Source organism: Burkholderia cepacia GG4 (assembly GCF_000292915.1).
GTDB lineage: Bacteria > Pseudomonadota > Gammaproteobacteria > Burkholderiales > Burkholderiaceae > Burkholderia > Burkholderia cepacia_D.
This window is the reverse complement of sequence record NC_018513.1, coordinates 1,824,836-1,878,754: the sequence shown is the minus strand read 5'-3', so window position 1 is coordinate 1,878,754 and position 53,919 is coordinate 1,824,836. Positions and strand designations below refer to the sequence as shown.

At 68.4% G+C, this 53,919-nt stretch carries 59 protein-coding genes (1 of these 59 running past the window's edge); 31 read left to right on the top strand and 28 right to left on the bottom strand.

Going from position 1 to position 53,919, the window contains the following annotated elements; genetic code table 11:
* Positions 1-62: 62 nt before the first annotated feature.
* Positions 63-431, top strand: a complete 369-nt coding sequence (locus GEM_RS08630) for a MarR family transcriptional regulator (protein WP_014897029.1) — start codon at positions 63-65, stop codon at positions 429-431.
* Between the two features lie 15 nt (positions 432-446).
* On the opposite strand, the gene GEM_RS08625 is transcribed toward GEM_RS08630, so the two are convergent.
* Positions 447-1,631 (bottom strand): MFS transporter, encoded by a 1,185-nt coding sequence (locus GEM_RS08625; RefSeq protein WP_014897028.1) that lies wholly within the window; start codon positions 1,629-1,631, stop codon positions 447-449.
* A 129-nt stretch (positions 1,632-1,760) separates the two neighbouring features.
* Between GEM_RS08625 and GEM_RS08620 the strand changes: the two genes are divergently transcribed.
* Positions 1,761-2,273, top strand: coding sequence for a MarR family winged helix-turn-helix transcriptional regulator (locus GEM_RS08620; protein WP_014897027.1), 513 nt, complete (start codon positions 1,761-1,763; stop codon positions 2,271-2,273).
* Positions 2,274-2,402: 129 nt separating this feature from the next.
* Here GEM_RS08620 and GEM_RS08615 read toward each other — a convergent pair whose 3' ends face one another.
* The 3 genes from GEM_RS08615 to GEM_RS08605 form a co-directional block, all read right to left on the bottom strand.
* Entirely contained in the window at positions 2,403-3,107 is a 705-nt protein-coding gene (locus tag GEM_RS08615) for a glutathione S-transferase N-terminal domain-containing protein (protein ID WP_014897026.1), read from the bottom strand.
* A gap of 227 nt (positions 3,108-3,334) precedes the next feature.
* Complete coding sequence (locus tag GEM_RS08610) at positions 3,335-4,459, bottom strand: porin (protein WP_014897025.1); 1,125 nt, start codon at positions 4,457-4,459, stop codon at positions 3,335-3,337.
* Between the two features lie 220 nt (positions 4,460-4,679).
* The gene (locus GEM_RS08605; protein WP_014897024.1) at positions 4,680-7,367 is read right to left on the bottom strand and encodes a LuxR C-terminal-related transcriptional regulator; all 2,688 of its coding nucleotides are present in this window, start codon (positions 7,365-7,367) and stop codon (positions 4,680-4,682) included.
* 256 nt (positions 7,368-7,623) lie between these two features.
* On the opposite strand from GEM_RS08605, the gene GEM_RS08600 reads away from it, so the two are divergent.
* The 11 genes from GEM_RS08600 (at position 7,624) to GEM_RS08550 (ending at position 18,673) form a co-directional block, all read left to right on the top strand.
* Positions 7,624-8,523, top strand: a complete 900-nt coding sequence (locus GEM_RS08600; RefSeq protein WP_014897023.1) for a universal stress protein — start codon at positions 7,624-7,626, stop codon at positions 8,521-8,523.
* 18 nt (positions 8,524-8,541) lie between these two features.
* Positions 8,542-9,522 carry a quinone oxidoreductase family protein gene (locus GEM_RS08595; protein WP_014897022.1) on the top strand — a complete coding sequence of 327 codons (981 nt, stop codon included), beginning with the start codon at positions 8,542-8,544 and terminating at the stop codon, positions 9,520-9,522.
* Positions 9,523-9,532: 10 nt separating this feature from the next.
* On the top strand, positions 9,533-10,381 hold the full coding sequence (locus GEM_RS08590) for a TauD/TfdA dioxygenase family protein (RefSeq protein ID WP_014897021.1): 849 nt from the start codon (positions 9,533-9,535) through the stop codon (positions 10,379-10,381).
* A 119-nt stretch (positions 10,382-10,500) separates the two neighbouring features.
* Positions 10,501-11,556: a 3-keto-5-aminohexanoate cleavage protein gene (locus GEM_RS08585; protein WP_014897020.1), complete on the top strand. Its 1,056-nt coding sequence runs from the start codon at positions 10,501-10,503 to the stop codon at positions 11,554-11,556.
* A gap of 148 nt (positions 11,557-11,704) precedes the next feature.
* Positions 11,705-13,036 carry an MFS transporter gene (locus tag GEM_RS08580; protein WP_014897019.1) on the top strand — a complete coding sequence of 444 codons (1,332 nt, stop codon included), beginning with the start codon at positions 11,705-11,707 and terminating at the stop codon, positions 13,034-13,036.
* Positions 13,037-13,053: 17 nt separating this feature from the next.
* Positions 13,054-13,629, top strand: coding sequence for an RBBP9/YdeN family alpha/beta hydrolase (locus tag GEM_RS08575; protein ID WP_014897018.1), 576 nt, complete (start codon positions 13,054-13,056; stop codon positions 13,627-13,629).
* A gap of 278 nt (positions 13,630-13,907) precedes the next feature.
* On the top strand, positions 13,908-15,074 hold the full coding sequence (locus tag GEM_RS08570) for an ABC transporter substrate-binding protein (RefSeq protein WP_014897017.1): 1,167 nt from the start codon (positions 13,908-13,910) through the stop codon (positions 15,072-15,074).
* A 49-nt stretch (positions 15,075-15,123) separates the two neighbouring features.
* On the top strand, positions 15,124-16,203 hold the full coding sequence (locus GEM_RS08565; RefSeq protein WP_014897016.1) for an ABC transporter ATP-binding protein: 1,080 nt from the start codon (positions 15,124-15,126) through the stop codon (positions 16,201-16,203).
* A gap of 46 nt (positions 16,204-16,249) precedes the next feature.
* On the top strand, positions 16,250-17,122 hold the full coding sequence (locus GEM_RS08560) for an ABC transporter permease (protein ID WP_014897015.1): 873 nt from the start codon (positions 16,250-16,252) through the stop codon (positions 17,120-17,122).
* Positions 17,122-18,045, top strand: coding sequence for an ABC transporter permease (locus tag GEM_RS08555; RefSeq protein ID WP_014897014.1), 924 nt, complete (start codon positions 17,122-17,124; stop codon positions 18,043-18,045). The genes GEM_RS08560 and GEM_RS08555 overlap by 1 nt, the downstream gene beginning before the upstream one ends.
* Positions 18,046-18,235: 190 nt before the next feature.
* Positions 18,236-18,673 (top strand): hypothetical protein, encoded by a 438-nt coding sequence (locus tag GEM_RS08550; protein ID WP_014897013.1) that lies wholly within the window; start codon positions 18,236-18,238, stop codon positions 18,671-18,673.
* 140 nt (positions 18,674-18,813) lie between these two features.
* Here GEM_RS08550 and GEM_RS08545 read toward each other — a convergent pair whose 3' ends face one another.
* Positions 18,814-19,107 (bottom strand): DUF4148 domain-containing protein, encoded by a 294-nt coding sequence (locus tag GEM_RS08545; protein ID WP_014897012.1) that lies wholly within the window; start codon positions 19,105-19,107, stop codon positions 18,814-18,816.
* Between the two features lie 216 nt (positions 19,108-19,323).
* Here GEM_RS08545 and GEM_RS08540 point away from each other — a divergent pair, with 216 nt between their 5' ends.
* Entirely contained in the window at positions 19,324-19,536 is a 213-nt protein-coding gene (locus tag GEM_RS08540) for a hypothetical protein (protein ID WP_014897011.1), read from the top strand.
* A gap of 257 nt (positions 19,537-19,793) precedes the next feature.
* Here the strand turns inward: GEM_RS08540 and GEM_RS08535 are convergent, their stop codons facing one another.
* On the bottom strand, positions 19,794-20,768 hold the full coding sequence (locus GEM_RS08535) for a D-2-hydroxyacid dehydrogenase (protein ID WP_014897010.1): 975 nt from the start codon (positions 20,766-20,768) through the stop codon (positions 19,794-19,796).
* A gap of 273 nt (positions 20,769-21,041) precedes the next feature.
* On the opposite strand from GEM_RS08535, the gene GEM_RS08530 reads away from it, so the two are divergent.
* Genes GEM_RS08530 through GEM_RS08520 form a run of 3 tightly spaced genes read left to right on the top strand, consistent with a single transcriptional unit; the run spans position 21,042 to position 23,615 of the window.
* Entirely contained in the window at positions 21,042-22,232 is a 1,191-nt protein-coding gene (locus GEM_RS08530; RefSeq protein WP_014897009.1) for a CaiB/BaiF CoA transferase family protein, read from the top strand.
* A 21-nt stretch (positions 22,233-22,253) separates the two neighbouring features.
* The gene (locus GEM_RS08525; protein ID WP_014897008.1) at positions 22,254-23,216 is read left to right on the top strand and encodes a hydroxymethylglutaryl-CoA lyase; all 963 of its coding nucleotides are present in this window, start codon (positions 22,254-22,256) and stop codon (positions 23,214-23,216) included.
* Between the two features lie 15 nt (positions 23,217-23,231).
* On the top strand, positions 23,232-23,615 hold the full coding sequence (locus tag GEM_RS08520) for a VOC family protein (RefSeq protein ID WP_014897007.1): 384 nt from the start codon (positions 23,232-23,234) through the stop codon (positions 23,613-23,615).
* 58 nt (positions 23,616-23,673) lie between these two features.
* Here the strand turns inward: GEM_RS08520 and GEM_RS08515 are convergent, their stop codons facing one another.
* Positions 23,674-23,883 carry a hypothetical protein gene (locus GEM_RS08515; protein ID WP_014897006.1) on the bottom strand — a complete coding sequence of 70 codons (210 nt, stop codon included), beginning with the start codon at positions 23,881-23,883 and terminating at the stop codon, positions 23,674-23,676.
* 27 nt (positions 23,884-23,910) lie between these two features.
* On the opposite strand from GEM_RS08515, the gene GEM_RS08510 reads away from it, so the two are divergent.
* Positions 23,911-24,738 (top strand): alpha/beta hydrolase, encoded by an 828-nt coding sequence (locus GEM_RS08510; protein WP_014897005.1) that lies wholly within the window; start codon positions 23,911-23,913, stop codon positions 24,736-24,738.
* A gap of 108 nt (positions 24,739-24,846) precedes the next feature.
* Positions 24,847-25,740 (top strand): LysR family transcriptional regulator, encoded by an 894-nt coding sequence (locus tag GEM_RS08505; RefSeq protein WP_014897004.1) that lies wholly within the window; start codon positions 24,847-24,849, stop codon positions 25,738-25,740.
* 66 nt (positions 25,741-25,806) lie between these two features.
* Here the strand turns inward: GEM_RS08505 and GEM_RS08500 are convergent, their stop codons facing one another.
* A complete protein-coding gene (locus GEM_RS08500) occupies positions 25,807-27,264 on the bottom strand; it encodes an MFS transporter (RefSeq protein ID WP_014897003.1) in 1,458 nt (485 codons plus the stop codon).
* A gap of 1,093 nt (positions 27,265-28,357) precedes the next feature.
* Here GEM_RS08500 and GEM_RS08495 point away from each other — a divergent pair.
* The 4 genes from GEM_RS08495 to GEM_RS08485 all read left to right on the top strand — a co-directional run bounded on the left by GEM_RS08495 (position 28,358) and on the right by GEM_RS08485 (position 30,736).
* The gene (locus tag GEM_RS08495; RefSeq protein WP_014897001.1) at positions 28,358-29,458 is read left to right on the top strand and encodes an NAD(P)H-dependent flavin oxidoreductase; all 1,101 of its coding nucleotides are present in this window, start codon (positions 28,358-28,360) and stop codon (positions 29,456-29,458) included.
* 184 nt (positions 29,459-29,642) lie between these two features.
* On the top strand, positions 29,643-30,014 hold the full coding sequence (locus GEM_RS08490; protein WP_014897000.1) for a GFA family protein: 372 nt from the start codon (positions 29,643-29,645) through the stop codon (positions 30,012-30,014).
* Positions 30,011-30,154, top strand: coding sequence for a hypothetical protein (locus GEM_RS31780; protein WP_014896999.1), 144 nt, complete (start codon positions 30,011-30,013; stop codon positions 30,152-30,154). The genes GEM_RS08490 and GEM_RS31780 overlap by 4 nt, the downstream gene beginning before the upstream one ends.
* 126 nt (positions 30,155-30,280) lie before the next feature.
* On the top strand, positions 30,281-30,736 hold the full coding sequence (locus tag GEM_RS08485; protein WP_014896998.1) for a MarR family winged helix-turn-helix transcriptional regulator: 456 nt from the start codon (positions 30,281-30,283) through the stop codon (positions 30,734-30,736).
* Positions 30,737-30,840: 104 nt separating this feature from the next.
* Here the strand turns inward: GEM_RS08485 and GEM_RS08480 are convergent, their stop codons facing one another.
* The 6 genes from GEM_RS08480 to GEM_RS08455 form a co-directional block, all read right to left on the bottom strand.
* Positions 30,841-31,590 carry a GNAT family N-acetyltransferase gene (locus GEM_RS08480; protein WP_014896997.1) on the bottom strand — a complete coding sequence of 250 codons (750 nt, stop codon included), beginning with the start codon at positions 31,588-31,590 and terminating at the stop codon, positions 30,841-30,843.
* 141 nt (positions 31,591-31,731) lie between these two features.
* The gene (locus GEM_RS08475; RefSeq protein WP_041490487.1) at positions 31,732-32,061 is read right to left on the bottom strand and encodes a DUF4148 domain-containing protein; all 330 of its coding nucleotides are present in this window, start codon (positions 32,059-32,061) and stop codon (positions 31,732-31,734) included.
* A gap of 74 nt (positions 32,062-32,135) precedes the next feature.
* Entirely contained in the window at positions 32,136-32,462 is a 327-nt protein-coding gene (locus GEM_RS08470) for a DUF4148 domain-containing protein (RefSeq protein WP_014896995.1), read from the bottom strand.
* Between the two features lie 59 nt (positions 32,463-32,521).
* Complete coding sequence (locus tag GEM_RS08465) at positions 32,522-32,848, bottom strand: DUF4148 domain-containing protein (protein WP_014896994.1); 327 nt, start codon at positions 32,846-32,848, stop codon at positions 32,522-32,524.
* Positions 32,849-32,914: 66 nt separating this feature from the next.
* Positions 32,915-33,334, bottom strand: a complete 420-nt coding sequence (locus tag GEM_RS08460; protein ID WP_014896993.1) for an organic hydroperoxide resistance protein — start codon at positions 33,332-33,334, stop codon at positions 32,915-32,917.
* A gap of 273 nt (positions 33,335-33,607) precedes the next feature.
* Entirely contained in the window at positions 33,608-34,072 is a 465-nt protein-coding gene (locus GEM_RS08455) for a RidA family protein (protein ID WP_014896992.1), read from the bottom strand.
* 376 nt (positions 34,073-34,448) lie between these two features.
* On the opposite strand from GEM_RS08455, the gene GEM_RS08450 reads away from it, so the two are divergent.
* Entirely contained in the window at positions 34,449-35,381 is a 933-nt protein-coding gene (locus GEM_RS08450; RefSeq protein ID WP_014896991.1) for a LysR family transcriptional regulator, read from the top strand.
* A 107-nt stretch (positions 35,382-35,488) separates the two neighbouring features.
* Here the strand turns inward: GEM_RS08450 and GEM_RS08445 are convergent, their stop codons facing one another.
* Positions 35,489-36,196, bottom strand: coding sequence for an SDR family NAD(P)-dependent oxidoreductase (locus GEM_RS08445; protein ID WP_014896990.1), 708 nt, complete (start codon positions 36,194-36,196; stop codon positions 35,489-35,491).
* Between the two features lie 701 nt (positions 36,197-36,897).
* Here GEM_RS08445 and GEM_RS08440 point away from each other — a divergent pair.
* Positions 36,898-37,479, top strand: a complete 582-nt coding sequence (locus tag GEM_RS08440; RefSeq protein ID WP_014896989.1) for a GNAT family N-acetyltransferase — start codon at positions 36,898-36,900, stop codon at positions 37,477-37,479.
* A gap of 315 nt (positions 37,480-37,794) precedes the next feature.
* On the opposite strand, the gene GEM_RS08435 is transcribed toward GEM_RS08440, so the two are convergent.
* Together GEM_RS08435 and GEM_RS08430 are read right to left on the bottom strand one after the other, a co-directional pair.
* Positions 37,795-38,283 carry an aminoacyl-tRNA deacylase gene (locus GEM_RS08435; protein ID WP_014896988.1) on the bottom strand — a complete coding sequence of 163 codons (489 nt, stop codon included), beginning with the start codon at positions 38,281-38,283 and terminating at the stop codon, positions 37,795-37,797.
* A 101-nt stretch (positions 38,284-38,384) separates the two neighbouring features.
* Positions 38,385-39,371, bottom strand: coding sequence for a cysteine synthase A (locus tag GEM_RS08430; protein WP_014896987.1), 987 nt, complete (start codon positions 39,369-39,371; stop codon positions 38,385-38,387).
* Between the two features lie 142 nt (positions 39,372-39,513).
* Here GEM_RS08430 and GEM_RS08425 point away from each other — a divergent pair, with 142 nt between their 5' ends.
* Both GEM_RS08425 and GEM_RS08420 read left to right on the top strand, forming a co-directional pair.
* Positions 39,514-40,002 carry an adenosine-specific kinase gene (locus tag GEM_RS08425; protein WP_014896986.1) on the top strand — a complete coding sequence of 163 codons (489 nt, stop codon included), beginning with the start codon at positions 39,514-39,516 and terminating at the stop codon, positions 40,000-40,002.
* Between the two features lie 524 nt (positions 40,003-40,526).
* The gene (locus tag GEM_RS08420; RefSeq protein WP_014896985.1) at positions 40,527-40,814 is read left to right on the top strand and encodes a YciI-like protein; all 288 of its coding nucleotides are present in this window, start codon (positions 40,527-40,529) and stop codon (positions 40,812-40,814) included.
* 10 nt (positions 40,815-40,824) lie between these two features.
* Here GEM_RS08420 and corA read toward each other — a convergent pair whose 3' ends face one another.
* On the bottom strand, positions 40,825-41,802 hold the full coding sequence (gene corA / locus GEM_RS08415) for a magnesium/cobalt transporter CorA (RefSeq protein ID WP_014896984.1): 978 nt from the start codon (positions 41,800-41,802) through the stop codon (positions 40,825-40,827).
* A gap of 179 nt (positions 41,803-41,981) precedes the next feature.
* On the opposite strand from corA, the gene cydX reads away from it, so the two are divergent.
* Both cydX and GEM_RS08405 read left to right on the top strand, forming a co-directional pair.
* On the top strand, positions 41,982-42,128 hold the full coding sequence (gene cydX / locus GEM_RS29700; RefSeq protein ID WP_014896983.1) for a cytochrome bd-I oxidase subunit CydX: 147 nt from the start codon (positions 41,982-41,984) through the stop codon (positions 42,126-42,128).
* Positions 42,125-42,742 carry an AAA family ATPase gene (locus tag GEM_RS08405; RefSeq protein WP_014896982.1) on the top strand — a complete coding sequence of 206 codons (618 nt, stop codon included), beginning with the start codon at positions 42,125-42,127 and terminating at the stop codon, positions 42,740-42,742. The genes cydX and GEM_RS08405 overlap by 4 nt, the downstream gene beginning before the upstream one ends.
* Positions 42,743-42,845: 103 nt before the next feature.
* On the opposite strand, the gene GEM_RS08400 is transcribed toward GEM_RS08405, so the two are convergent.
* Both GEM_RS08400 and GEM_RS08395 read right to left on the bottom strand, forming a co-directional pair.
* On the bottom strand, positions 42,846-43,946 hold the full coding sequence (locus tag GEM_RS08400; RefSeq protein WP_014896981.1) for a saccharopine dehydrogenase family protein: 1,101 nt from the start codon (positions 43,944-43,946) through the stop codon (positions 42,846-42,848).
* Positions 43,947-44,403: 457 nt separating this feature from the next.
* Entirely contained in the window at positions 44,404-44,868 is a 465-nt protein-coding gene (locus tag GEM_RS08395) for an Lrp/AsnC family transcriptional regulator (protein WP_006481526.1), read from the bottom strand.
* A 337-nt stretch (positions 44,869-45,205) separates the two neighbouring features.
* Between GEM_RS08395 and GEM_RS08390 the strand changes: the two genes are divergently transcribed.
* Together GEM_RS08390 and GEM_RS08385 are read left to right on the top strand one after the other, a co-directional pair.
* Positions 45,206-45,727 carry a Spy/CpxP family protein refolding chaperone gene (locus GEM_RS08390; protein ID WP_014896980.1) on the top strand — a complete coding sequence of 174 codons (522 nt, stop codon included), beginning with the start codon at positions 45,206-45,208 and terminating at the stop codon, positions 45,725-45,727.
* Between the two features lie 128 nt (positions 45,728-45,855).
* On the top strand, positions 45,856-46,287 hold the full coding sequence (locus tag GEM_RS08385; RefSeq protein ID WP_014896979.1) for a PGDYG domain-containing protein: 432 nt from the start codon (positions 45,856-45,858) through the stop codon (positions 46,285-46,287).
* Between the two features lie 33 nt (positions 46,288-46,320).
* Here the strand turns inward: GEM_RS08385 and GEM_RS08380 are convergent, their stop codons facing one another.
* From GEM_RS08380 to GEM_RS08345, 8 genes are all read right to left on the bottom strand, one after another.
* A complete protein-coding gene (locus GEM_RS08380) occupies positions 46,321-46,683 on the bottom strand; it encodes a DUF3022 domain-containing protein (RefSeq protein ID WP_014896978.1) in 363 nt (120 codons plus the stop codon).
* A 13-nt stretch (positions 46,684-46,696) separates the two neighbouring features.
* The gene (locus GEM_RS08375; protein ID WP_014896977.1) at positions 46,697-47,485 is read right to left on the bottom strand and encodes a YhfC family intramembrane metalloprotease; all 789 of its coding nucleotides are present in this window, start codon (positions 47,483-47,485) and stop codon (positions 46,697-46,699) included.
* Between the two features lie 54 nt (positions 47,486-47,539).
* The gene (locus GEM_RS08370; RefSeq protein ID WP_014896976.1) at positions 47,540-48,583 is read right to left on the bottom strand and encodes a LacI family DNA-binding transcriptional regulator; all 1,044 of its coding nucleotides are present in this window, start codon (positions 48,581-48,583) and stop codon (positions 47,540-47,542) included.
* A 355-nt stretch (positions 48,584-48,938) separates the two neighbouring features.
* Positions 48,939-49,904, bottom strand: coding sequence for a 2-hydroxyacid dehydrogenase (locus tag GEM_RS08365; RefSeq protein ID WP_014896975.1), 966 nt, complete (start codon positions 49,902-49,904; stop codon positions 48,939-48,941).
* A 5-nt stretch (positions 49,905-49,909) separates the two neighbouring features.
* Positions 49,910-51,190 carry an MFS transporter gene (locus GEM_RS08360; protein WP_014896974.1) on the bottom strand — a complete coding sequence of 427 codons (1,281 nt, stop codon included), beginning with the start codon at positions 51,188-51,190 and terminating at the stop codon, positions 49,910-49,912.
* 249 nt (positions 51,191-51,439) lie between these two features.
* On the bottom strand, positions 51,440-52,432 hold the full coding sequence (locus tag GEM_RS08355) for a sugar kinase (protein WP_014896973.1): 993 nt from the start codon (positions 52,430-52,432) through the stop codon (positions 51,440-51,442).
* Positions 52,433-52,460: 28 nt separating this feature from the next.
* A complete protein-coding gene (locus GEM_RS08350) occupies positions 52,461-53,225 on the bottom strand; it encodes a sugar phosphate isomerase/epimerase family protein (RefSeq protein ID WP_014896972.1) in 765 nt (254 codons plus the stop codon).
* A 160-nt stretch (positions 53,226-53,385) separates the two neighbouring features.
* Positions 53,386-53,919, bottom strand: the 3' portion of a protein-coding gene (locus GEM_RS08345; RefSeq protein WP_014896971.1) for a LysR family transcriptional regulator. Its footprint extends 360 nt past the window's final position; the window shows 534 of its 894 coding nt (coding positions 361-894); its start codon lies beyond the right edge, outside the window — the gene reads right to left on this strand; the stop codon is at positions 53,386-53,388.

Below are 53,919 nucleotides of genomic sequence, written 5' to 3'. Positions count from 1 at the left end.
CACGCGCCCGCCGGCGTTCGGCACGGCGTTCGCGCCGGTGCGTGTAGCGCGCCGCGCCGATCGTGATCGCACCGCCGACGAAGCAGACCTGCGGCGCCGATTCGCCGAGGAGCGGATGGCGCAGGCGGGGTTCGTCGCACGACGACAAGCAGACGGTCGTACTGACGCTGACCGAGGCCGGGCACGACGCGATGCAGCAGGTGCTGGCCGCGCGCGGCGCGGCGATCGCGGATCTCACGCGCAGGTTGACGCCCGAGCAATGCGCGCAGTTGATGCCGATCTGCGAGCAGCTGATCGGCGCACTGGCCGACGACATGCAGAATGCGATCCGCGTGTGCCGGCGGTGCGACGAAGCGGCGTGCGACTTGCGGCGGTGCCCGTCGGAGCGCGCCTATCGACGCTACGTGGCGGAGCGGGAAGCGGGCGGCTGACGCGCGGCCGGCTGCCTACGCACGCACGACACGCCGTGCGAAGCGCGGGGCAAACCCGGCCGCCAGCGCGAACAGCACGACGCACAGGCACGCCATCGCCACCCACGCGGGTGTCAGGTCCGCGAGATGCTGGCGCACGACGCCGGCCGCGTACGGGAACAACCCGGCGATCAGGTAGCCGACACCTTGCACGAACCCCGTCAGCGATGCAGCTTCGGCCGGCGTCGCTGCGTGGTCGACCGTGACGATCAGCGACAGCGGAAACAGCGCGCCGATCCCCGCACCGAGCAGCAGCGCGGCCGGCAACGCGAGCGCTTCGGGCGCAGCCAGCATCGTCAGCAACCCCGCAAGCAGCGACGCGATCGCCGCGTGCAGCGCGGGCCGGCGATCGGGCAGGCGGTCGATCGTCGCCGAGATCGCCAGCCCCGCGACGACTTCCGCGAGCGTCACGCCGCCGAGCAGGCTGCCGGCTGCGGTCGGCGCCCAGCCGAGTCGCATGTAGTACGGCGGCAGCCACGCCAGCACGAGCGTGTAGGCGCCCGTCGCGATCCCGAAGAACGCCGCGAGCCGCCAGGCGCGCGGCGAACGCGACGGCCGTGCCTGCATCACCGACGCCGACATCGACCCGGACGCCGGCGCGTCTCCACCACGGCTGGCCAGCGGCCACGCGAGCGCCGCGAGCGCAGCCGGCAGCGCCCAGCCCGCCAGCGCAACGAGCCAGCCCCAGCGGGCCGCGGCAAACGGCGCGACGACGCTCGCGAGCACCGCGCCGCCCATGATCGACGTCGAATAGACGCCCATCGCGCCGCCGATCCGCGTCGCGAAATGCGCCTTCACGAAACCCGGCAGCAACGCCTGCACCATCGCGATCCCGATGCCCGCGCAGCCTGCGCTCACCAGCAGCAGCCACGCGTGCTGCGCGCCGATGCGCGACGCGCACGCGAATCCAATCAGCGCGACGCCGAGCCACACGCCGCCCGCGATACCCGTCGCGCGCTGCAACCGCCGCGCGCTCAGCGCGCCCAGGCCCATCAGCAGGATCGGGATCGTGGTCAGCAGGCTCGCCGCGCCGTCGCCGATGCCGGTCGCGCGCTGGATCATGTCGAGCAGCGGACCGATCGCGGCCAGCGCTGGCCGCAGGTTCAGCCCGACCAGGACGATGGCGGCGAGCCGCCATCCGGAGGAAGTGAAGCGATTCATCGAAAGACCCTCGGTATCGGTGCACGGCTTCCGACGGGGTGCCATGCGTTTTCATGTAAAGTATCTCGACATCAAGATAAATGCTGATTTATCTCGACGTCAAGATAACTGGTGAACCGAGGAGGGTTAATGGATCGAGCCGCGCATGCGCTCGCGCAATGGCGCGCCGAGCGTCCGGATCTGGATGCGTCGTCGATGCTCGTGATGGGACGGCTGCAGGAGGCCGCGCTCGTCATTGCGCGTGACGGTCTGAATCCGCTGTTCGCGCGCTACGGGATGCAGCCGGGCGAATTCGACGTGCTGGCGACGCTGCGGCGCAGCGGTGCACCGTTCGCGCTGACGCCGACCGCGCTGTACGACGCGCTGATGATGTCGTCGGGCGGGATGACCGCGCGCATCGACCGGCTGCAGAAGGCCGGCTGGGTCGAGCGCCGGCCAAACCCGGCCGACGGCCGCGGCACGCTCGTTGCGCTGACACTCGCCGGCCGCGCGCTGATCGACGAAGCGGTGGTCGCGCACGTCGACAATCAGCGCGCGATGCTGGCCGCACTGTCGGAAGCGGAGCAGGCACAACTTTCAGCGTTGCTGGAAAAGCTGCTGTCGGGATTGGGGGATGGGGCGTCGGCGTCGGCCGACAAATAGGCGCCGCCGAATCGTCACGCTGAATGAACGAAACGAGCCGAAAGCGGCAACGCCGAAAGGAAGCAGGAAAACCGCCCGCCGCGCGCTGCGACGGGCCGGACCGACTGCGGGCCGCGCCCGCTGCGCGGATCAGCCGCGTGCCGGGATGTTGAGCCCGCGCGCGACGGCCGGACGCGCGACGAACGCGTCGAGCGCCCGCGCGACGTGGCGGAACTCGCTGAAGCCGACGAGATCGCCCGCTTCGTAGAACCCGACCAGGTTGCGCACCCACGGGAAAATCGCGATGTCGGCGATCGTGTAGGTATCGCCCATCACCCACTTGCGGTTCGCGAGCTGCGCATCGAGCACGCCGAGCAGGCGCTTCGATTCGGCGATGTAGCGATCGCGCGGACGCTTGTCCTCGTAGTCGCGGCCGGCGAACTTGTGGAAGAAGCCGACCTGGCCGAACATCGGGCCGATGCCGCCCATCTGGAACATCACCCACTGGATCGTCTCGTAGCGGCCGGCGAGATCCTTCGGGATCAGCTGGCCCGTCTTGTCCGCGAGATAGATCAGGATCGCGCCCGATTCGAACAGCGGCAGCGGCCGGCCGTCGGGGCCGTTCGGATCGATGATCGCCGGGATCTTGTTGTTCGGGTTCAGCGACAGGAACGCGGGCGACAGCTGGTCGTCCGTGTCGAAGCGCACGAGGTGCGGCTCGTACGGCAGGCCGGTTTCCTCGAGCATGATCGACACCTTGACGCCGTTCGGCGTCGGCAGCGAATACAGCTGGAGACGGTCGGGATGCTGGGCCGGCCACTTTTTCGTGATCGGGAAGGCGGACAGATCGGGCATGGAGGTTCGCTCGTCAACGTGGAGGATCCGCGATCCGCCGTCCTGCCGCGCGTCGCTGACCGCCCCTGACACGGCGGCAGGGACCGGACGATCGCATCGACAGGCGGGCGGGGCGCGCCGAAGACGCCCACTGTAGCCGATCCCCGCGATCGCTGCAGACGGCGGCCGCGAGTCACGCCCGGGCGCCGCCGCGCGCGCATCGCACCGTGTCACACCGCACCGCGTCGTCAGAAGTTGTGCCGCAGCCCGACCATCGCGGCCGTCGTGCCGACGCCGGGCGCGACCGGCTGCCCGTACACGAGCATCTGGTCCATCGTGCCGCGGTTGTTCACGTGGCCGACCTGCGCATAGACCATCGTCCGCTTCGACAGGCTGTAGTCGGCCGTGAGCACGACCGCCGTCGAGCGGTTTTCCGATCGGTTGCGGTCCTTCAGGTAGTACACCGCCGAAGTCACCTGCAACGCTGGCGTGAAGCGATAACCGACACCGGCCGACAGCATGTCGAGGTTCACCCGGTCCGCATGCGACGGATTCCTGCCGTTGCCGTACGACGCCGACACCGAGAAGTCGCGGATCGTGTATTTCGCGCCGACGTAGACGAAACGGTTGTTGTCGACGCCGGTCGGCGCGACACCCGGTGCCGGATTCGTGTCGTGGCCGTTGTAGTAGACGGCCGACGCATTCAACCCGTAGTTCGAGTACCTGAGCACGACCGATTCGCGCGTGCCGCCCTGGAACTGCCCGGCGACGCCGCCGGGCGCGTATTCGAGCGCGATCGACGCGCCCGCGAACGTCGGCGACTGATAGACGAGCGCATTGCTGTCGTACAACGCGCCGATCGCGCCGTTGGTGCTCGTCCCGGGCCAGCCGGCCGCGGTGTTCAGGCCGAGCCACGCGGTCAGCACGCTGCCGAAGAACTGCGCATTGCGCACGTCGGTATCGGCCATCGCGTAGATCATCGGCACGATCTGGCGGCCGGCCGTGAAGGTGCCGAACGGCCCCGACACGCCGAGCGACGCGACCTGGTTGAAGATCGCGGCGGCGCCCGGCGTGTCGCTCAGCTGCATCCTGCCGGTGCCGCTGTCGAACGAACTCTGCAGCTTGAAGTTGACCTTGTAGCCGCCGCCAAGATCCTCGGTCCCCCTGATGCCCCAGAAGCTCGAATAGATGCCGCCGTCCTTCATGCGGAACACCTTGCCGGTATTCGGCGCGCTCGGGCTGAACGACGCGGCCGACGTGCTCTGGTACAGCAGGCCCGTGTCGACCACGCCGTAGAGCGTGACGGAGGATTGCGCATGCGCGAGCGCCGAACAGCCGGCAAGCGCCGCAAGCGCGGCCAGTTTCGTCTTCATCGAAGTCTCCAGGATCGTAATGGACCGCACGGGATCGAGCCCGTGCGGGTGAAGCGGGGAAGCATCGAGGCAGGCGGGAAGGCGTGGCATGCAACGCCGGTGCGAGCCGTGCGGAAAGACTACGCAACGACGCGCGGCCGCTCCCCCCCATGCGCGGGGGGCAGGGTTGCGGAGAATCGAAGGGAAGGCGGCCGCTGCGGGCCGGGCCGCCGTGACGGCGCTACGACGCGCTTTCGAGCAGCCCAAGCACCAGCGCGCGGCGCACCGCGTGCTTGCGCGAGCTGGCGTCGAGCTTGCCGAACAGGTTCTTCAGGTGCCACTTCACGGTTTCCTCGCCGACGGCGAGCGCCACCGCGATCTCCTTGTTCGACAGGTTGCGCGCGAGCAGCTCCAGGATCGCGCGCTCCTTGGGCGTCAGCACGACGCTCGGCACCGCGCGCGGGCTGGCTGTGCTGCGCGGCGCGGGTGGCACGATGCGCGGCTGCGCGGGCCGGGCGGGACCGTCTCCCGCCGCGGCCTCGTCGCCGGCGCGGCGCGCCCAGTCGGCGACGGCCGGATGCGCGTCGGCGAGCGTGCGCGTCAGGCCGAACACGTCCGCGAGGTTCATCGCCTCGTCGAGCAGTGCGCGCCCGCCGCGCCCCGACTGTTCGAGCGCGAACGCGCTGAGCGCCATGATCTCGATGCGAGCGCGCCCCATGCTCATTTCGCGAGCCAGCACGGCCGCTTCGTCGAGCGCCGCGCACGCATCGTCCCAGCGGCGCGCGGCGAGCGCCGCACCCGCGTGCGCGATCGCCTGCAGCAGCACGACGGGACGCCGCCACAGCGGCCCGTGCGACGGAAACTCGGCCGCGGCGATCGCATCGATCCGCTCGACGAGCACATGGCAGGTCGCCTCGCGATAGCGCGCCGCGTGAATGCGCACCTGCTCGGCGAGACTCGCGACCGACAGGCGCGGCAGCCGGCGCGCGACGCCCATCGCGTCGAGTGCCTCGAGCAGGTCGAGCGCGCGATGCTCGACGCCGCGCAGCAGCGCGATGCGCGCGGCCGTGCGATAGCCGAGCAGGACGGTGTCGGGCGTGCCCGCGTGCTCGAGCACGTCGAGCCGGTTCGCGAGCAGCGCGGCGGCCTGATCGACGCGATCGGCCTCGTACGCGATCGCCGCGCACATCGCCGCGAGCATGCAGGTCAGCGGATGGCGGCGCCCGAGGTCGGCCTCCGCGCGCGCCAGCGCCGGCGACAACGCGTCGTCCGCGAGCCGGATCTGGCCTTCGCACAGGTAGCTCAGGCCGGTAATCAGTTCGCCCCAGCGCGCGACGTAGCCGAACCCGGCCGCCGTCTCGCCGCGCGGCGCGGCCTGCTGGAAGCGGCGCGCCTGCGCCGGTTCGCCGACGATGATCGCGCGCGCCGACAGCCGGTTCGCATGCATCTGGGCCAGCCACGTCGCCGCGGGCGGCGTGAAGTCGGCCCACGGCTCGAACAGCTCGACAAAGCGGTCGATCTCGTCCGCGTAATATGCGGCCGCGCTGAGGATCAGCGCGCATTCGTAGCGCATCGCGGCGGGCGTGCCGGGGTCGGCGAGGATGCCGGCGATCTGGCGCTGCGCCTCGACATGGCGTTCGCCGAGCGCCAGCGCCCATGCGACCGCGATCCGCAGGGTCGGGCGCTTGTCGAGTTCCGCATCGGGCAGCAGCGCGAGCCAGTCGAGCACGTCGTTGATGCGGCCCTGCTTGATCGCATCCTCGAGACAGCGCTGCGCGAGCGCGTATGCGGTCTCGAACTGGCCGGCCGCATACGCGTGGCGCGCGGCTTCCTCGGTCATCCCGTGCGCGTCGAGCCACGCGGCGGCGCGTGCATGCAGCGCGCAGCGCTCCGCGTCCGGGCCTGCCGCCAGGCGGTCGCGCAGCGTATCGCGTACGAGCGGATGCAGCCGGCACCAGTCGGAATCGTCGGACGCGATGAACAACGGCGTGTCGCGCGCGAGCCGCGCGAGCCGGTCGGATGCGCCCGCATCGTCGAGCAGCGCGGCGCACAGCGACGGATGCAGGCGGTCGGCGACGCTGGTGCGCGTCAGAAATGCGGTGTCGTCGGCGGACAAATTCGCGAGCAGCAGCTCGACGAGCCGGTCGCGCGTACCGTCCATCCGCGCGGCGAGCGCGTCGACGGCCTGGCGCGGATCGGCCGAGCGCGCCATCGCGGCCATCGCGAGCTGCAACCCCAGCGGCCAGCCGTCGACGCGCTCGAACAGCCGCGCGCACGCGTCGGCGTCGACCCGCTGCGCAAAGCGCGCGCCCACCAGCGCGATCGTCTCGTCGAGCGTGAAGCGCAGCCAGTCGGGGCCCGCGAGCGTGCATTGCCCGCCGGCGAGCAGGTCGCCGGCCGCGTGATCGAGCCCGCGCCGGGCCGCGACGATCACCCGCAGGTTCTGCGGCGCGTTGTGCAGCACATAGATCAGCGCGTCGAGGCCGGCGGCCGGCAGCCGTTCCGCGTCGTCGACGATCAGCAGCGCGTCGATCGACAGTTGTGCGACTTCGGCCAGCCACGCGGTCAGCCCCTCCAGCGCGCGGGCCGCGCCGCCCGGGACCAGTCGCCCGAAGCCGGGCCGCGCGCAACCGGTGCGCACCGCCTGCACGAGCCCCTGCAGCAAGCGCGGCGCGTCGTCGCGCTCGTCGGCGGACAGCCACACGACCGCGCGGCCGAGCGCGAGGGATTCGCGCCGCCATTGCGCGAGCAGCGAGGTCTTGCCGTAGCCGGCCGGCGCCTGCACGAGCGTGACGGGCCGGGCGTCGAACGCCGGCGCGGCGAGGCTCAGCCGCGCGCGTGCGAGCAGCTGCGCCGGCACGCGCGGCGCCGTCGTTTTCAGCACGAGTTCGGTGGGTGGCGCGTCGGCGCGATCGAGTGGGTGGGCCATCGGGGCTGCAGTCGGAATCCGGCGGTGCCGTGCGGGCCAGCCTCCGGGGTGGGTGTGGGGGGAAGGATCGGCCGAACCGCGTTCGCGCGTCAATCCCCCCCGCGACGAGTGGGGCCGCTCGGCCGCCCGGTCGATAGCATGGGTTCCGAGGCCTGACGAACGCAACTGACGAACGCAACGAGGAGGGATGCCATGAACATCGTATCGACCGGCGCACGCCACCACGCGCCAACCGCCGGATAAGCGGAGCGGCACGATGTATCGCCATCTGCTCGTGACGGTCGACGGCGTGCCCGGCGGCATCGACGCGATCGGCCATGCGCTCGAACTGGCGCGCGCGGTCGGCGCGCGGGTCACGTTCGTGCTGCGCGGCGCCGCGCCGGACTCGCGTTTATCCGGAGCGCGGATGCCGGATCACGGTGCGAAAGTGGAAGCCGCCGCACGGGCACAGGGCCTGTCCCATGCGATCGCTGCCGGCGCCGCGCCATCGCCCGCTGCGCTCGCCGGCACGCTCGGCTGCGACCTGATCGGCGTCGCGGCGCTGCCACACGACGCCGATGCTGCCGTATCCGCGCAACGGCGGTTGCTGCTTGCGACGAGCGGCGTGCCGGTGCTCGTCTGCCCGGCGCGGCACTCACCGGCCGAGGCGCGCGTGATGGCCCGCTGTCTCGATGCGCATCGTGCGGTCGGCGAGCTGCTGCAGGCGCTGACGATGCCCGGCGAAGGGACACAGCCGGTGGCCGATGCGGGCCGCATGCTGGCGGCGCTGGCAGCACTCGCTGCGTTGCAGAACGCACGCTTCGGCGCGTCCGTCGAAGCACGCCTCTTCGCGGCATTGCGGGTCCGCGCGGAATGCACCGCGGCCGAACTCGACGAACTCGACCGCCAGCGGCAACGCGACGTGCAAGCGCTCGACGCGCTGGCGCGGCTCGCCGCAGACGGGTTGCCGTCGGCCGCGTTCGACACCGCGCTTGCCTGCTATGCGCGCAGCGCATTCGAGCAGATGGGGCGGATGGAAGGCGTGGTTTTCCCTGCCGCGCGACGCTACCTCGGCGAGCGCGACTGGGCCGAACTGGACGCGCACCCGGCGAGCTGCGCAGCCGCGACCCCGCCGGGCGCGAACGAACCCGACGATGCGCGACGCGCATCCGACTGATACCCTACGGAGAACAAGATGGCACATGCAGTGCGATTCCACGAAACCGGCGGCCCCGACGTGCTGCGCTGGGAAACCGTCGAGGTCGGCGACCCGGGCCCCGGCCAGGTCCGCCTGCGACACGAGGCGGTCGGCCTGAACTTCGCCGACACGTATTTCCGCAGCGGCCTGTATCCGGTGCCGCTGCCGGCCGGCATCGGCGTCGAGGCGGCCGGCGTGGTCGAGGCTGTCGGCCCCGGCGTGACCAACGTCGCCGCCGGCGACCGCGTCACCTACACGGGCTTTCTGAACACGCTCGGCGCATACAGCACCGAACGGCTGATCGCGGCCGCGCCGCTCGTCCGGCTGCCGGCCGGCATCCCCTGCGAAACGGCCGCGGCGATGACGATGCGCGGCCTGACGTCGGCCTACCTGCTGCGCCGCATCCACGCGTTCGCAGCGGGCGACACGATCCTGCTGCATGCGGCCGCCGGCGGCGTCGGGCTGATCGTGTCGCAGTGGGCGAAGCTGCTCGGGCTCACGGTGATCGGCACCGTATCCAGCGAACACAAGGCCGCGATCGCCCGCGCGCACGGCTGCGACCATACGATCGACTACAGCCGCGAGAACGTCGCGCAACGCGTGCGCGAACTGACGGATGGCGCCGGCGTCGACGTCGTGTTCGACAGCGTCGGCAAGGACACCTTCGAAGGCTCGCTCGATTCGCTGAAGCGGCGCGGGCTGATGGTCTGCGTCGGCACCGCGTCGGGCCCGATCCCGCCGTTCGACCCGCAGCGCCTCGCGATGAAGGGCTCGCTGTACCTGACGCGCCCGGCGCTGGCCGACTACATCGCCGATCCAGCCGAAAAGAACGACCTGGCCGGCGAGCTGTTCGCGCACGTCGCGGCCGGCCGCATCCGGATCGGGATCAACCAGCGTTATGCGCTGCAGGACGCGGCGCAGGCGCACCGCGATCTTGAATCGCGCAAGACGACCGGCTCGTCGGTATTCATCGTCTGAGGAGACGCGCATGCGAGTCGAACCCCTGACCTGTGCGATCGGCGCGGAACTGCTGGACGTGAACCTCGCCGACGCCGTGCACGACGACGGCCTGTTCGCCGAGATCCGCACGCAGCTGCTGCGCAATCGCGTGCTGTTCCTGCGTGACCAGGACATCACGCGTGCCGAGCACGTCGCGTTCGCCCGACGCTTCGGCGAACTCGAGGATCATCCGGTCGCCGGCAGCGACCCGGAGCATCCGGGGCTCGTGCGCATCTACAAGTCGCCCGACCAGCCGAACGACCGCTACGAGAATGCGTGGCACAGCGATGCGAGCTGGCGCGTGGCGCCGCCGTTCGGCTGTGTGCTGCGCTGCATCGAGGGTCCGCCGGTTGGCGGCGACACGATGTGGGCGAACATGGTGCTCGCGTACGAGCATCTGCCGGCGCACGTGAAGCAGCAGATCGAGGACTTGCGCGCGCGTCACAGCATCGAGGCGAGCTTCGGCGCGGCGATGCCGCCCGACAAGCGTCTCGCGCTGAAGGCGCAGTATCCGGACGCCGAGCATCCGGTCGTGCGCACCCATCCCGAAACGGGCGAGAAGGTGCTGTACGTGAACGCATTCACGACGCACTTCACGAATTTCCATACGCCCGGGCGCGTGCGCTTCGGGCAGGACGCGAACCCCGGCGCCGGCCAGCTGCTGCAATACCTGATCAGCCAGGCCTATATCCCCGAATACCAGGTGCGCTGGCGCTGGAAGAAGAACAGCGTCGCGATCTGGGACAACCGCAGCACGCAGCATTACGCGGTGATGGACTACCCGCCGTGCGTGCGCAGGATGGAGCGCGCGGGCATCGTCGGCGACGTGCCGTTCTGAGCCCGCCCGCACCGTAACCGATCCGCAACCACGCAAGCACGCGCCGGGCCCGCCGCCCGGCGCGACGGGATACGCACGCCCGTACACCCCTAACACAACGATTCCATCTGGAGGACGACATGCAATTTCTCGACGATTCGCTGCACCCGGAAAACCAGGACAAGGTGGTCATCACGGTCGCGCCGTACGGCCCCGAATGGATGCCTGCCGATTTCCCGGAAGACATTCCGGTCACGATGGACGAGCACGTGCAGAAGGCCGTCGACTGCTACAACGCGGGCGCGACGGTGCTGCACCTGCACGTGCGCGAGCTGGACGGCAAGGGCAGCAAGCGGCTGTCGAAGTTCAACGAGTTGCTCGGCCGGCTGCGCGAGGCCGTGCCCGACATGATCCTGCAGGTCGGCGGCTCGATCTCGTTCGCACCGGAAGGCGACGGCGCGGAAGCGAAATGGCTGTCCGACGACACGCGCCACATGCTCGCCGAGCTGACGCCGAAGCCCGACCAGGTGACGGTCGCGATCAACACCGTGCAGATGAACATCACCGAGCTGATGAACCGCAAGGACATCGCCGGCACGTCGCTGAACGAGGCCGCGCTGTGGGACGCGTACCGCGAGATGACCGTGCCGGCCGGCCCCGGCTGGGTCGACGAGCACCTGCGCCGGCTGCAGGCGGCCGGCATCCAGCCGCATTTCCAGCTCACCGGCATGCACGCGCTCGAGACGCTCGAGCGGATCATCCGCCGCGGCGTCTATCGCGGCCCGCTGAACGTCACCTGGGTCGGCATCGGCGGCGGCTTCGACGGCCCGAATCCGTACAACTTCATGGAATTCGTGCGGCGCTGCCCGGACGGCGCGTGCATCACGCTCGAATCGCTGATGAAGAACGTGCTGCCGATCAACACGGTCGCGATGGCGCTGGGCCTGCATCCGCGCTGCGGGATCGAGGACACGATCATCGACCAGAAGGGCAACCGGATGACGTCCGTGCAGCAGGTCGAGCAGTGCGTGCGGATCGCGCGCGAACTCGGCCGCGAGATCGCGACCGGCAAGGAGGCGAAGGCGATCTACCGGATCGGCGTGCAGTACGACGGCGTCGACGAGACGCTCGCGCAGCTCGGGATGGCGCCGAACCGCCGGCCGGGCCAGATGAACGTGCCGCTGCGCGCGGCCTGACGCGCCGGGCGGCCCGCCAGCGCCGCCCGCCGATCGATGTAGCGCGGCACCCACCCTCGCGCAGCGCGCGAGGCAAGCTCCGCCGAACGGAGCGGGGCCGCGCAAGCCGCGCCGGCGCGTTGCCGCACCGGTGCCGGAGGAGACACGCATGCTGATTCATCATGTCGAGCCGTCGCTGCAGGACGTGGCCGCCACCGGCCGGCGCGCGCCTGCCTACGCCTGGCTCGTGTTCGGGCTGACCGTCGGCCTGCTGCTGTCGGACTACATGTCGCGGCAGGTGCTCAACGCCGTGTTTCCGCTGCTCAAGCACGCGTGGGGGCTGTCGGACACGCAGTTGGGTTCCTTGTCCGGCGTCGTCGCGCTGCTGGTCGGGCTGCTGACGTTTCCGCTGTCGGTGCTCGCCGACCGCTTCGGCCGCGTGCGCAGCATCGTGCTGATGGCCGCGCTGTGGAGCGTCGCGACGCTCGGCTGCGCGCTGTCGACCAATTACGCCGAAATGCTCGTGTCGCGCGGGCTCGTCGGGCTCGGCGAAGCCGCGTACGGCAGCGTCGGCGTCGCGCTGATCCTCAGCATCTTTCCCGCACGCCTGCGCGCGACGCTGACCGGCGCGTTCATGGCCGGCGGCGCGTTCGGCTCCGTGTTCGGGATGGCGCTCGGCGGCCTCGTCGGCGCGCATCTCGGCTGGCGCTGGTCGTTCGGCGTGATGGCCGCGCTCGGCATCGTGCTGCTCGTCGCGTATCGCGGCGTGGTCACCGAGCGGCGGCTCGCGGCCTGCCGCGTCGAACCGTGCCGGCCCAATGCCGACGCGCCGCGCGACCTGCGCGGCAGCGTGCGCGCGCTGATGTCGGGACTGTTCGCATCGCGTTCGGTGATCTGCGCGTATGTCGGCAGCGGGCTGCACCTGTTCGTGCCCGGTGCGCTGTTCGCCTGGCTGCCGAGCTACCTGAACCGCTATTACGCGATGGCGCCCGACCGCGCCGCGGTGCTCGCGGCCGGCTTCGTGCTGCTGTCGGGCGTCGGGATGGTCGGCTGCGGGATCGTGACCGACCGGGTCGGCCGCGCCGACGGCTCGCGCAAATGGCTGACCGCGATCGCGTATTGCGTGCTGACGGGCGTGTGCCTCGCGATCGCGTTCCGGCTGCCGCCCGGGCCGCTGCAGCTCGCGCTGATCTGCGCAGGCATGCTGGTCGGTGCGGGCGCGTCCGGCGCGTCGGGGGCGATGGTCGCGAACCTGACGCCGGCCGCGATCCACGCGTCGGCATTCGCGACGCTCACGCTCGCCAACAACCTGCTCGGCATGGCGCCGGGCCCGCTGCTGACCGGATGGGCCGCCGATCGCGCCGGTCTCGTCGGCGCACTGCAATGGATTCCCGTCGTGCCGCTCGCGGCCGCCGTGCTGTTCGCGATCGGACGCGCGAGCTACACCGCAGATCTCGCCCGTGTCGAACGCGAACGGCGCGCATCCCACCACCTTTCCTGAACCCTCCCGGAGGCTGCATGACCCTGGCGACTACGCCGACCATCCTGATCGTGCCCGGCTTGCGCGATCACGTCGAAGACCACTGGCAGACGCATCTCGAACGGCGCCTGCCGAACGCGCGTTCCGTCGCGCCGCTCGAAGCCGACAAGCTGAGCCGCGCAGCGCGCGTCGCGGCACTCGATGCGGCACTGGCCGCGATCGACGGCCCCGTGATCCTCGTCGCGCACAGCGCGGGCGTGATGATCGCCGCGCACTGGGCACGGCAGGCTACGCGAGCGATCCACGGCGCGCTGCTCGCGGCGCCGGCCGATCTCGACACGCCGATGCCCGAAGGCTATCCGACACCCGCTGCGCTCGACGCGCACGGCTGGACGCCGGTGCCGACCCGGCGGCTGCCGTTTCCGAGCATCGTGGCCGCGAGCCGCAACGATCCGCTCGCACGCTTCGAACGCACCGAAGCGCTGGCGGCCGGGTGGGGCAGCCGGCTCGTCGATCTCGGCGAGGTCGGGCACCTGAACCCGGCGTCCGGGTACGGCGAGTGGCGGGACGCGGAGCGGCTGATCGCAGAGGTGATCGCGCTCGGTGCGGCCTGAACCCCGTGCGCGGCGCGCCGGACACGACTGTGTGCCGGCGCGTCGACATGAACCGATTCCATTTCAGCGCCCGTTGATATACGACGTCCTAACACACCACACAACCGTTGCCGCGTCGCGCCCCGAAATCGGTCAATCAGCAAATCGTCGACAAACGGAAGGTTTTTGTTAGGGAAATTCCCGCCCCGTGCCGCTCGGTTTTTTGTTGACCGACATCGTATAACGCCGTCATGATTTCCTGAAAGAAAGGTCCCATCCACCGACCGAAGCGAGGAGACATGAACACCACCACGATCGCGCGCCGTGTCCGACGGATCGCCCTGGCGCTGGGCTTGACGCTGTCGGCCGCGGCCGCCGTCGCGGCGCCCGTGTCGCTCAATGTCGTCGACGTCGCGGGCAACCTGCAGCTCACGCAGAAGGCCATCGAGGCGTTCAAGGAAAAGAACCCGAACCTGGTCTCGAACGTCACGTTCACAAACGCGCCCGCGCCGCAGCTGCCGGGCAAGATCAAGGCGATGCAGGCAGCGGGGCGCGCCGACATCGACCTCGTGCTGACCGGCACCGACGCGCTGGCCGCTGGCATCGAGCAGAACCTGTGGCTGAAGCTGCTGCCCGACAACGCGGGCGCATTGCCCGGCGTGCTCGACAAGTACGCACCCGGCCCGCGCAAGATGCAGGATCTCGCGCAGGGCTTCGGCCTCGAAGTCACCTACATGCCGGCCGGCCCGCTGCTCGAATACAACCCGGCGAAGGTCAGCGATCCGCCGAAGACGCCCGAACAGCTGCTCGCGTGGTGCAAGGCGCACCCGAACAAGCTGATCTACGCGCGCCCGGCGAACTCGGGCCCCGGCCGCACGTTCCTGATGGGGCTGCCGTACGTGCTCGGCGACAAGAACCCGCAGGACCCGATCAACGGCTGGGACAAGACCTGGGCATACCTGAAGCAGCTCAACGACTGCGTCCCGTACTACCCGGGCGGCACGTCGGCCGTGATGAAGGAGCTCGGCGAAGGCACGCGCGACATGACCGTCACCGTCACCGGCTGGGACCTCAACCCGCGCGCGCTCGGCATCGTGCCGGCCGAGTTCCGGATCCAGGCGTTCGACAACATGACGTGGGTCAACGACGCGCACTACATGGTGATCCCGAAGGGCGTGCCGAAGGACAAGCTCGACGTGCTGTTCAAGCTGATGAACTTCCTGCTCGAACCGGCCCAGCAGGCGATGACCTACGACGACGGCTACTTCTATCCGGGCCCGGCGGTGAAGGGCGTGACGCTCGAGATGGCGCCCGCGCACAGCCAGGAAGTGATCAGGAAGTTCGGCCGCCCCGAGTACGCGAAGCTGCTCGCGGATCGTCCGCACGTGCAGCCGCTCAACGCGCAGGCGATGGTCGCCGCGTTCCAGAAGTGGGACCGCGAGATCGGTGCGCAGAAGTCGAAATGACGCATGAACCCGCGGGCGCTGCGGCGCCCGCGCCGACGGAGTTCGCGCAATGAAGCACAGTTTCGAACGGTTGCGGCTCGACGGCGTGTGCCGCAGCTTCACCAATGCGGAAGGCGCACAGGTCGCCGCACTGGACGGGCTCGACCTCGACATCAGGCGCGGCGAGTTCATCGCGCTGCTCGGCCCGTCGGGTTGCGGCAAGTCGACCGCGCTGAACTGCATCGCCGGTCTGCAGCCGCTCACGCGCGGCGGCATCTGGCTCGACGACATGCGCATCGACGTGCTGCCGCCCGAGCGCCGCGGCTTCGGGATGGTGTTCCAGAACTACGCGCTGTTTCCGCACATGTCGGTGCTCGACAACGTCGGCTTCGGGCTGAAGATGCGCGGCGTGCCGAAGCAGGAAACCCGGCGGCGCGCGCAGCAGGCGCTCGAGCTCGTGCAGCTCGTCGGCCACGAGGGCAAGCTGCCCGGGCAATTGTCGGGCGGACAGCAGCAGCGCGTCGCGGTCGCGCGCGCGATCGTCATCGAGCCGCCGCTGGTGCTGATGGACGAGCCGCTGTCGAACCTCGACACGAAGCTGCGCATCGAGATGCGCGCCGAGATCCGCCGCATCCACACGCAGCTCGAACGCGCGACGATCTACGTGACGCACGACCAGGACGAGGCGCTGTCGATGGCCGACCGGATCGTCGTGATGAAGGAAGGGGTCGTGCAGCAGATCGCGTCGCCCAAGGACGTGTACACGCGCCCGCACAACCTGCACGTCGCGCGCTTCATGGGCTATCGCAACGTGCTGCCGTTCACGCTCGAAGGGATGGCCGGCGACTACGTGAACGTCGCCGCGGCCGGCGTGCGCATCGCGGGCGTGCCGATGGCCGGTTTCGACGGCAACGAGGTCGTGGTCGCGCTGCGCCCCGACGACATCGAGCGCGCGGAAGCAGGCGCCGACAACGCCTTCGACGCGACCGTCGAAACGGTTGAATACGGCGGCCGCGACTCGCTGATCCGCGCGATCACGCCGTTCGGCGCGATCTGGGCGCGGGTCGCCGGCGAATTCGCGGAAGGCGAGCGACTGCGGCTGCGCGTGGCGCCGGCGCGCACGCTCGTCTATCCAGGAGACGCGCAATGAACGGCCTCCGCGCAGCGTGCCCGACAGCATGCCACCGGGAGGCCGCATGAGCACGCTCGCGACCGGCAGCACGCCGCGCGACGCGAAGGCGTGGCTCGTCACGCCGGCGCTCGCGTTCATCGTCGCGCTGTTCATCTATCCGTTCGCGTACGGCCTCGTGCTGTCGTTCCAGCCGATGAACGGCGGCGGCGCGCTCGCGAACTACGTGCAGTTCTTCACCGATACCGCGATGTGGCCGACCGTGCTCGTCACGCTGAAGCTCGCGGTGCCGGCGACGCTGATCAACGTCGGCATCTCGGTGCCCGTCGCGTTCGCGCTGCGCCGCAACTCGCCGTACCAGAAGTTCGTCACGACGCTGCTCGTGATTCCCGTCACGCTCGGCACGGTGCTCGTGGCCGACGGGATGCTCACGTACTTCGGCCCGAACGGCTGGTTCCCGCAGGCGCTGCAGGGGCTGCACCTGTATACGGACGAAGTGCGCCTCACGCACAACTACTGGGGCGTGCTGCTGTCGCTGATCGTGTCGGGCTTTCCGTTCGCGTTCCTGCTGGTGCTGTCGTACATCAGCGGCATCGACCCGACGCTCGCGCGCGCCGCGGCCACGCTCGGCGCGAACCCGTGGCAGCAGTTCCGGCAGATCTACCTGCCGCTGCTCGTGCCGGGGCTCACGATGGCCGCGTGCCTGTCGTTCGTGCAGGCGTTCTCGGTGTTCCCGTCGGCCGTGCTGCTCGGCGCGCCGGCCGGACCGACGCGCGTGATCTCGATCGCGGCCGCCGAGGCCGCGTTCGAGAGCTACGACTATTCGCTCGCGTCGGCGATCGCGATCGTGATGGGCTTCGTGCAGCTGCTGGTGGTCGCGTCGATGCTCGGCGCGCGCCGCTTCTTCTATACCGGTCCGGTCACGGGAGGCAAGGGCTGATGGCGACCGACAATCATGCCGCGCCGGCGTGGCCGCCGAAGCACAGCCCGCCCGGCGCACAGCCCGTCAACGCGATGAAGCCGCAAAAGCTGCGCGGCAGCCTCGCCGGCCGAGCATGGAAGGCGCTCGTGTGGGGGCTGATGGCGTTCTTCCTGCTGAACGTGATGCTGCTGATCGCGACCGTCGCGGTGAACTCGGTCGCGACGCGCTGGTTCGGCACGCCGCTGCCGCAGGGCTTCACGCTGCACTGGTACGCAAAGGCGTGGGAAGACTTCCAGCTCGCCAGCGTGCTGTGGGTGACGGTCGAAGTCGTCGGCGCGGTCGTGCTGCTGTCGGTCGCGCTCGGCGTGCCGGCCGCCTATGCGCTCGCGCGCGTGCAGTTCCGCGGCAAGCGCTTCGCGCTGCTGGTGTTCCTGCTGCCGCTGATGGTGCCGCCCGTCACGTACGGGATCCCGATGGCGACCGTGATGTACAAGGTCGGGCTCGCGGGCACGCTGCCCGGCGTGATCCTCGCGAACCTCGTGCCGGCGCTGCCGTTCGTGATCCTCGTGATGACGCCGTTCATCGAGCAGATCGATCCGAATCTCGAGGCCGCCGCGCGCATCTTCGGCGCGAACACGTGGCGCTATTTTCGCTACGTGCTGCTGCCGCTGCTGGTGCCCGGCATGCTCGCGGCGGGGCTGCTCGTGCTGGTGCGCACGATCGGGATGTTCGAGCTGACCTTCTTCACCGCGGGCCCGAGCACGCAGACGCTCGTCGTCGCGCTGTATTACGCGGTGTTCTCGACCGGCGTGCGTGCGCCGCAGTCGATCGACGCGATGGCGATGATCTACATGGCCATCACGCTCGTCTGGGTCGTGATCGCGCTGCAGTTCGTGAGCCCGACGCAGCTCGTCAGCCGCGTGAAGCAGGAGCGGCAGTAGGCCCGAACGAAAGCGGCGGGGCGGGTGCGTCGTGCCGGCCGCCCGTTTGCCCGCAGGCCTGCGTGCAATTGGTTACAAATGGATACCGCGCACGACGCGCGGACGTTGCAGACTACGCGGCATACGGCTCGGCGATGCGTTCGCATGCATTGCCGCCGCGATCCGACGTTCACCCGATGCACGGAGTTCCATGAAGTTTCAAACGCTGCTGACGCTCGGCTGTGCCGCCACGCTGCTGGCCGCCTGCAATCTGCTCCACGACGGTCCCGGATCGCGCGACGTCGACGCGGCGGTGCGCCGCGCGCTCGAAGCGGAAAACCACGGCGGCCTGAACGCGCTGTTCGGCCAGCCGCTGCCCGTGTCCGCCGACGTGATCTCGGCGAAGCCCGACGGCGACTGCAAGAAGGTCGGCGAACGCACCTACACGTGCGACGTCGTGGTCAAGTGGCGCAATAGCGATTACGCGCCGTCGCGCGCGAACCTGACGTTCGTGCAGGCCGCGGACGGCGCGTGGCAGACTTCGGGCGTCGACGCGGCGCTCGCGACGGGCGCCGCCAAGTCGCTGATCGACCGGATCGGCAAGGCGTGGCCCGGCAACGCGGCCAGTGGCGCGTCCGCGCCGCAGTGACGCACTGGCGGCGGCCTTCGTCGCGCTGTGTTCCGGGTACGGTCCCGGCGCTCGGGACCGCACCGTTCCTTCATTCCGACGCTGGCAACCGGGCGACCCGCCAGCGATGACGGCGACGGCCCGCGCGGGTTGCACGCCGGTCAGCGCCCGCGACCGGCCGTACGGGCCACCGGTTCGGTCAGCGCCGGGCGACCCGACGCGCTCGACGCGCCGGCATCCGCACCGATCCCCGACCCTTGTTCGATACGCGCTTCGGCGGCGCGGAGGTCGTCCGGATACTGGCTCTTCAGCGGCTTGTAGCCAGCCTGTTCGAGTTGTTGCAACTGTGCGACGACTTCGGCGCGCGTGACGGGCGTGGCGGCCGATTGCGCGAACGACACGGCAGGGGCCGCCAGCGCGGCGGCAAGAACGAGCACGGAAAGGGCGGTCTTCATGTTCAGGATCTCCGAAAAAACAGGGCATCCGGCGCGGCACTCGCGCCGCAACCGGTGACCCCATCTTGTTCGACCGGCGCTTAAGCGTGGATTAACGAGCAAAAAGGGCGCGAACGCTGCCCGTCATCGGTCGAATCGATCCTCGGTATGCGGGTCGTCGTATAGGGAAAACCCTTAATTCGAGCTATAATCACGGCCTAGAAGAAAGGTCGAACCATGCCCGAACGTTTCCAATCCCTTGAAAAATTTGTGTTTTCCCTGGTCGTGATGTCGGCGGTCGTCTGCTCCGCATTCCTCGCGTACGAGCGTCACCCCGAGATCAAGATCGCGCTGCACGAAGGCGAAGCGCTGATGCGCGAAAGCGCCAAGTATTCGGTCATCTGCTCGCCGTCCAAGGTCGATCCTTGCGTCGAGATGTCCGCTTACTGAAGCCTGCCGGCCCGCTGACGCCCCCCTGCTGATTCCCGCCGACGCGCGGCCGATGGCCGAACCGCGCTGGCGGCGCGCATCACGCGCACACGCGCACCGGTTCCGGCCGCGCGTCGCCTGACTACCACTTCCCCGATTTTCCGATCCCGCTGCGGCATCCTGTCCGCAACGTGCCGTCACGCCTGCCTGTCGTCACGTCCTCCGTGCCGACGCCGGGCGCTGCGCCCGGCCTCATTGCGCGTTCGCGCCTGCCACACTCAACCCGCCGTCACGACCTGCCGCGGTTCGCCGCGCGCAAACGCGGCGACGTTGTCGACGAGCTGGTCGGCCAGCGCCTGGATCGCCTCGTCGCTCGCCCACGCGACATGCGGCGTCAGGATGAACGCCGGATGCGACAGGATCGCGTGGAACGGATGCACCGCCGGCAGCGGCTCCTGCGTGACCACGTCGAAACCCGCGCCCGCGATCTGTCCCGACTGCAGCGCGTCGACCAGCGCGTCTTCGTCCACGAGCCCGCCGCGTGAGGTGTTGATCAGCAACGGCCGGCGCGCCATCCGCGCGAATGCGGTCGCATCGATCAGGTGCCGCGTCGCCGGCGTGAGCGGGCAGTGCAGCGTGATCACGTCGCTGTCGCGCAGCAGCGTATCGAGCGGCACATGGTCGGCGTCCCGGGCGTCGCCGTGCGCGGCGAACCGCACGCGCATGTCGAGCGCGCGCGCGATGCCGGCCACCGCGCGGCCGAGCACGCCGTCGCCGACGATCCCGAGCGTCGAGCCGGCCAGGTCGCGGATCGGGTGATCGAAGAAGCAGAACTGTCCGCTGTCGAGCCAGCGTCCCGCGCGCACCGCGTCGCGATACGCGACGAGGCTGCGCCGCAGCGCGAAGATCAGCGCGAACGTGTGCTCGGGCACCGTGCGCGCCGCATACCCGCGAATGTTGCTGACGACGATGCCGCGCGCCGCGCAGGCGTCGAGGTCGACGATGTCGGTACCGGTCGCGGCGATCGCGATCATTTTCACGTGCGGCGCGCCGTCGAGCGCCGCCGCGCCGAGCCGGACCTTGTTGGTCACGACGATGTCCGCGGCGCCGATGCGCGCGGCCACCTCGTGCGCGGCCGACCGTTCGAACGTTTGGAGCACGTGCGGAAACGGGAACGGCTTCAGCACGGTCTGCGGCGACAGCGTCGCGCGGTCGAGAAACACGATCTTCGCGGGAGAGGAGCTGGAAAACATGGCGGGTCTCGCTGACGGGCGCCCGGCGGGCGCGCAACGGCAACGATTCTGCCAACGGCGCGCCGGCCCCGGCTTGACCGTTGCGCGAGCGCGCTTTCCCGCACGGAAAGGCGGGCGCACGCTCGCATGCAGGCCGGCGCGGCATGCTCCCGGTGCGCCGCCATGCATGCCTTTCCGTTCGGGAAAGGCTGGTTGAGCATCGATCGATTTTCGCCGTGCGCGAACGTCGTCATGATCGCTGTCATCGACAACACGATTTCATCGGAGACAGCCATGACGAGACCCCTGGACGGCATCCGCGTGCTGGAACTCGGCCAACTGATCGCCGGGCCGTTCGCGGGCCGGATGCTCGCCGAATTCGGCGCGGACGTGATCAAGGTCGAGCCGCCCGGCGTCGGCGACCCGCTGCGCAAATGGCGGCTCCTGCACGACGGCACGTCGGTCTGGTGGGCCGCGCAGTCGCGCAACAAGACCTCGCTCGCGCTCGACCTGCGCACGCCCGAAGGGCAGGACGTCGTGCGCCGCCTGGTCGCCGAGACCGATGTGCTGATCGAGAACTTCCGGCCCGGCACGCTCGAAGGCTGGGGGCTCGGCTGGGACGCGCTGTCCGCGATCAACCCCGGGCTCGTGATGCTGCGCGTGTCGGGCTTCGGCCAGACCGGCCCTTATCGCAACCGGCCCGGCTTCGGCGTGATCGCCGAGGCGATGGGCGGCCTGCGGCACCTGACCGGGGAGCCCGGCCGCACGCCGGTGCGCGTCGGCGTGTCGCTCGGCGATTCGCTGTCGGCGCTGCACGGCGTGATCGGCATCCTGCTCGCGCTGCGCCATCGCGAGCAGCAGGGCGGCAAGGGGCAGGTCGTCGACGTCGCGCTGTACGAATCGGTCTTCAACATGATGGAAAGCCTGCTGCCCGAATACTCGGCGTTCGGCGCGGTGCGCGAGGCGGCCGGCAGCAGCCTGCCCGGCATCGCGCCGACCAACGCGTACCGCTGCCGCGACGGCAAGTACGCGCTGATCGCCGGCAACGGCGACAGCATCTTCCGCCGCCTGATGGAATTGATCGGGCGCCCCGATCTCGGCAACGATCCCGCGCTCGCGCACAACGACGGGCGCGTCGCGCAGGTCGCGCGCATCGACGCGGCGATCGGCGAATGGAGCGCACGGCACGACCTCGACGACGTGCTGGCCGCGCTGAACGAAGCGCGCATCCCGTCCGGGCGCATCTACGACGTCGCGGACATCGCGGCCGATCCGCATTACCGTGCGCGCGACATGATCGTCGACGCCGCGCTGCCCGACGGCACGCCGGTACTCGTGCCCGGCATCGTGCCGAAACTCGGCGCGACGCCGGGGCGCATCGAGCGCCCGGCACCCGCGCTCGGCGCCGATACCGACGCGGTACTCGAATCGATCGGCATCGATGCCGCGACGCGCGACGACTGGCGCGCGCGCGGCGTGATCTGAACCGGGCAAAGGAACGACGACATGAGCAAGCAACCCCGACGACTCTACATCCACGAAGTCGCGACGCGCGACGGTTTCCAGAATGAAGCGGTGTTCGTCGACACCGACGACAAGATCGCGCTCGTCGACGCATTGAGCGCATGCGGCTACGCGAAGATCGAGGTCACGTCGTTCACGTCGCCGAAGGCGATCCCCGCGCTACGCGACGCGGAGGCCGTGATGCACGGCATCGTGCGCGCGCCGGGCGTCGTCTATACGGTGCTCGTGCCGAACGTGCGCGGTGCGGAGCGCGCGCTATCGTGCGGCGTCGACGAGGTGAACCTCGTGATGTCGATGAGCGAGAGCCACAACCGTGCGAACCTGCGGATGTCCCGCGAGCAGTCGTTCGCCCAGCTGCGCGACGTGATCGACGCGATGCGCGGCACCGGCGTCGCGATCAACGTGTCGCTGTCGACCGCGATGGGGTGCCCGATGGAGGGCGACGTCCGGGCCGAAACCGTGCTCGCGTGGATGCAGCGCTTCGCGGATCTCGGCGTGCGCGGCTTCACGCTGTGCGACACGACCGGCATGGCGTACCCGTCGCAGGTGCGCGCGCTCGGCGAACGCGCCCGCGAACGCTTCGGCGCGCTGCAGCTCACGCTGCACTTTCACAACACGCGCGGTATGGCGCTCGCGAACACGCTCGCCGCGCTCGATGCCGGCATCGACCGCTTCGACGCATCGCTCGGCGGGCTCGGCGGCTGCCCGTACGCGCCAGGCGCGACCGGCAACGCGTGCACCGAGGAGCTCGTGCACATGCTCGCGCTCGACGGCTACGATACCGGCATCGACCTCGCGGCCGTGCTCGCCGCGGCCGCGCGGCTGCCCGCGCTGATCGGGCATGACGTACCGAGCCAGATCCTGAAGGCCGGGCGCCGCTCGGACCTTCATCCGCCGCCGCCCGCCGCAGCCGGCGACATGCCGGCGCAGCGAGCTTTCTCGTGAACAGGAGCGAATCACATGGCGTTGATTGACCACCTCGACCATCTCGTGCTGACCTGCGTCGATCCGGAGCGGACGAAGCACTTCTACACGGAAGTGATGCAGATGCAGCTCGAAACCTTCGGCGCGGGCCGGCTCGCGTTCCGCTTCGGCAACCAGAAGATCAACCTGCACGTGCGCGGCGCGGAATTCGAGCCGAAGGCGCACGTGCCGGTGCCCGGCGCGCTCGACCTGTGCTTCATCGCGGCCGTGCCGCTCGACGACGTGATCGCGCATCTGCAACGCGTCGAATGGCCGATCGTCGAAGGGCCCGTCGAGCGCACCGGTGCGACGCAGAAGATCCGGTCGGTGTACGTACGCGATCCGGACCTGAACCTGATCGAGATCTCCGAGTTGATCTGAGTTGCCCTGAGTCGCGTTGAGTTGAATCGCGCCGAGTGGCGGCGGTCGTGCGGCTTTGTCATGCGGCATCGTCGCGCCGGTCCTTCGGTTCGTGCATGCGCCGGCTCGACGCGACTGCTGCGCGGCACGCCTCCGCCGAAAGCGGACAGGGGCGCGCCGCACCCGCCGATTCCGGATAGCCGGCCCGGGTTGCGGTGCGGATAATGGCCTGCATCGGCGGCGGCTCGTCCGCCGCCTTGGCAGCGGGCAGCGAGACCGTCCCGCGCATCCGCAATCCGACCCAGGCGCTTCCCGAATGACCATCCTCTATCGCGGCATGGACCGCGCGGCGCTCGACGCCGCCTACCTGAACACGAAAGCCATTCCCGATTTCCCGGCGGTACTGGCGTCCTGCCAGGCGCGCAGCGCGGCGCTTTACGACGCGACGCCGGGCCGCCGCGACCTGCGTTACGGCGCGGGTCCCGCGCAGCGCTTCGACTGGCTGCGGTGCGGCCGGCCCGACGCGCCGCTGTTCGTGTTCATTCACGGCGGCTACTGGCAGCACTGCGCGAAAGAGGATTTCGCATACGCCGCCGCCGGGCCGCTCGCACGCGGCTTCGACGTCGTGCTCGCCGAATACACGCTTGCCCCGACCGCATCGATGACCGACATCGTCGGCGAAATCGGCGCGTTGCTCGACCATCTCGCGACCGACCCGGACGGCATCGGCACCGCAGGCCGGCCGATCCACCTGAGCGGCCACTCCGCGGGCGGCCACCTGACGGCCGTGTATCGCGCGCATCCGGCCGTCGTGTCGGCGCTCGCGATCAGCCCGCTCGTCGATCTCGAACCGATCTCGCTGTGCGTGCTCGACGACAAGCTGAAGCTCACCGCGCAGGAAATCGCCGCCTACAGCCCGCTGCGCCATATCGGGCCCGGTGCCCCGACCGTCGTCGCGGTCGGCGCGGCCGAGTTGCCCGAGCTCGTGCGGCACGCGCACGACTACGCGGATGCGTGCGAAGCAGCCGGCGAACGGATCGCGCGCACCTGGCTGCCCGGCATGCAGCACTTCACGGTGCTCGACGATCTCGCGACACCCGACAGCGCGATGCTCGCCGCATTGCAGGCGCTCGCGGCGCGCTGACCGGGCCGTCTTGCGCCATTTCGCGCCGCGCGCGGCCGGGCGTATGATCGCCATCAGGCCGCGCCGGCACCGGCCGTTTGCGCCGCACGGCTTTCCAGGAACCCCGACATGGTGAACCCGCTTCATTTCGATCTGCAGTCGCTGCGCGTATTCGCGCTGGTCGCCGAGCACGGCAGCCTGACCAAGGCGGCCGAACACGGCCAGCTCACGTTATCCGCGGTCAGCAAGCGGATCGCCGAACTCGAAAGCGTGACCGGCAGCGCGCTGTTCGTCCGGCATGCACGCGGCGTCGAGCTGACGCCCGCGGGCCGCGCGCTGCTCGACCATGCGGCGAAGGTAATCGAGCAGGTCAACCGGATGGCGCACGAGATGAGCGATTACGTCGCCGGCGTGCGCGGCCACATTCACGTGTGGACCAACACGTCGGCGATCGTCCAGTTCCTGCCGGCCGATCTCGCCGCGTTCCTCACCGGCAACCCGGGCATCAAGGTCAGCCTCGAGGAGCGGCTGAGCCACGAGATCGTCGACGCGCTCGCGTCCGGCAAGGCCGATCTCGGCGTTTTCGCCGACAACGTGCCGGCGCCCGGCATCGAACGCCGGCTGTACCGGCGCGACGAGCTCGTGCTGCTCGTGCCGCGCGGGCATCGCTTCGCCGCGCACGACAGCATCCGCTTCGCGGATACGCTCGATGAGGACTACGTCGGCTTGAGCGACGGCAGTTCGCTGCTCGCGCGCATGACCGACGCCGCGTTCGCGGCCGAGCGGTCGCTGAAGCTGCGCATCCAGGTATCGAATTTCGACGGCGTGAGCCGGATGATCGAGGCCGGGCTCGGGATCGGCGTGCTGCCGCGCGATGCGGTGACCCGCGAGCGCGCGTCGCGGCTCGGCGTCGTGAAGCTCGACGACGCGTGGGCGACGCGCACGCTGTGGGTCGGCGTCAAGGCCGGCTCCGTGCTGACCACCGACATCGCGAAGCTGTTCGATTTCATGTCGGCGCGCTGAGCGCGCCGCAAGCGCGACAGACCGGCCACGGAGCACGCATGCGCACGCCCCGTGCCGGTCGCCGCGTCAGACCGGATTGATGTCGTCCTGGCTGCGCCGCGTGGTCAGCGGCCCGAGTACGCGCAGCGTGACGGCGACGATGCCGAGCGCGATCGAGATCACGCCGAACATCGCGCCCGCGCCGTATGCGGCGAGCACCGGCAGCAGCATGAACGGCAGCGCGCCGCTGACGATGCGCGACAGCGAGTACGTGCTGCCGATCGCGGTCGAGCGCACGCGGGCCGGGAAGATCTCGGCCTGGTACACGTGATACGCGTTGCTGAACACGTTCGACGCGCAGGTCGTCAGGAACCCGAAGCAGACGATCAGCATCGTATTGCCCGAATACGCGAAGCACAGCCCGAACGCGGCGATCGACAGGATCGACACGATCACCAGCGTGCGGCGCTCGATCCAGTTCAGCAGCGGGATCGACAGCAGCGAGCCGATCGGATAGCCGATGAACGACAGCGCGATGAACAGCGTGCTGTCCGTCACGTCAAAACCGCGGCTCTTGACGACCGTGCCCGCGAGCGTGCCGAAGCCGTAATAGCCGAAGCCCTGGAACAGGTGGAACACCGCGAGCATCAGGTAGCGCGCACCGTAAGGCTGGCGGCGCAGCAGCGCGATGCGCTCGCCGAGGCTCAGCGGCCGCTGCGGTTCGGCCGATTGCGCGAACTGCTCGGGCACGCGCACGCCGGCGCTGTCCGCGAAGCGCCGCGCCGCGGCATGCGCGTCCGCCGTGCGGCCTTGCGCGAGCAGCCAGCGCGGGCTTTCCGGCAGGCGGTGCTGGACCAGCAGCACGTACACGGCGCCGAGGCTGCCGATCGCGAGGATGATGCGCCAGCCGGCCACGCCGGCGACATGCAGCGGATTCAGCCACAGCGCGAGGAAGCCGACCAGCGGCACCGCGACGTACGAGGTCGTATAGGCCCACGCAGCGAGCCGCCCACGCTTTTCCTTCGGCAGGATTTCCGACAGGAAGCTGTCGGCGACCGGATAGATCGCGCCGACGCCGATACCCGTCAGGAACCGGCATGCGACCAGCATGTCGGCGTTCACCGAGAACGCGCCCATCAACGAGAACGCGCTGTACCAGACGAGCGTCATCAGGAACGCCTTGCGCCTGCCGATGCGGTCCGCGAGGCTGCCGAGACACATTGCGCCGACGAACATCCCGATGAACGCGGAAGCGAGCAACAGCTTGAAATCGGCGCTTTGCCGGCTCAGCCCGTATTCGTTCTGCAACGCGGAACCGATCGTGCTGACGAGGAAGATCTCGTACATGTCGAAAAACAGCCCGATACCGATCACCCAGACGACGAACCGGTGCAATGCGCCGACCGGCAGGTCGTCCATGAATTCGCCGAGCGTGATGCCGCGGGCGGGAAGGGGCGCCGGATCGGCACCGGCCCGGCCCGCGGCCGGTGGAGCGGACGCAGGTCCGGCCGCGTTGCCGCCGAGGTCGAGGGATTGGCTGTTCATCGTGTCTCCTGATTATCGATTTGCCGTGGCGCGCGGCCCGGCCGTTCGCGGCCGGCATCGCCGGCCCGATCGCACGACGCACCGCCCGTGCCCGCAAGGCCCGCGAAAGGCCGGATGCGCGGGCGGCGCCGATCGTCCGAAACATGGTGGGCGAATTTGCATGGCTCGATAATTGCGGATGCTTCAAGCATCCTTTCCCGTGCAGAAAGGCTGCGGAATGCCCGCCGGGCGGGCGTCAGACGGGGGGCCGGCCGCTGCGCGAACGTACGGGCAGGGAAAACCATGGGTGGCGGTGCGCGTGTTCGGCGCTTTGTGATGCGCTGCGGCACGGCTCGGTATCAGCGGTGCCGGCTGGCGCCGCGCGACCGGGTGGCGGGCCCGGCCTCGCGCATTCAGCTGCTTCTCTCTCGATCGAACGATGTGGCACGCAGGGCGCGCCCCGTTGGCGCTCATTGCGACGCGCACGGGTTGGGACGTCCGGCCGGCGCCGCGCGATCGGGTGGCGGGCCCGGCCTCGCGCATTCAGCTGCTTCTATCTCGATCGAACGATGTGGCACGCAGGGCGCGCCCCGTTGGCGCTCATTGCGACGCGCACGGGTCGGGACGTCCGGCCGGCGCCAACGCGCCGGCGTCGGCATCGGCCCGTTCATGCCGGACCGTATCCGACGCAACAGCCTGCAATCTGGCCGCCAGGTCCGGCGCGATGCCGAGCTGCGCGGCCGCTTGCTCGTGCGGACCGAAGGAGCGGACGTCGACACCGGCAACCCGGCCGGCAGGTCCGGCGCCGAACCGGCGCTCGCCGGCCCGGCGACCAGCAACGTCGCGGCGCAGGCAAGCACGCCACGCGTGACGAGGAAGGACGAGGGCATGGCTGGCAATTCGCTCATCGCGGGCGGTTCGGGAAGGACGCGTGGCCGCAGCATTTCACGAAGCGGGGCGACGGCACATCTGCCGTTCGGCAGACTTGGATGCGTTTTCCCGGTCCGCTATCCTGAGAGCTGGACTTTCGAAACGCCGGCCCGCCGGCCACCGCGCGTGCCGCCCGCGGCACGCTTCCCGTTTGCGTTCGCGCCGCCCACAGGAGACGCACGACATGAATCCCCCGACCGACCACCGGACGTTGTTGCGCACGCTCGGCATCCGCATCCCGATCATCCAGGCGCCGATGGCCGGCGTCAGCACGCCCGCGCTGGCGGCTGCCGTGTCGAACGCGGGCGGGCTCGGCTCGCTCGGCGTCGGCGCGACGAACGCCGACGGCGCGCGCAAGATGATTCGCGACACGCGCGCGCTCACCGACCGGCCGTTCAACATCAACCTGTTCTGCCACCAGCCGGCTCGCGCCGACGCCGCCGTCGAGCGCGCGTGGCTCGACTGGCTCGCGCCGGCGTTCCGCGAACAGGGCGCGACGCCGCCGGCGTCGCTGTCGGAGATCTACACGAGCTTCGTCGAGGACGATGCGATGCTCGCGATGTTGCTCGAAGAAAAACCCGCGGTCGTCAGCTTTCATTTCGGGCTACCGTCCGACGAGGCAATCGCCGTGTTGAAGCGCGCGGGCATCACGCTGTTCGCGGCCGCGACGCATCCCGACGAAGCCCGGCAGATCGCCGCGGCCGGCATCGACGCGATCGTCGCGCAAGGCATCGAGGCCGGCGGGCACCGCGGCGTGTTCGATCCGGCGGCTCGCGACGATCGGCTCGGCACGTTCGCGCTGACGCGCCTGATCGTGCGCGAATGCGCGCTGCCCGTGATCGCGGCCGGCGGCATCATGGACGGCGACGGCATCGCCGCCGCGCTCGCGCTCGGCGCACAGGCCGCGCAGCTCGGCACCGCATTCGTCGCCTGCCCCGAGACGTCGATCGACGACGGCTATCGCCGCGCGATCCTCGGCGACACGGCACGCCACACCACGTTGACAGCCGCGATCTCCGGCCGGATCGCGCGCGGCATCGCGAACCGCCTGACCGCGCTCGGCGACGATCCGCGCGCACCCGCCACGCCGGCCTATCCGATCGCGTACGACGCGGGCAAGGCGCTGCATGCGGCCGCGAAGGCACAAGGCGAATTCGGCTACGGCGCGCAATGGGCCGGGCAGGCGGCGCCGCTCGTCCGGTCGCTGCCGGCCGCCGAGCTATTCGCGACGCTCGAGCGCGAGACGCGGGCGGCCATCGCGCGGTTACAGCACGCGCTGGACTGATTGCCCCGCCACGCGTCGCGCGTCTCCCGTCGCGTGCGCCGGCGACCGGCGCATACGCCGCGATCCGCATCGCCGGCCACGAAATTGCAATGTTCTGTATCCGCACGCGGCGCGGATACAGCGCGATACAACGCATCGGCCCGGGCCCGCTATAAAGCAGACATGACCTCTCGAGGAGCACGACATGTCTGCCACCTGGTTCAACGGATCCTGCCATTGCGGAGCCGTCCGATTCGAAGTCCGGACCGCGCTTGCACCGGCCGTTCGTTGCAATTGCAGTCTCTGCCGCCGTCGCGGCGCGCTGATGAGCCCGATGTTCGATGCGCGCGACCTGAAAATCGTCGAAGGCGAGGGCGCGCTGACGGTCTACCGTTTCAACACGCGCACGGCCCGTCACTATTTCTGCAGCCGTTGCGGCGTCTATCCGTTCCATCAGACGCGCAAGGATCCCGCGTGCTGGCGCGTCAACCTCGGCTGCCTCGACGGCGTCGATCCGTACGCGCTCGACGCGGCGGTCGCCGACGGCGCGAGCCTTTCCGTCGTGGAGGACGCATGAAACGCTGGCTGATGATCCTGCTGTTTGCAGCGGGCGGCCTCGCGACCGAAATCGCGCATCCGGTGCAGTGCTCGCTGTTGTCGGTGAGCCGGCAGCGCAGCGGCGACCGCCGGGATCGGAACGACGGCGCGCGCCCCTGACGCAGGGCGGGCACGCGGGTCAGTCGAACCTCTTGATCGGAAACGATAATCATGCTTCCGATAAGATCGCATGCGATATATAATGCGTTCATCTGCGACCCGATCCGGTGTCGAAGGAGGACGTTCATGAAACCGACCGAAGCACAATCGCCCGCCGCACCGAAACTTTCCGAGTTCCTGTGTTTTGCGATCTACTCGACGAACCTCGCGTTCGGCAAGGCGTACAAGCCGATCCTCGAAGAGCTCGGCCTCACGTACACGCAATACATCACGATCATTGCGCTGTGGGAGGAGGGCAACCAGACGGTCGGGCAGCTCGGGGAAAAGCTGTTCCTCGAATCGAACACGCTGACGCCGATCCTGAAGAAGCTCGAGGCGATGGGTTATCTCGAGCGGCACCGCGATCCGTCGGACGAGCGCCAGGTGCTCGTGAGCCTGACGAAAAGCGGTCGCCGCGTGCGCGAGAAAGGGCTCGACATGAACCTGGTCGAAGCTACCGGGTTGAAACCCGATGAATTCGCGAAGATGCAGAAGGCGATCGTCACGCTGCGCGGCAACCTGATCGATTCGATCGACGAATAGACGCCGGTTCGATGTCCGGCCGGCGAAGCAATTACCGTCGGCCGCTTCCTTCATTTCCGCGCATTTCCGGCCGACAGGGCCGACGCACTGCTGCGACCGGCCCGTTACGGCTGGCTCTCCGACTGGCCCGTCCGGGTCACCGCGCTCCCCAGCACCAGCAAATGCATGTCGCGACGCTTGACGAAGCCGAGCGCCAGATAGCGCTCGATCGCGACGTGATTCGACGCAAGAACGTGCAGGAACGGTGTTTCCCTCCGCGCGCGGATTGTCGCGATCAGCGTCCGTATCAGTCCCGCGGCGAGGCCTTGGCGTCGGAATGCAGCATCCACGCAGACCGCGCTGATCTCCGCATGACCCTCGACCCGCATGCGCTGACCGGCCATCGCCGCGAGCCGGCCTTGCCGGCGTACGCCGATATAGCCGCCGAATTCGACCGTGCGCGGGCCGAACGGGCCCGGCTCCGTCGCCGCCGTCAGTGCAAGCATCTCCGGCACGTCGGCCTCGGTCAGCGGGACATGCTCGAACGCATTCGCAGGCGCGTCGTCGAGCGTTCCCTGCCAGATCATCTGATGCAGCGTCGCGCGCCGGACCACGGCAAGGCCGGCCGGCGTCGGAATCTCGTCCGGCGTGACCAGTGCCGCCGGCCCGTGCGCGTCGATCAGGCCGCGCAACGCGTCGAAGGAGGCCGGGCTGCGGTCCGCCAGGCCGGCGAACGGCGCGACCGCCGGCGCAAACCGCTGCGCACGCGCGTCGCCGAGCGCAAACCGATGCTGCTGGCCGGCCAGCGCATTCCACACGGCGTTGTCGAGCGGATGTCGTCCGCCTTCTTCATGCTCCGTCGTTGCTTCCCGCATTGCCTGCTCCTTGAATGAAGGCTGTCCGCCGCACAGCATAGACGCGATCGCCAGCGCAGGTTGCATGCAAACAAAAAGCGCATGCGATTACATCGCATGCGCTTTATTTAACGGGCGGAACCTTCGATTTCGTCGCAACGCTCAATGCCCGAAATAGATCGAACGCTCGGCCGTGCGAATCGCGCTGCGGCGGCCGGACTGCGTTGCGCTGTCGGCGTTGCTGCCGTAACCGGATGCTTGCGTATCGGCTGCGACCGCATCGTTGTCGCGAATCTGTCTCAGCGCCGCCTGCAGGTTGTCCGGATAGTTCGGATCGTTCGGGCGGCTCGGCAGATAGCCGGCCTTCTGGAGCGCGGCCAGCTCCGCACGCACCTGCGCACGCGTCACGGTACTTTCGGCGGCGAATGCCGGCACGGCAGCGGAAGCCGACACGGCGACGAGCAGGGCTGCAATCAATTGGGTCTTCATCATTTACCTCGATGGAAAAAGGAGTATGCGGAGTGTGAGCGTCGCACGCCGGCAACCGGCGCCGATCGCGGTTTCGTTCAATGGCCGAAGTAGATCGAGCGCTCGGCGACGCGCGTCGCAGGGCGGCTGCCCGATTGCGCGACGGCCGCGGCATCGCTGCCATAACCGGACGTCGCCGTATCGGCCGCCACGGTGTCGTTCGCGTGAATACGCGTCAGCGCGGCCTGGAGGTTGTCCGGATAGTGCGGATCGTTCGCGCGGCCCGGCACATAGCCGGCTTGCTGCAGCTGCACGAGTTCGGCACGTACTTGCGCACGGGTCACGGTGGCTTCACTGGCAAACGCGGGCGCGGCAACGGCAGCGGACACGGCAACGAGAACGGCAGCGATCAATTGGGTTTTCATCATTCACCTCGACAGAATCAGTTGGAAAAATGTGGGGTTCAGGCCGGTGCAGGCCGCGCTCAATGACCGAAGTAGATCGACCGCTCGGCCACGCGCACGACCGCGCGTCGGCCCGCTTGCGTCGACGCACTGGCGTCGCCGCCGTAGCCGGCCGTCGACGGCGAGTTGGCCACCGCATCGTCGGCCTGGATCTGCGTCAACGCGGCCTGCAGGTTGTCCGGGTAGGTCGCGTCGCTTGCGCGGTTCAGCGCATAGCCGGTCTTTTCAAGCTGCACGAGCTCGGCGCGCACTTGCGCACGGGTCACGACGGCTTCACTGGCGAAGGCCGGCGCGGCAACGGCAGCGGACACGGCAACGAGAACGGCGGCGATCAATCGGGTTTTCATCATTCACCTCGACAAGAAGATGGCAGGACAGTCGGGAGGGCGGCAGCTGGCCGCCCAATGCAATGTTCAGACGATGCGGATCTCGACATCGATGTTGCCGCGCGTCGCCTTCGAATACGGGCAAGTCTGATGCGCGGTATCGACGATCTGCTGCACGACGTCACGATCGAACCCTGGCGCGCTCACGTTCAGGCGGGCCTGCAGGAAGTACGCATTGCCGCCCATGCCGAGGTCGACTTCGGCATCGACTGCGAGGTCGGCCGGCAGCGTCACCTTTGCCGCGCGCGCCGCAAGCTGCATCGCGCCGATGAAGCAGGCCGACCAGCCGGCCGCGAACAGCTGTTCCGGATTGGTGCCGGTGCCGGCGCTGCCCGGCGACGACAGCTGGATGTCGAGGCGGCCGTCGGAACTGCGCGCCGCGCCGTCGCGGCCGCCGGAAGTCGTGTGCGTCTTGCCCGTGTACAGCACTTTTTCGATCTTGCTCATCATTCACTCCGTCAGGTTTGAAGGTTTTCCTCTGATGCGATTCGATCGCATGCGATGCAGTTTGGTCGAGGCGATCCATCGCGTCAAGCGGATTCGATTAAATCGCATGCGACATTTTGTATTTCAATGTATCTGGATCGTGTACGGCCTTGTGGAGCAAGGCTTTCTGGCGATCACTCCCTTATATTCAAAAGACGAAGCAGGCGGGAAATTTCACGGCGGGCAGGGCAGACGCCCCGTGGACTCGCTGCTGCCTCGGGGGCGACAACCCGGTTATGCCGGGCGGATTTCAGCGATCACGACCAGGATCACGGCCGCGTCGGCCGGCAACTGGTGCTGGGAAAAGGCCGAGCGCGCGTGTCCCGCCTTGTCGCCGAGCACCGCGGCAAACAGGTCGGACGCACCGTCGATCACGGCCGGCTGACCGTAGAAGCCGTCGGCCGATGCGACGTGTCCCTCGACTCGCACGATGTGATGCAGGCGGTCGAACCCGCCCAGGTGCCTTCTGATCTGCGCGAGCACGTTCAGCGCGGCGAGCTGCGCCGCGTGACGCCCGTCATCGACGCTCAGCTGTTCGCCGACACGGCCCGTATAGAAGACCTTGCCGTCGACGAGCGGCAGTTGTCCGGAAACGAACAACAGGTTGCCGGCTTCGCTGACGGCCGTATAGCTGCCAAGCGGTTGCGGCGGTTCGGGTAGCGTGAAGCCGAGTTCGGCCAGCTTCTGTTCGATCGTCATTGCGTGCTCCTTCGGGGAAGTTTGATTGGGCGGCCGCCGCGCGGAAGCTTCGCTCGCCAGGGCCTCTGTCAGTCACTCTAGTGATGCGGTCGATGCCGGTAAATATCGTTCGCGCAATTGATTCGACACGCGATGTAACGAATCGCGCGCGGCACGAAGCGGCGCGAACGCGTGCCGGAGGGTCGTCCGGCGCCGCCTGCCGCGCGCGTCGGTGCGCTGGTTTCGCGCCCGGGATTCATGCACACTCGCTGCTTCGACTCCCGCGACGCAAGCAACGGGCGCCGGCAGACGGGAAGCCCGATGCCCAATCGCAAGCGCTCGGTGGACTCACCGACTTGAGATCGCGCCAAGCACCGGAGACAGCAGGAGCGGGCCCATGCAAAGAAAATTCGACGATCTGCTGCTCGGCAGCATCGAGCTGTTCTGCCTGGCGGCCGAACTCGGCAGCTTCACGCTCGCGGCAGCCGCGGCGAGCGTCACGCCGGCCGCGGTCAGCCGGTCGGTCGCGCGGCTCGAGGAGCGTCTCGGCGTACGCCTGTTCGTACGCACGACGCGGCAGATCCGCCTGACCGATTCCGGGCGGCGCTACTTCGAGCAATGCCGTGATGCGCTGTCGCAGCTCGTCGACGCGGAGCGCGAAGCGACGGGCCAGCAGGCGACCCCGGCGGGCGTGTTGCGCATCAGCATGCCGACGCCGTACGGACACTATCGCGTGCTGCCGCTGCTGCCCGCATTTCGCGAGCAATATCCGGACGTACGCGTCGAAACACACCTGAGCAATCGCAACATCGACTTCGCCGAGGAGGGTTTCGACCTGGCGATCCGCGGCCGCGCGCCGGCGGATTCGAGCCTGGTCGCGCGCAAGCTCGAGGACGCCGAACTCGTCGTCGTTGCGACGCCCGGCTACCTGAAGCGCGCAGGCGTACCGCGCGCCATCGACGATCTGCACGCGCACGAATGTATCCAGTTCGAGCTCCCGAGCAGCGGCCGGCCGATTCCGTGGCTGTTCAACGACGGATCGGTGGAAATCGACGTCGCGACGACCGGTGGCTACGGCACGTCGGGCGACGTCCTCGCCGGCGTCACGCTCGCGCGCAGCGGCGCGGGCCTGTTCCAGACCTATCGCTTCATCGTCGAACGGGATCTGCGCGACGGGACGCTTGTGCAGGTGCTGTCCGGCCAGGGCGGCCGGTCGCGGCCCTTCATGCTGCTGTATCCGCATGCACGCTATCTGTCGTCGCGCGTGCGCGTATTCGTCGACTTTCTCGTCGAACATCTGGAGCAGGCGCCCGGCAAGCGGGCTCGCTAGCCATATCCACCCGTGCCGGCAACGGCGCGGGGCGCGAACACCACGGCTGCGCCGGGACCCGGCCGCATCGCGCCAGCCACACCGGCGCATGCCCGCATCGTCGCCGCTCAGTGTCCGGCGCTCTGGCCGCCATCCACGTGCAGGATCTCACCGGTGACGAACGGCGCCGAATCGAGATACAGGATCGCACCGACGATGTCGCTCATCTCGCCCATGCGGCCGACCGGGTGCAGCGCTGCGAGCGTCGCGTGCGTGTCGGGCGCATGCATCGGCGAATTGATGATGCCGGGCGACACGGCGTTCACACGGATGCCGGCCTTCGCGTACTCGATCGCGAGCGACTTCGTCGCGGCATTCAGTCCGCCTTTCGTCAGCGACGCCAGCACCGACGGCACGTTGCTGTTCGCGTGATCGACGAGACTCGTCGTGATGCTGACCACATGCCCGCCGCCGTGCCGCTGCATCGCCGCGATCGCGCGCTGCGTGACGTGGAAGAAGCCGTCCAGGTTGACGCGGGTGATTGCCGCGTAGTCGTCCGCCGTGTATTGCGTGAACGGCTTCGCAATGAAGATGCCCGCGTTGTTGACGAGCGTGTCGACCCGGCCGAAGCGCTCGAGTGCGGTGTCGACCACGCGCCGCGCGACGGCCGGGTCGCCGATGTCGCCCGCGACGGTGACGAGATCGGGGTCGTCCGACGGCCCGATCGAACGGGACGTTGCGACCACCCGATGGCCGTGGGCGCGGAATGCGTTGACTGTTTCCGCGCCGATGCCTTGCGATGCGCCGGTGACGATGATGACTTTGGACGTGCTCATGATATGCCTCGACAGGTGACTGGTTTTCGGCTTCAGTGCCGACCGGATCGATGGATCCGATGGACCAGACTCTAGGCGCGTCGCGCCGGAGTTCGAACACCCACCGTGGACCAACAGTCTTGCGCCGCAGGAACAAATGCGGGGAACAGCGGGGACGGCGGAGTCGCGTCGATGGGCGTGGCGGCGGTGCCGGAGCGCGCGGGTTCGACGTGGTCACTTATCCGGCGGCAATCGCGCGGGATACCGCGCGCCGAATGTCGAATCGTCGTGAAATCGGGTGTTTGGGCCGCGGATTGCTGCGAGCGAGGCTCGCTGATTTGTTCCTTCGCGCCGGGCACTTCTGCAATATTCAGCGCCTATTCGGATAACTTTTCTTATCACAATAGCATTATTTAAAATCCAAACTCGCCGTTTCAGAAACGAACCTGACCCTGTCGGTGCGAACAACGACGCATGGCGCGCATCCGCGCCTCGTCGACCCATTGTTTCCGGGCGGCTAACTCTGAGGTCGCGCCTCATGCATTTATCGGGCGGGCGCGGCTGCCGATAATTGAAGCCATTCGGAAGGGCACGCGGCGATCCGGCCGCGACCGCCCGATAGTCCGATAGTCCGCCTGACCGGGCGGGAAACGGCATCGCTTTCCGTAACAAATGGAATCCGGATGCAAGCCGGGCGCGGCGAGAAAATGGCGGAGTCAACGATGGATACGATCGAGATCGATCAAGCTTCGTGCTGTGAAACCGGGCCGGACGCGCCGGCCCTCAGCATCCGGCGAATATGGGAGGCGAGGGGCGGAACACCAGTGCTCCTGCGCGCGATCGAGGACGGCGATCTCGAGATCGAACGCGACCTGGTCGACCGGCTGTCGAGCCGAAGCTGCTACATGCGGTTGATGTCGGCGCGCAAGCCGACCGAGGATGAATTGATCCGCTGGACCCGCATCGACCGCCGGCGGGAAGGTGCAGTGATCGCGACGATCTGGTCTGGCGGCTGCGAGCGGCTGATCGGCGTCGCTCGTTATGCGATGAACGACGGCGAAACCGATGTCGTCGAATGTGCGATCGTCATCGACGATGCGTGGCACCGGCAAGGGCTCGGCCGCGTGCTGCTGTCGAGCCTGATCGATCTTGCCGAACGGTCTGGCATGAAGCGGCTGGTCGGCACGACGTTGAGCGAAAACGACGCGATGATCGGCCTGGCGCGATCGCTCGGATTCATGCTGTCACGCGAGCCTGGGGCTGCGTTCGTGACGGATCTGCGGCTCGATCTGGAATCGGCGTAGCGCTCGCGCAGCAGGCTCAAGGCGTGATGTGCCAGATTGCTGGATTACCAGCGGTTGGTCAGCTTACGATGGGTCGAAAAGCGGACATTTCAATCTAGCCGCCACAATCGAATCGAAATGTTCGATAACTTAGATTATGTCAAATCACAAATTCACCGGAAAACACGCCTGAAGCCTTGACCAGACACCGCCAGAATCTCACCTTACCGGTCCGTCACAGCTCCCATATCCCATCACACCCGGGCCTCGACAACGCAACACGCCCCACGGCGCCCACCAGGCGCCGTTCTTTCGCTCCACCGCGAACCACACGCATCAGGACACCCACATCCCCTGCATCTTGTGCGAGAAATGCGCGCGCTCGGCCGTCTCCATCAGCGACAGGAATTCGTCCTGCATCATGTGGATCAGCGCTTCGTGGTCGCCGGCCTCGAAATACACTTCCGGCTGCTGCGCGAGATGGTCCTCGAGGAAGGTCTTCATCCCGTACGCCATGCACACCGGCGGCAACGCGCCCATGTCGCAATCCTTGAACAGTTCGCGCAGTTCGATTTCCCTGGCGAGCACGAGATGGCGGCCGGTCTTGACCCACAAGTCCGACAGACGCACCGCGTGCGACGTCGGCAGCACGGCGGCGACGTAGCCTTCGTCGTCCTCGAGCAGCACGGTTTTCGCGAGGCGATCGCCGGGGATATGCGCGGCGGCGGCCGTCTCCATGCTGGTATGGCTATACGGGTGGTACACGACTTCGTACCGCGATGACTTCTGACGCAGGCAATCCTGCAGGGTGGCTGACATAGGCATGGCACACCTCGTCTGGGCAAATCGGGCGAATGAAGTTCGCTCCGGATTCGTTCAGCATAGGTCGCATTCGGCCCGATGGAAATCGCCGCTTCGCCCCTTCCTCATTCGGGCTCCAACTCCGGTTCCAACCCCTTTTCGCGCAGCCATTCGCGGTTGAAAAGCCGCGCTCGATAGATGTCGCCGCGATCGCACAGCAAGGTCACGATCGTGTGCCCCGGGCCCATCCGGCGGGCCAGCCAGACCGCCGCCGCGACGTTGATGCCGCTCGATCCGCCGACGTACAACCCCTCCTCGCGCAGCAGCCGGTAGACCATCTTCACGCACAGCGGATCATCGATCCGCACGGCGTCGTCGATCGGCGCGCCGGCGAGATTCGCGGTGACACGCGTCGAGCCGATGCCTTCGGTGATCGAGTTGCCTTCGGCGCCGAGGTCGCCCGTCTTCACGTAACCGTAGAGCCCGCTGCCGTGGGGATCGGCCAGCACGATCCGGACCTCCGGATTCTGCTCCTTCAGGTAGCGGCTCACGCCCGCGAGCGTGCCGCCCGTGCCGGTCGCGCAGACGAACGCATCGACCGTGCCCGCCGTGTCGCGCCAGATTTCCGGCCCGGTCGTCTCGTAGTGCGCCTGCCGGTTGACGACGTTGTCAAACTGGTTGGCCCATACCGCGTTGTCGAGTTCGTCCGCAAGCCGCCCGGCAATCTTCTGATAGTTGTTCGGGTCGCGGTACGGCGCCGCCGGCACCGGGCGCACGTCGGCGCCGAGCGTGCGCAGGATCGCCATCTTGTCCGGCGATTGCGTGTCGGGAATCACGATCACGCAGCGATAGCCGCGCGCGGCGCAGATATGCGCAAGACCGATGCCCGTGTTGCCCGCCGTGCCCTCGACGACGGTGCCGCCCGGCTTCAGCGCGCCGCGCTGCTCGGCGTCGCGGATGATGTAGAGCGCCGCGCGATCCTTCACGGATCCGCCCGGATTCATGAACTCCGCCTTGCCCAGGATCTCGCAGCCCGTTTCCGCGCTGAGCTTCGCCAGCCGGATCAGCGGTGTGCGTCCCACGCAGTCGACGAAGCCTTGTCTCACGTCCATGCCCGCCCCCTTTGCATTCGCGCTCGCGCGCCATACACAACGAAGGATAGGACGCGGCCGCGGCTTTCGGCGCCGGCTGCCGCGTACTAAGCTTGGAGAGCCCATTGCGGCGCCCGCGCCGCATCGCCAGACGAGGTCCGCCATGCTGCAATTGCAAACCGTCGCCGTCGACAAGCCCGAGGCCGTGAATTTCATTCTCGGCCAGTCGCATTTCATCAAGTCCGTCGAGGACATCCACGAGACGCTGGTCGGCGCCGTGCCTGGCATCCGTTTCGGGCTCGCGTTCTGCGAGGCATCTGGCAAGCGGCTCGTGCGCCGTTCCGGCACCGATGCGGAGCTCGTCGAACTCGCGTGCCGCAACGCCAGCGCGATCGGCGCCGGTCACGCCTTCATCGTGTTCCTCGGCGATGGCTTCTATCCGGTCAACGTGCTCAATGCGATCAAGGCCGTGCCGGAGGTCTGCCGGATCTATTGCGCGACCGCGAACCCGACCGACGTGATCGTCGCGGAAACCGCGCAAGGACGCGGAATCGTCGGCGTCGTCGACGGCTTTCCGCCGCTCGGCATCGAGAACGACGACGACGTGCGCTGGCGCAAGGATCTGCTGCGCACGATCGGATATAAGGCGTAGACGCCGGCCGCCGGTCCGGCGCCAGACGCATGCCGCCCTCCGGCTGCCGCCGGTTCATGCGTGAAACGCGGCGGGCTGACCGTGACTTGCCGCCGGGTGCGGCGCGCCCGCGTCAGCGACGGATCGGACCGCGCATCCGGCAACGTGCGCGCGCCGGGTCGGTAGTGGTTTGCACGCGCATCCCTGCGCCAATGGCGACCGGGTTCCCGCGAACGACTTTCGCCGCGCTTTCTCGGGCGAATTCGAGAGCCGCTGCATAAGACCGCGCGGCAATGGCGCAATCGCGTCTCTTCTGCCCGGGCCCTGTCCTGCAGACTCTGCTGCATCAAAGGCACGAACGCGGCCGGGATTTCAGGGCGGAGGAAAACTAGACCGTTAGTTGCATTTAAAGGAACAAAAATACGCTTCCGTCTGCGTCGCGCCGCTGCCGTCCGGCTGTCCTATACTGGCCGCTACTGGCCGCTGCAGACCGACGGTCGCACCGACGCATCGGCCGCGGCCGTCGACTCTTCCCGGAGCAACGTATGCATTACCAGCTGATCTACGAACTCGTCGACGATTACCTGTCCCGGCGCGAACCGTTCCGCGCCGAGCACCTCTCACTCGCGCAGGCGGCAACCGAACGCGGCGAACTCGTACTCGCCGGCGCATTGCAGGATCCGGCCGACCAGGCCGTGCTCGTGTTCGAAGGCGACTCGCCGGAAGCCGCCGAATCGTTCGCGCGCGCCGATCCGTACGTGCAGAACGGCCTCGTCAAATCGTGGCGCGTGCGGCCGTGGCGCGTCGTGGTCGGCACGCACGCGCCGCGCTAGCCGCGCGCGGCTACAGCCACCCCGCCCGCTTGAAGCGCCACCACAGCCCGAGATCGGCCGCGAGCATCACCGCGATGCAGCCGTAGAAGCCGTACTTGAGGTGCAGCTCGGGCATGTTCGCGAAGTTCATCCCGTAGATGCCGGCGATCATCGTCGGTATCGCGAACAGTGCGGCGAACGAACCGAGCCGCTTGGTGACCTCGTTCTCCGCGAGCGAGATCATCCCGAGGTTCACCTGGATCGCGGTCACGACCATCTCCCGCCGCCCTTCGATCGTCTTCACGATCCGCTGCAGATGATCGTACACATCGCGGAAGTAATGCTCCATCCCGCTGCAGAGCTGCGGGATGCGCCCGCCGGTGAGCTTCGCGAGCGGCTCGATCAGCGGCGCCGTATGCTGGTGCAGCAGCACGAGCCGGCGCTTCAGCGAATAGAGATCCTCGATGATCGCGCGCGACGACGCCGGCGTGGCCTTCGTGAAGATGCGGTCCTCGAGTGCCTCGAGCTCGTTGCCGAGCGTTTCGAGGATCGGGAAATAGCGGTCGACGACCTGATCCATCAACGCATAGAACACGAACGCCGAACCTTCCTGCAGCAGGTGCGGCTCGCGCTCGCAGCGCTTGCGCACATCGCGGAAGTCCTGCTCGGTATGGTTGCGGATCGACAGCACGTAATTCGGGCCGACGAACACGTTCAGCTCGCCGACCTTGAGTTCGTCGTCGTCGTCGAGCTCGACCATGTGCAGCACCGCGAACAGCGAATCGCCGTACTCCTCGATCTTCGGGCGCTGATGACCCTTGCGGGCATCCTCGAGCGCGAGTTCGTGCAGCCCGAACTCCTCGCCCATCAGGTCAATCTCGTCCGGCGTCGGATCCTTCAGCGCGACCCACACGAAACACTCGGGCTTCGACACGTAGTCGCTGATGGCGTCGATGTCGATGTCGGCCAGCTTGCGGCCGTCCTGGTATGCAGCACAGTTGATCAGCATGTTGTCCGTGATGTTGCCGTTTTCACGTCAGTTTACCGGTTTGCCGCGCGGGCGGTCCGGCTTGCGCGGCGCGACGATATTGGTCATGATCGAACTACCTGCGCCGCAGCACGCGCACGGCATCACTTCGACAGACGCACGGCACGTCCGTGCGGCCCAACCGTAAAGGAGACAGGCCCATGTGGTATTTCTCGTGGATACTCGGCATCGGCGTGGCGCTCGGCTTCGGCATCATCAACGCGATGTGGCTGGAGGCAGAAGTGTTCTCGCGCGACGACAAGCGTGTCGACACGTCGCGCACGGGTTCGGGGAGCCGCTATTCGTGACGCACCTGGTGTTCTTCTGCGGTCATGCCGGCACCGGCAAGACCACGCTTGCGAAGCGGCTGATCGGGCCGCTGATGCGCGCGACCGGTGAAGCCTTCTGCCTGCTCGACAAGGACACGCTGTACGGCCGCTACAGCTCGGCCGCGATGGGCGCCCTCACCTCGGATCCGAACGACCGTGACAGCCCGCTCTACCTGAAGCATCTGCGCGATCCCGAATACCAGGGGCTGCTCGACACGGCCCGCGAGAATCTCGCGCTCGGCATCGGCGCACTCGTGGTCGGCCCGCTGTCGCGCGAAGTCCGTGACCGGCGCATCCTCGACCGCGCATGGCTCGGCATCGCGCCGGACGTCGCGCTGACGGTCGTCTGGGTTCATACGGCGGAAGACGTCGCGCACCAGCGGATCGTCGCGCGCGGAAATCCGAACGACGCATACAAGCTCGCGCACTGGGACGAATACCGGCAACGCCGCTTCGTGCCGACCGGACACGAATGCGACGGCATCGTGATGTTCGACAACACCGCGCCGTCCGATGCGGACGTCGACGCGCTGCTCTACCGCATCGTGCCGCCCTCGCCTGCGGCCACGATCGTCCCGCCGCTGCCGGCCTGACCGGCACCCACCGGTACCGTTTTCTCCCCCGCAAAAAACAACGCCGGAAGCGCTGTTGCGCTCCCGGCGTCGTGCGGCCCTCGTGCCAGAGGCTGGCGGGTCGTCAGGCGACCGCGTGCACGCGCTCCATCGTGCCGCCTTCGTACAGCTTGCCGAAGCGGTTCGACAGGAATGCCTTCAGCGACACCTTTTCCTGCGGGATGAAACCGCTCTGCGGCAGCTTCTTTTCGCGGAACAGATCCAGCACCGCGCACATCGCGCCGGCCGTCGTGATCTGGATCGCGCTCATGTGCATCCCGCACACGTCCTTCGCGAAGATCTTGCGCGTGAACACGTCCTGCACCAGCTGGCCGTCCTTCACGCCCGTCACCGTGATGAACACGAGCACGACGTCCTGCTTCGTCGACGGCACCGCGCGGCGCATGATCGACTTGAGCGTGTCGCGGTCGGTCGACAGGCGCAGGTCCTCGAGCAGGAACTGCACGAGATCGCGGTGGCCCGGATAGCGCACCGACTTGTAGTCGAGCGTCTCGACCTTGCCCGACAGCGTCTCGCACAGCGTGCCCAGGCCGCCCGACGTGTTGAACGCTTCGTATTCGGTACCGTCCAGCGAGAAGTGCTCGAGGCCTTCGAGCGGCTGCACCCATTGCTTGCGACCGTCGCGGATCGCTTCGCACGGCTGGCAGTATTCGTTGATCAGGCCGTCGACGCTCCACGTCAGGTTGTACTTCAGCGCGTTGGTCGGATACTCGGGCAGCGCGCCGACGCGCATCTTCACGTCGCGCACTTCGCTGAAGCCATTCACCAGTTCATGTGCGGCGAGACCGATGAAGCCCGGTGCGAGGCCGCACTGCGGCATGAACGCACGGTCCGAACCGTCGGCCAGTTCGCGGATCGCGTGGGTCGCACGCACGTCTTCGGTCAGGTCAAAGTAATGCACGCCGGCAGCCTTGGCTGCCGCGGCGACGTTGACGGCGAGGTAGTACGGCAGCGCATTGACGAGCGCATCGAAGCCCTTCACGGCTTCACGGATCGCATTGGAGTCGGCCGAATCCACGCGTTGCGTCGCGATGCCTTCACGCGACAGCTTGGCGAGCGCATCCGCATCGCGGTCGAACGCGACGACTTCGTAGTCGCCCGTTTCACGCAGCATGTGAGCAATGGTGTGGCCGATCAGACCTGCGCCGACGATGGCGATTTTCATGCGCTTATCTCCTGATGATGGGTTTGGTGTTGGTGTACGGCGTCGAGCCATGAACACAGTTTAGGGACGCGCAAAATCAGTTCCAAGAGGAAGAATGATGCGAAACGACCGATAAATTCGACGAAATGACGATGTATTTCGTCGCAACGACCAAATCATCTAAAAATTGCGTCTATGACGCGCCGCAAACGAGCCGCGGTGCACGCGTTCTGGCAGTCAGGAAGGAACGCGCAAGGCGGGACATGTACGCGCGAAGGAATCGTTGCACGCGCCCATGCAGGCATGGAACGCAATGACGCCAGCGCGGCGATGCGCACACCGGCGGCCCGCCCTGCGGCGAGCGCAAACGGCAGGCATCAATGGAAGGTAACGGAAGAACAACCGGCGCGATGAATCGCGCTACCGAGTCACGCGCGACAAGTGCGGCGATCTCGACAAGCGCGCCGCATGCGATGCGTCATCCGCCGATCGTGCCGCGATCGATCTTGCGCGACAGAATGATCGACGTCGTGGTGCGCTCGACGCCTTCGAGCGTGCCGATCTGGTCGAGCAGATCGTTGAGTCGCTCCGGCGAATCGGCACGCAGCCACGCGACATAGTCGTATTCGCCGCTCACCGCGCACAGCAATTGCACCTCGGGCATGCGGTCGAGCTTGCGCAGCACGTCCTTGCCGAACTTCGGCGTGAGGATGATGCCGACATACGCGTAAATGCTCGCGTCGAGCACGTCCTGGCCGAGCCGCACGCTGTATCCGGCGATCACGTTCGTGCGCTCGAGCCGCGCGATGCGCGCGACGACCGTCGTGCGTGCGACGTCGAGCTGTCGCGCGAGATCGGCGACGCTTGCGCGCGCATCCGCTTGCAGCAGCGCGACGAGTTGCCGGTCGAGGTCGTCGAGTTGGTCGAGGCGAGGTGGACGCATGAGGCTGGGCCGGCGTGCAGCGCGCCGGCGAAATGGAACGTGACGCGATGATAGCGCCGAACGCCGGCGCACCCAAACGGCATCGCGCGCCTTCACGGGTTCACGCGTGCCCCACCCGCCTCGTTCGCGTGCGACGACCCGCGTGCCGATCGAATGCCGTCGCCGCTTGCCCGCCCGACAGGTCCCTTTCAATTTCGATTCGTATCGGATGTAAGCAAGTGTCGCTTTCGCTGCTGCGCCGCATGCAACGTGCTACTAATAAGGTGCGACGCGAGATGCGCGATCGCGGCAGTTGCCGCCGCGCCCGCTCGCACGACACCACCCCGGAGTGCCAACCATGAAGAAAATCTCGCTCACCCTCGCCATGCTCGCCGTGACGGCCGGCGCATTCGCGCAGACCCAGCCGCAACCGCAGCCCGCTCCTGCCACGGCCACGGCCGCGTCGGCGCCGAGCGCCGAGCAGCGCGCGGCACGCCACGAAGCGCGCATCGAGCAGCGCGTCAAGTACCTGCACGACCAGTTGAAGATCACGTCGGCGCAGGAACCGCAATGGAAGACGTTCGCCGACACGATGCGTGAGAACGGCGAAACGATGGGCCGCCTCTATCGCGCACGGATGGAAAGCCACAACGTGTCCGCGGTCGACGACATCAAGCAGTACGCGGAACTCGCGCAGGCGAACGCGGACGGCGCGAAGAAGCTCGCCGACGCATTCGCGCCGCTCTACGCGACCTTCCCGGCCGACCAGAAAGCGCTGGCCGACACGACGTTCCGCAACTGGCTGCACCATGGCGGCGAACAACGCGGCAAGGGCAAGAGCAAGGACGGCAAGGCAGCCGCCGCGCCCGCACAACCCTGACGTCCGCCGCGCCGACGCCGTGCTGCCCGCCCGGGCCGAACGGCGTCGTGCGTCCCGCCGGAAACCGGCGCGTCACACGGCGCGCCGATTTCGGGATAAGCTCCCGGCTTTTCCCGCACTTCCCCGCCATGCTCGAACTCAAGCACATCGATCTGCGTACCGACCCGCAGGCCCGTCGCGTCGTCAAGGACGAAACCGTTGCGGTCGCCTTCGCGGATGCCGACGGCGAACTGATGAGCCTCGAAGGCCCGAACCGTTATGTGGCAGGCGACGCGCTGATCACCGGCTCGACCGGCGACCGCTGGGTCGTGTCGCGCGCGCGCTTCGACGCGAAGTACCTGCCCGCCGATCCGGCGCTCGCGCACGGCGCGCCCGGCGCATACCGGAACCGGCCGGCCGTCGTGCTCGCCCGCCGGATGGACGAGCCGTTCACGATCGCCCGCTCGGAAAACGGCGACACGCTGCGCGGCGTCGCCGGCGACTGGGTGATGCAGTATGCGCCCGGCGACTACGGTGTCGTGCAGGCGCAGCGCTTCGCGCAGGTCTACCGCGACGCATAACATGCCGCGCCGGCATTACGCCGGCGCGCGCACTCACGCAAAGTCTTCGTCGAGCTCGAGTTCCGCATCGCGCTCGACGGCCTCGCCTGCCGCGTGGCGCTCCTCGAGCGAGCCCAGCATCGCTTCCGTATACGCATGCAGCACCGCATGGCTGCGCGCGCGCTGCATCGGCCTGAGCGCCAGATAGCGCGCCAGCGCGGCCGGCACGATGCGGATGTCGAGCGTCATCCGCTTGGGCATCGAACCGAACCGCATCGCGAGCCAGTGCACGGACAGGAATCGCCCACGTTCGTCGCAGCTTTCGGCGAAGCGGGTCTGCTCCGGAAAGAGATCGCAGATCACGCGCGCGAGCGCGTCGAATTCGGCGCTCTGGCATTCGATCAGATAGTCGTCCATTCCGTCTCTCCCGTCAGGCCGCCGCGCGCGGCGCGCGGCACGTCTTCACCAGCACGACGACCAGGATCGCGGCCAGCACGAAATACACGGCCTCGTACCATTCGGCCGGCAACACGCGCAGCTGATACAGCAGCGCCGGTGCGACCGCGAGTGCATGCAGCACGATCGCGAGCGGCAGCACGCCCGCGCGGCCGGCGCGCACGCCGCGCCAGACCAGCACCGACAGCGCGAGCTGCACCGTGAACGCCGCGCAGCGCTCGAGCAGCAACAGCAGGATCGACGGCACCGACAGCGTCGCCAGCATCACGTGCAGCCGCACGACGGTATCGCCCGGCAGGTCCGCCAACTGCGTCTCGAGCTGCCCGCGGCTCGCGAGCCACGCGAGGTACGACCACTGGCCCCACACGAGCACGCCGACGAACCAGGTTTCGGCACCGGCATGACCGATCCCGTAGCCGATTGCGCGACCGTCGCCGGCCGACGCGCCGTAGCGGCGGTTCAGGAACCGCATCCCGAGATAGCGCCCGACTTCCTCGAACACGGCGGTCGCGAGCGCGCTGTACGCGACGAACGCGAGCGGCTGCGTGAGCCAGCCGCCTGCGGGCGTCTGGCTCAGCACGAGGCCGTGGAATGCACGTTCGACGATCATCGCGAACAGCGTGAAGACGGCGACGCCGACGATGGTGTCGCGGCGGTCGAGCGCAAGCGGCTTGCGCAGGGTACGGAACAGAACGAACGGCAGCAGCGCGATGATCAGCGTGGCGGCGATCAGCACCGCCAGCGTGACGGGGGCGACAATCATGTATTTCCTTGTTCGGGGCAGCGCACCTGACGCGCTGCGTGCCCCGAATGATACTCAGCTTGCGGTCGACGCGCGCGCAATCAGCTCGCCGGGCAGCATCGCGACGCGCACGTCGCCGGCCGCGCCGTCGATACGCTCATGCACGAATTCGACGGCCTTGTAACCAATCTCGTAGGTCGGCTGACGGATCGTCGTGATGCCGATCAGCTCGGCCCACTCCGGATCGTCGATCGACAGCAGCGCGGCCTGTTCCTGCCACGCGGCGCCGAACCGCGCACGCAGGTGGCGCGCGATCGCGAGCGCGACCGGCGCGTTCGCGGCGAACAGCGCCGCGCGCACGCCGCGCCGCTTCGCGTCGTCGATGCGCGCGTCGAGGTCTGCGAGCGCCGCCGCGGCCAGGTCGGGCGCGTTCAGGTCGAGCACGACCGTCGGCGGCACCGGCAGCCCGCGCGCGTCGAGCGCCGCACGGAATGCGGCCTCGCGCATGCGCCGCGAACTGACGCGCTCGAACGGCTGCACGACGAAATGAATGGCATCGAAGCCGCGCGCGATCAGGTGCGCGAGCGCCGTTTCGATCGCATCGGTGTTGTCGAGACCGATCAGGTCGGCCTCGAAGCCCTCGACCGTCCGGTCGACCAGCACGGCCGGGATGCCACCGCCGCGCAGCGGGCGCAGCACGTCTTCCTCGGCGCCGAGCGCGTTGACGATCAGCCCCTCGACCCGGTAGGTCGTGAGCAGCTGCAGGAAGCGCCGTTCCATCTCGACTTCATTCGCCGCGTGACAGATGAGCGGCATGTAGCCGAGCGCATGGCACGCGGCCTCGACGCCCTGCAGCACTTCGACGGTATACGGATTGGTCAGGTCGGCCGCGAGCATGCCCAGCAGCCGGTTGCGGCCGCGCTTCAGCCCGCGCGCCATCTGGTTCGGCCGGTAGTTGAGCCGCGCGATCGCGGTCTCGATCCGCTGGCGCAGATCGGCGGACAGCACGTTCGTCTCGCCGTTCAGATAGCGCGAAACGCTGGTCTTGCCCGTGCCGGCTTCGCGTGCGACGTCGCTGATCGTCGCCGGACGCTGCGTGGAAGGTTGCGAATCGCTCAAGTCGTGCCTCGCGACGTACGATCCGCGCCGCTTCGTGTGCGGACGGACCTTTGTTGTTGGATACGAAAGCCACCCGGCGGACGCCGCTGTCGATCAGCGCAAACGCTTCAGCGCTTGCGCTGCCCCCATGCTTCGCGGTCGACCGAAGCCGGCGCGTTCGCGCCCACCCCGGTCGCCTGAAACGAACAGCGATCGGCCGCACCGGACCTGGCACGGATGCCCGTCGCCGGACGCCGCCGGCAGCGTGGCCGGGTCGTGGATGCGACGAGCGGGCGATCATAACGCAGCCTGCCCTCCCGCACCAAGACCATCGACTCTAACGGCGCCGGCGGCCCCACCGGCCGGCCGTCGCCGTTCAGGCGCGCGCGCGCGCGTCGGGATTGACGAGGTTCGTGCGCAGCGTGCCGGCCAGCGCGCCGACCAGGTTTTCCGCGGCGCAGCGCGCCATCGCGTGGCGCGTCTCGTGCGTCGCCGAGCCGATATGCGGCAGCGCGACCACGTTGTGCATCTGCAGCAGCGGCGAATCCGCCGGCAACGGCTCCTTCTCGAACACGTCGAGCCCCGCGCCGCGGATCGTGCCGGCACGCAGCGCGTCGATCAGCGCGGCCTCGTCGACCACCGGGCCGCGCGATGCGTTGATCAGGATCGCGCCGCGCTTCATCTTCGCGAATTCGGCCGCGCCGATCAGGTGATGCGTTTCCGGCGACAGCGGCACCTGCAGGCATACGAAATCCGCCTGGGCGAGCAGTTCGTCGAGCGTGACGCGCTGCGCGCCGTACTGCGTCTCGGCCTCGGCATGCGCGGACCGGTTCGTGTACAGCACCTGCATCCGGAAACCGAGCGCCGCGCGGCGCGCGACCGCGCCGCCGATCCGCCCGAGCCCGACGATGCCGAGCGTCTTGCCCTGCACGTCGGTGCCGTACAGATCGGGACCGATGCTGCGATGCCAGTGGCCGGCCTTCACCCACTCCGCCAGTTCGACCACGCGCCGCGCGGACGCGAGGATCAGCGAGAACACGGTGTCGGCGGTCGATTCGGTCAGCACGTCGGGCGTGTGCGCGAGCACGATGCCGCGCCGCGTGAGATCCGCGACGTCGAAGTTGTCATAGCCGACCGAGATCGTCGACCAGGCCTTCAGCCGCGGCGCGCGATCGAGCATCTGCGGCGTGACCTTCAGGCTCGCGCCGATCGCACCGTCCGCGTCGCCGAGGGCATCGGCGAGCGCGTCGGCGCCGTCGGCCTGCACGACGTCCGCATGCTCGCGCAGGTACGCGAGAACGTCATCGGGCAGCGGCTTGTACGCGACGATACGAGGCTTCATCGTTTTCATTTTCCTTGCAGCGGCGCCGCGAGCGGATGCGCATCGCGCGCCTGGGGTTTGACGGACAGCGTGAGGATCACCGCGGCGACGAGCGCGGCGCTCATGAACGCATACGACGCGACGGGCGACCCGGTCGCGCCATTCAGGTAGCCGACGAAATACGAGCCGACGAACGAGCCGAGCGCGCCCATGCTGTTGATCAGCGCCATCGCACCGCCGGCGACGTTCTTCGGCAGCAGCTCCGGCACGATCGCGAAGAACGGGCCGTACGGCGCGTACATCGCGGCGCCCGCGAGGACCAGCAGCGCATACGAGATCCAGAAATGCGACGAGCCGAGCGCATACGACGCGGCGAACGCGGCCGCGCCGACCAGCAGGAACGGCCACACGAAGCCGCGGCGCGAGCCGACCTTGTCCGACGCCCACGACGCGACGAGCATCGCGATCGTCGCCGCGAGATACGGCAGCGCCGACAGCCAGCCGGTCGCGACCATCCCGAGCTCGGAGCCGTTCTTGACGATCGACGGCAGCCACAGCACGAAGCCGTACACGCCGATGCTCCAGCAGAAGTACTGCGCGCACAGCTTGATCACGGCCGGCGAACGGAACGCCTCGCCGTAGTTGCGCACGGGCTTGATCGTCGCCTGTTCGGCCGCGAGCGCCGCGTCGAGGTCGCGCTTTTCCTGCGCGTTGAGCCACGGCGAATCCGCCGGCTTGTCCTGCACGAGGAACCACCAGCACACGGCCCAGATCACAGCCGGCACGCCTTCGGCGATGAACATGTGGCGCCAGCCGAATTCGTGCACGAGATAGCCTGACACGATCGACATCCACAGCACGGTGACGGGGTTGCCGAGGATCAGGAACGTGTTCGCGCGCGAGCGTTCGTTTTTCGTGAACCAGTTGCTGATGTAGATCAGCATCGCCGGCATCACGGCCGCCTCGACCACGCCGAGCACGAAGCGGATCGCCATCAGCGACGGGATGTTGGTGACTACGCCCGTGAGCGCCGCGCAAGCGCCCCACAGCACGAGGCTGACGAACACGAGTTTCTTGACGCTGCGGCGCTCCGCATAGATCGCGCCCGGAATCTGGAAGAAGAAGTAGCCGAGGAAGAACAGCGCGCCGATCAGCGACGACAGGCCCTTGCTGATCCCGAGGTCCTGGTTGATGCCGGCCGCGGCCGCGAACCCGTAGTTCGCGCGGTCGAGGTAAGCGAGGCTGTAGGTGATGAAGACGATCGGCATGATCGTCCACCAGCGTCGGGATGCGAGATTGGCTGCCATCAGAGTGTCTCCTGTGTCGGCGCGAGTTAGCGCTTCAGCGCCTACTCCCGCCCCATGCCGCGGTTGGTAAGAGTTGGCGCTTCAGCACCTACTCATACCCTGCGGCGGTCGGCGGGAGTTGGTGCTTCAGCACTTACTCCCGCCCTTTCGGGAATCAACCGGCGTCGGCGCATCGCGCCTGCTCCGGCCTCATGCAAATCCGTGCACGAAGCACGAAATGGGTCCGCGGATTGTGCCGTGTCCGGCCTCTCATTGCGCGGTGACGATTTCCTCTAAGCGATCGGCGCGATTGCTGACGTTTTCGAGCCGATCGAGCGCCGCGCGGGTCGGCAAGCCTTCCGAGTCGCCGATCACCTGGATCGCAAGCGCACCGATGCGGTTGCCGCGCGCGACGGCCTGCTCGACCGGCTTGCCGTCCAGCAACGCGCTGACCACGCCGACCGCGAAGCCGTCGCCGGCGCCGACCGTGTCGACCACGTTCGCGACGTGCTCGCCAGACACCGTGCCCTCGCGGCCGTCGGCCATGCGGAAGTACGCCCCTGCGGCGCCCAGCTTGATCACCACGCCACGTGCGCCCTGTGCCAGATAGAAGCCCGCAATATCGGCCGGCGTGTCGTGCCCGGTCAGCTGCTGCCCTTCGGCGAGGCCCGGCAGCACCCAGTCGGCAAGCGTGGCGAGCGCGTTCAGCGTCTTCGCCATCACGTCGGCGGACGGCCACAGCGTCGGGCGCAGGTTCGGGTCGAACGAGATCGTCTTGCCGGCCGCGCGCATCTCGCGTGCGAGACGGAACGCCAGCTCGCACGACGTCGCGGAGATCGCCGGCGCGACGCCCGTCAAATGCAGGTGACGCGCGCCGAGCACGTAGTCGGCCACGTAGTCGTCGCACGACAGGTGGCTCGCGGCCGAGCCCTTGCGGAAATACTCGACGGTCGGATCGCTGCCGTCGTCGTTGCGCGACTTCAGCTGGAACCCGGTCGGATAGCGCGGATCGACGGTCACGCATGACGCGTCGATGCCTTCGCGCGCGAGCGTGTCGAGCACGTAGCCGCCGAACGAATCGCGGCCGACCCGGCTCATCCAGCCGACCCGGAAGCCGAGCCGTGCCAGGCCGATCGCGACGTTCAGGTCCGCGCCCGCGATCCGCTTCGTGAATTGTTGCGCATGCGTGAGGTGGCCCGGCTCGGCGGCGATGAACATCGCCATCGCTTCGCCGTAGGTCACGACATCGAGTGCTGCTTTCATGAGTGAACTCCTCCGTATCCTGCCGGCGTCACGCGGCGGCGAGCCACGCGACTCGGCGGCCGGCATCGCCCGCCAGGTCGGCCGCATCGAACGGAAACTCGATGCCGCGCGGCGCCGCTTGCGGCAGGGCCGCGAGCACGCCCGTGACGAGTGGATCGCCCGGCGCGGGCGCCACCGCGAATCGGCGCGCACCCTCGCCTTCGACGGCCTTGCAATGAATGTATTCGACATGCGGCGCCAGCGCCTGGGCGCATGCGAGCGGCGCTTCGCCGGGCCACTGCCAGTTGCCGATGTCGAACGTCATGCCGAGCGCATCCGGCATGCCCGCCTGGCTCAGCGCGTCGAACAGTCCGCGGAACTGCGCGAGCGCGCCGCCCACCGGCAGCTGGCCGTTCTCGACCACCACGCGGGCCCGCGCACCGCGCGACAGCGCGACGATCTCGGCCGCATGCGCGTCGCCGGCGAAGCCGCCGAGCTGGAATTTGACGAAGCGCGCGCCGAGCGCGTCGGCTTCCACGAGCGTGTCGCGCAACGTGTCGGCGTCGAGCGCGCCCGTTTCCGTATACAGCATGGCCGGCGTCGAATAGACCGACCACAGTCCGTGCGCGGCGAGTTCGGTACCGAGCGCGGCCAGCGCGCCGGGCGTCGCGTCGTCGTCCGACGCGAACAGCTCGCGCCGCACCTCGAAGCCGGTCGCGCCGGACGCCGCCGCGGTCGCGATGAATGCACGGTGGCCCTCCTGACGCACGCGGTCCATCCCGAATGCGCTCGCCACGATCACGATGTCTGCCATATCTGCCCTTTTGTACCCGAATGGAACCGGTTCCATTTGCTTGAGACGGATGGTGCGCTTCGCCTCCGGTGCGCGCCATAGAGGAAATCCCTAAGCCAGCCGACGCACGAACGCACGCCTGCAGACGCGTATCCGGCGCTCCCGGGCCGGCTTCGACCGCTTATCCGGCGTCGTGCGTGAGGCTCATGTCGAGGAACTGGGCGGCCACGCGCGACGGCGCGGCGCCGTGCGGCACCAGAATCGAGAAATGGCGCGTGAGCGGCGCAGGGGCCAGCGAGCGCGGCACGAGCGCCGCGTCCTGGTGACGCAGCGACATCGCTGACACGAACCCGACGCCCATCCCCGCGCGCACGGCCTCCTTCACAGCCTCCACCCCCGCGATCTCGAACGCGACGCGCATCGGCGCGCCGCCATGCGCGAACGCGCGTTCGACGAGCTGCCGCACGCCGGAGCCCTCCTCGCGCAGCACGAGCGGATGCGCGGCAAGTGCATCGAGCGTGACGCCGGCAGCGTAGTCGGGTGCCGCGAGCGGATGCCCGCTCGGCACGATCGCGACGATCTCGTCCTCGTGCCATGCATGCACGGCGGTGCCGGGCGGCAGCGCCTCGCCGGGCGGGCCTTCGATCATCGCGATGTCGAGCGACGCCAGCGCGGCGACCACGTCGGCGGTGTTGCCGCTCATCGTCTGGATCGC

Excerpts from the sequence above, each read along its gene's own strand:
- GEM_RS08460 (WP_014896993.1), bottom strand. The coding sequence starts at position 33,334 with ATGAGCAAGATCGAAAAAGTGCTGTACACGGGCAAGACGCACACGACT.
- GEM_RS08450 (WP_014896991.1), top strand. The coding sequence starts at position 34,449 with ATGCAAAGAAAATTCGACGATCTGCTGCTCGGCAGCATCGAGCTGTTC.
- GEM_RS08580 (WP_014897019.1), top strand. The coding sequence starts at position 11,705 with ATGCTGATTCATCATGTCGAGCCGTCGCTGCAGGACGTGGCCGCCACC.
- GEM_RS08585 (WP_014897020.1), top strand. The coding sequence starts at position 10,501 with ATGCAATTTCTCGACGATTCGCTGCACCCGGAAAACCAGGACAAGGTG.
- GEM_RS08485 (WP_014896998.1), top strand. The coding sequence starts at position 30,281 with ATGAAACCGACCGAAGCACAATCGCCCGCCGCACCGAAACTTTCCGAG.
- GEM_RS08440 (WP_014896989.1), top strand. The coding sequence starts at position 36,898 with ATGGATACGATCGAGATCGATCAAGCTTCGTGCTGTGAAACCGGGCCG.
- GEM_RS08385 (WP_014896979.1), top strand. The coding sequence starts at position 45,856 with ATGCTCGAACTCAAGCACATCGATCTGCGTACCGACCCGCAGGCCCGT.
- GEM_RS08420 (WP_014896985.1), top strand. The coding sequence starts at position 40,527 with ATGCATTACCAGCTGATCTACGAACTCGTCGACGATTACCTGTCCCGG.
- GEM_RS08555 (WP_014897014.1), top strand. The coding sequence starts at position 17,122 with ATGGCGACCGACAATCATGCCGCGCCGGCGTGGCCGCCGAAGCACAGC.
- GEM_RS08590 (WP_014897021.1), top strand. The coding sequence starts at position 9,533 with ATGCGAGTCGAACCCCTGACCTGTGCGATCGGCGCGGAACTGCTGGAC.
- GEM_RS08455 (WP_014896992.1), bottom strand. The coding sequence starts at position 34,072 with ATGACGATCGAACAGAAGCTGGCCGAACTCGGCTTCACGCTACCCGAA.
- GEM_RS08540 (WP_014897011.1), top strand. The coding sequence starts at position 19,324 with ATGCCCGAACGTTTCCAATCCCTTGAAAAATTTGTGTTTTCCCTGGTC.
- GEM_RS08390 (WP_014896980.1), top strand. The coding sequence starts at position 45,206 with ATGAAGAAAATCTCGCTCACCCTCGCCATGCTCGCCGTGACGGCCGGC.
- GEM_RS08560 (WP_014897015.1), top strand. The coding sequence starts at position 16,250 with ATGAGCACGCTCGCGACCGGCAGCACGCCGCGCGACGCGAAGGCGTGG.
- GEM_RS08360 (WP_014896974.1), bottom strand. The coding sequence starts at position 51,190 with ATGGCAGCCAATCTCGCATCCCGACGCTGGTGGACGATCATGCCGATC.
- GEM_RS08525 (WP_014897008.1), top strand. The coding sequence starts at position 22,254 with ATGAGCAAGCAACCCCGACGACTCTACATCCACGAAGTCGCGACGCGC.
- GEM_RS08615 (WP_014897026.1), bottom strand. The coding sequence starts at position 3,107 with ATGCCCGATCTGTCCGCCTTCCCGATCACGAAAAAGTGGCCGGCCCAG.
- GEM_RS08470 (WP_014896995.1), bottom strand. The coding sequence starts at position 32,462 with ATGAAAACCCAATTGATCGCTGCCGTTCTCGTTGCCGTGTCCGCTGCC.
- GEM_RS08350 (WP_014896972.1), bottom strand. The coding sequence starts at position 53,225 with ATGGCAGACATCGTGATCGTGGCGAGCGCATTCGGGATGGACCGCGTG.
- GEM_RS08520 (WP_014897007.1), top strand. The coding sequence starts at position 23,232 with ATGGCGTTGATTGACCACCTCGACCATCTCGTGCTGACCTGCGTCGAT.
- corA (WP_014896984.1), bottom strand. The coding sequence starts at position 41,802 with ATGCTGATCAACTGTGCTGCATACCAGGACGGCCGCAAGCTGGCCGAC.
- GEM_RS08570 (WP_014897017.1), top strand. The coding sequence starts at position 13,908 with ATGAACACCACCACGATCGCGCGCCGTGTCCGACGGATCGCCCTGGCG.
- GEM_RS08610 (WP_014897025.1), bottom strand. The coding sequence starts at position 4,459 with ATGAAGACGAAACTGGCCGCGCTTGCGGCGCTTGCCGGCTGTTCGGCG.
- GEM_RS08500 (WP_014897003.1), bottom strand. The coding sequence starts at position 27,264 with ATGAACAGCCAATCCCTCGACCTCGGCGGCAACGCGGCCGGACCTGCG.
- GEM_RS08490 (WP_014897000.1), top strand. The coding sequence starts at position 29,643 with ATGTCTGCCACCTGGTTCAACGGATCCTGCCATTGCGGAGCCGTCCGA.
- GEM_RS08380 (WP_014896978.1), bottom strand. The coding sequence starts at position 46,683 with ATGGACGACTATCTGATCGAATGCCAGAGCGCCGAATTCGACGCGCTC.
- GEM_RS08465 (WP_014896994.1), bottom strand. The coding sequence starts at position 32,848 with ATGAAAACCCGATTGATCGCCGCCGTTCTCGTTGCCGTGTCCGCTGCC.
- GEM_RS08400 (WP_014896981.1), bottom strand. The coding sequence starts at position 43,946 with ATGAAAATCGCCATCGTCGGCGCAGGTCTGATCGGCCACACCATTGCT.
- GEM_RS08545 (WP_014897012.1), bottom strand. The coding sequence starts at position 19,107 with ATGAAGACCGCCCTTTCCGTGCTCGTTCTTGCCGCCGCGCTGGCGGCC.
- GEM_RS08625 (WP_014897028.1), bottom strand. The coding sequence starts at position 1,631 with ATGAATCGCTTCACTTCCTCCGGATGGCGGCTCGCCGCCATCGTCCTG.
- GEM_RS08510 (WP_014897005.1), top strand. The coding sequence starts at position 23,911 with ATGACCATCCTCTATCGCGGCATGGACCGCGCGGCGCTCGACGCCGCC.
- cydX (WP_014896983.1), top strand. The coding sequence starts at position 41,982 with ATGTGGTATTTCTCGTGGATACTCGGCATCGGCGTGGCGCTCGGCTTC.
- GEM_RS08565 (WP_014897016.1), top strand. The coding sequence starts at position 15,124 with ATGAAGCACAGTTTCGAACGGTTGCGGCTCGACGGCGTGTGCCGCAGC.
- GEM_RS08505 (WP_014897004.1), top strand. The coding sequence starts at position 24,847 with ATGGTGAACCCGCTTCATTTCGATCTGCAGTCGCTGCGCGTATTCGCG.
- GEM_RS08475 (WP_041490487.1), bottom strand. The coding sequence starts at position 32,061 with ATGATGAAGACCCAATTGATTGCAGCCCTGCTCGTCGCCGTGTCGGCT.
- GEM_RS08425 (WP_014896986.1), top strand. The coding sequence starts at position 39,514 with ATGCTGCAATTGCAAACCGTCGCCGTCGACAAGCCCGAGGCCGTGAAT.
- GEM_RS08620 (WP_014897027.1), top strand. The coding sequence starts at position 1,761 with ATGGATCGAGCCGCGCATGCGCTCGCGCAATGGCGCGCCGAGCGTCCG.
- GEM_RS08435 (WP_014896988.1), bottom strand. The coding sequence starts at position 38,283 with ATGCCTATGTCAGCCACCCTGCAGGATTGCCTGCGTCAGAAGTCATCG.
- GEM_RS08365 (WP_014896975.1), bottom strand. The coding sequence starts at position 49,904 with ATGAAGCCTCGTATCGTCGCGTACAAGCCGCTGCCCGATGACGTTCTC.
- GEM_RS08530 (WP_014897009.1), top strand. The coding sequence starts at position 21,042 with ATGACGAGACCCCTGGACGGCATCCGCGTGCTGGAACTCGGCCAACTG.
- GEM_RS08495 (WP_014897001.1), top strand. The coding sequence starts at position 28,358 with ATGAATCCCCCGACCGACCACCGGACGTTGTTGCGCACGCTCGGCATC.
- GEM_RS08605 (WP_014897024.1), bottom strand. The coding sequence starts at position 7,367 with ATGGCCCACCCACTCGATCGCGCCGACGCGCCACCCACCGAACTCGTG.
- GEM_RS08430 (WP_014896987.1), bottom strand. The coding sequence starts at position 39,371 with ATGGACGTGAGACAAGGCTTCGTCGACTGCGTGGGACGCACACCGCTG.
- GEM_RS08445 (WP_014896990.1), bottom strand. The coding sequence starts at position 36,196 with ATGAGCACGTCCAAAGTCATCATCGTCACCGGCGCATCGCAAGGCATC.
- GEM_RS08575 (WP_014897018.1), top strand. The coding sequence starts at position 13,054 with ATGACCCTGGCGACTACGCCGACCATCCTGATCGTGCCCGGCTTGCGC.
- GEM_RS08480 (WP_014896997.1), bottom strand. The coding sequence starts at position 31,590 with ATGCGGGAAGCAACGACGGAGCATGAAGAAGGCGGACGACATCCGCTC.
- GEM_RS31780 (WP_014896999.1), top strand. The coding sequence starts at position 30,011 with ATGAAACGCTGGCTGATGATCCTGCTGTTTGCAGCGGGCGGCCTCGCG.
- GEM_RS08395 (WP_006481526.1), bottom strand. The coding sequence starts at position 44,868 with ATGCGTCCACCTCGCCTCGACCAACTCGACGACCTCGACCGGCAACTC.
- GEM_RS08550 (WP_014897013.1), top strand. The coding sequence starts at position 18,236 with ATGAAGTTTCAAACGCTGCTGACGCTCGGCTGTGCCGCCACGCTGCTG.
- GEM_RS08355 (WP_014896973.1), bottom strand. The coding sequence starts at position 52,432 with ATGAAAGCAGCACTCGATGTCGTGACCTACGGCGAAGCGATGGCGATG.
- GEM_RS08515 (WP_014897006.1), bottom strand. The coding sequence starts at position 23,883 with ATGCGCGGGACGGTCTCGCTGCCCGCTGCCAAGGCGGCGGACGAGCCG.
- GEM_RS08375 (WP_014896977.1), bottom strand. The coding sequence starts at position 47,485 with ATGATTGTCGCCCCCGTCACGCTGGCGGTGCTGATCGCCGCCACGCTG.
- GEM_RS08535 (WP_014897010.1), bottom strand. The coding sequence starts at position 20,768 with ATGTTTTCCAGCTCCTCTCCCGCGAAGATCGTGTTTCTCGACCGCGCG.
- GEM_RS08595 (WP_014897022.1), top strand. The coding sequence starts at position 8,542 with ATGGCACATGCAGTGCGATTCCACGAAACCGGCGGCCCCGACGTGCTG.
- GEM_RS08600 (WP_014897023.1), top strand. The coding sequence starts at position 7,624 with ATGTATCGCCATCTGCTCGTGACGGTCGACGGCGTGCCCGGCGGCATC.